General features: G+C 39.5%; 38 protein-coding genes, 1 tRNA gene and 1 pseudogene. 14 read left to right on the top strand and 26 right to left on the bottom strand.

The genetic code is table 11. The annotated features are described in order from the left end of the window. Positions 1-174: 174 nt before the first annotated feature. The 7 genes from OCV73_RS14190 to OCV73_RS14160 form a co-directional block, all read right to left on the bottom strand. Entirely contained in the window at positions 175-648 is a 474-nt protein-coding gene (locus OCV73_RS14190; RefSeq protein ID WP_147553252.1) for an alanyl-tRNA editing protein, read from the bottom strand. Then, positions 645-1,421, bottom strand: a complete 777-nt coding sequence (locus tag OCV73_RS14185; protein ID WP_262512979.1) for a hypothetical protein — start codon at positions 1,419-1,421, stop codon at positions 645-647. The genes OCV73_RS14190 and OCV73_RS14185 overlap by 4 nt, the downstream gene beginning before the upstream one ends. Before the next feature lie 258 nt (positions 1,422-1,679). Further along, positions 1,680-2,786: an alanine dehydrogenase gene (gene ald / locus OCV73_RS14180; protein ID WP_147553250.1), complete on the bottom strand. Its 1,107-nt coding sequence runs from the start codon at positions 2,784-2,786 to the stop codon at positions 1,680-1,682. 156 nt (positions 2,787-2,942) lie between these two features. Next, entirely contained in the window at positions 2,943-3,320 is a 378-nt protein-coding gene (locus OCV73_RS14175; protein WP_147553249.1) for a DUF3127 domain-containing protein, read from the bottom strand. Positions 3,321-3,459: 139 nt separating this feature from the next. Continuing rightward, on the bottom strand, positions 3,460-5,160 hold the full coding sequence (locus tag OCV73_RS14170; protein WP_147553247.1) for a family 10 glycosylhydrolase: 1,701 nt from the start codon (positions 5,158-5,160) through the stop codon (positions 3,460-3,462). A 137-nt stretch (positions 5,161-5,297) separates the two neighbouring features. Next, positions 5,298-6,998: a family 10 glycosylhydrolase gene (locus OCV73_RS14165; protein ID WP_147553245.1), complete on the bottom strand. Its 1,701-nt coding sequence runs from the start codon at positions 6,996-6,998 to the stop codon at positions 5,298-5,300. Positions 6,999-7,136: 138 nt separating this feature from the next. After that, complete coding sequence (locus tag OCV73_RS14160) at positions 7,137-8,843, bottom strand: glycoside hydrolase family 10 protein (protein WP_147553244.1); 1,707 nt, start codon at positions 8,841-8,843, stop codon at positions 7,137-7,139. Between the two features lie 276 nt (positions 8,844-9,119). Here OCV73_RS14160 and rsfS point away from each other — a divergent pair, with 276 nt between their 5' ends. From rsfS to OCV73_RS14140, 4 genes are all read left to right on the top strand, one after another. Then, positions 9,120-9,479, top strand: a complete 360-nt coding sequence (rsfS, locus tag OCV73_RS14155; RefSeq protein ID WP_147553242.1) for a ribosome silencing factor — start codon at positions 9,120-9,122, stop codon at positions 9,477-9,479. Positions 9,480-9,518: 39 nt separating this feature from the next. Then, positions 9,519-11,549 carry an ATP-dependent zinc metalloprotease FtsH gene (ftsH, locus tag OCV73_RS14150; protein ID WP_147553240.1) on the top strand — a complete coding sequence of 677 codons (2,031 nt, stop codon included), beginning with the start codon at positions 9,519-9,521 and terminating at the stop codon, positions 11,547-11,549. A gap of 331 nt (positions 11,550-11,880) precedes the next feature. Continuing rightward, on the top strand, positions 11,881-12,708 hold the full coding sequence (locus tag OCV73_RS14145; RefSeq protein ID WP_147553256.1) for a phosphatidate cytidylyltransferase: 828 nt from the start codon (positions 11,881-11,883) through the stop codon (positions 12,706-12,708). Next, positions 12,705-13,475, top strand: coding sequence for a Cof-type HAD-IIB family hydrolase (locus tag OCV73_RS14140; RefSeq protein ID WP_147553238.1), 771 nt, complete (start codon positions 12,705-12,707; stop codon positions 13,473-13,475). The genes OCV73_RS14145 and OCV73_RS14140 overlap by 4 nt, the downstream gene beginning before the upstream one ends. 95 nt (positions 13,476-13,570) lie before the next feature. Here the strand turns inward: OCV73_RS14140 and OCV73_RS14135 are convergent, their stop codons facing one another. From OCV73_RS14135 to OCV73_RS14090, 10 genes are all read right to left on the bottom strand, one after another. Further along, entirely contained in the window at positions 13,571-13,870 is a 300-nt protein-coding gene (locus tag OCV73_RS14135; RefSeq protein ID WP_262512977.1) for a DUF5056 domain-containing protein, read from the bottom strand. Then, complete coding sequence (locus OCV73_RS14130; RefSeq protein ID WP_147553234.1) at positions 13,860-14,411, bottom strand: RNA polymerase sigma factor; 552 nt, start codon at positions 14,409-14,411, stop codon at positions 13,860-13,862. The genes OCV73_RS14135 and OCV73_RS14130 overlap by 11 nt, the downstream gene beginning before the upstream one ends. Next, on the bottom strand, positions 14,395-14,949 hold the full coding sequence (locus OCV73_RS14125) for a DUF6249 domain-containing protein (protein WP_147553233.1): 555 nt from the start codon (positions 14,947-14,949) through the stop codon (positions 14,395-14,397). Before OCV73_RS14125 ends, OCV73_RS14130 begins: the two co-directional genes overlap by 17 nt. A gap of 152 nt (positions 14,950-15,101) precedes the next feature. Continuing rightward, positions 15,102-16,787 (bottom strand): energy-dependent translational throttle protein EttA, encoded by a 1,686-nt coding sequence (gene ettA / locus OCV73_RS14120; RefSeq protein WP_147553231.1) that lies wholly within the window; start codon positions 16,785-16,787, stop codon positions 15,102-15,104. A gap of 114 nt (positions 16,788-16,901) precedes the next feature. Further along, complete coding sequence (def, locus tag OCV73_RS14115; protein ID WP_147553229.1) at positions 16,902-17,459, bottom strand: peptide deformylase; 558 nt, start codon at positions 17,457-17,459, stop codon at positions 16,902-16,904. Between the two features lie 14 nt (positions 17,460-17,473). Continuing rightward, entirely contained in the window at positions 17,474-17,887 is a 414-nt protein-coding gene (ruvX, locus tag OCV73_RS14110; protein WP_147553227.1) for a Holliday junction resolvase RuvX, read from the bottom strand. A gap of 88 nt (positions 17,888-17,975) precedes the next feature. Next, positions 17,976-19,754 carry a mechanosensitive ion channel family protein gene (locus OCV73_RS14105; RefSeq protein WP_147553225.1) on the bottom strand — a complete coding sequence of 593 codons (1,779 nt, stop codon included), beginning with the start codon at positions 19,752-19,754 and terminating at the stop codon, positions 17,976-17,978. 1,028 nt (positions 19,755-20,782) lie between these two features. Then, entirely contained in the window at positions 20,783-21,022 is a 240-nt protein-coding gene (locus OCV73_RS14100) for a hypothetical protein (protein ID WP_147553222.1), read from the bottom strand. 162 nt (positions 21,023-21,184) lie between these two features. Further along, positions 21,185-21,547: a hypothetical protein gene (locus OCV73_RS14095; RefSeq protein WP_167551277.1), complete on the bottom strand. Its 363-nt coding sequence runs from the start codon at positions 21,545-21,547 to the stop codon at positions 21,185-21,187. 39 nt (positions 21,548-21,586) lie between these two features. Continuing rightward, on the bottom strand, positions 21,587-22,129 hold the full coding sequence (locus OCV73_RS14090; protein ID WP_147553218.1) for a hypothetical protein: 543 nt from the start codon (positions 22,127-22,129) through the stop codon (positions 21,587-21,589). A gap of 341 nt (positions 22,130-22,470) precedes the next feature. Here OCV73_RS14090 and OCV73_RS14085 point away from each other — a divergent pair, with 341 nt between their 5' ends. Next, complete coding sequence (locus tag OCV73_RS14085; RefSeq protein WP_147553216.1) at positions 22,471-23,958, top strand: DUF6056 family protein; 1,488 nt, start codon at positions 22,471-22,473, stop codon at positions 23,956-23,958. Between the two features lie 253 nt (positions 23,959-24,211). Here OCV73_RS14085 and OCV73_RS14080 read toward each other — a convergent pair whose 3' ends face one another. Beyond that, entirely contained in the window at positions 24,212-24,412 is a 201-nt protein-coding gene (locus OCV73_RS14080; protein ID WP_147553214.1) for an XRE family transcriptional regulator, read from the bottom strand. 176 nt (positions 24,413-24,588) lie between these two features. On the opposite strand from OCV73_RS14080, the gene OCV73_RS14075 reads away from it, so the two are divergent. Further along, complete coding sequence (locus tag OCV73_RS14075) at positions 24,589-24,978, top strand: hypothetical protein (RefSeq protein ID WP_147553212.1); 390 nt, start codon at positions 24,589-24,591, stop codon at positions 24,976-24,978. A gap of 175 nt (positions 24,979-25,153) precedes the next feature. Here OCV73_RS14075 and OCV73_RS14070 read toward each other — a convergent pair whose 3' ends face one another. The 8 genes and pseudogenes from OCV73_RS14070 to OCV73_RS14035 form a co-directional block, all read right to left on the bottom strand. Next, a complete protein-coding gene (locus OCV73_RS14070) occupies positions 25,154-25,525 on the bottom strand; it encodes a VOC family protein (RefSeq protein ID WP_147553210.1) in 372 nt (123 codons plus the stop codon). A gap of 96 nt (positions 25,526-25,621) precedes the next feature. Next, complete coding sequence (locus OCV73_RS14065) at positions 25,622-26,425, bottom strand: helix-turn-helix domain-containing protein (RefSeq protein WP_147553209.1); 804 nt, start codon at positions 26,423-26,425, stop codon at positions 25,622-25,624. A gap of 45 nt (positions 26,426-26,470) precedes the next feature. Then, positions 26,471-27,112 carry an NUDIX hydrolase N-terminal domain-containing protein gene (locus OCV73_RS14060; protein WP_394802966.1) on the bottom strand — a complete coding sequence of 214 codons (642 nt, stop codon included), beginning with the start codon at positions 27,110-27,112 and terminating at the stop codon, positions 26,471-26,473. Positions 27,113-27,208: 96 nt separating this feature from the next. After that, positions 27,209-27,727 (bottom strand): annotated as a pseudogene (locus tag OCV73_RS14055) (HAD family hydrolase); the annotation flags it as partial. A gap of 165 nt (positions 27,728-27,892) precedes the next feature. Continuing rightward, positions 27,893-27,974 (bottom strand) — tRNA-Leu (locus OCV73_RS14050). 82 nt (positions 27,975-28,056) lie between these two features. Continuing rightward, on the bottom strand, positions 28,057-29,088 hold the full coding sequence (locus OCV73_RS14045; protein WP_147553205.1) for a S41 family peptidase: 1,032 nt from the start codon (positions 29,086-29,088) through the stop codon (positions 28,057-28,059). Positions 29,089-29,097: 9 nt separating this feature from the next. After that, on the bottom strand, positions 29,098-29,952 hold the full coding sequence (locus tag OCV73_RS14040) for a DUF3316 domain-containing protein (RefSeq protein ID WP_147553203.1): 855 nt from the start codon (positions 29,950-29,952) through the stop codon (positions 29,098-29,100). 62 nt (positions 29,953-30,014) lie between these two features. Continuing rightward, positions 30,015-32,657 (bottom strand): DNA gyrase/topoisomerase IV subunit A, encoded by a 2,643-nt coding sequence (locus tag OCV73_RS14035; protein ID WP_147553254.1) that lies wholly within the window; start codon positions 32,655-32,657, stop codon positions 30,015-30,017. 286 nt (positions 32,658-32,943) lie between these two features. Here OCV73_RS14035 and OCV73_RS14030 point away from each other — a divergent pair, with 286 nt between their 5' ends. The 8 genes from OCV73_RS14030 to OCV73_RS13995 form a co-directional block, all read left to right on the top strand. Further along, positions 32,944-34,488 carry a glycine--tRNA ligase gene (locus tag OCV73_RS14030; RefSeq protein WP_147553202.1) on the top strand — a complete coding sequence of 515 codons (1,545 nt, stop codon included), beginning with the start codon at positions 32,944-32,946 and terminating at the stop codon, positions 34,486-34,488. A gap of 21 nt (positions 34,489-34,509) precedes the next feature. After that, on the top strand, positions 34,510-35,088 hold the full coding sequence (locus tag OCV73_RS14025) for a LemA family protein (protein WP_147553200.1): 579 nt from the start codon (positions 34,510-34,512) through the stop codon (positions 35,086-35,088). A gap of 18 nt (positions 35,089-35,106) precedes the next feature. After that, the gene (locus tag OCV73_RS14020) at positions 35,107-35,670 is read left to right on the top strand and encodes an FKBP-type peptidyl-prolyl cis-trans isomerase (RefSeq protein ID WP_147553199.1); all 564 of its coding nucleotides are present in this window, start codon (positions 35,107-35,109) and stop codon (positions 35,668-35,670) included. A 338-nt stretch (positions 35,671-36,008) separates the two neighbouring features. After that, positions 36,009-36,680, top strand: a complete 672-nt coding sequence (phoU, locus tag OCV73_RS14015; protein WP_147553197.1) for a phosphate signaling complex protein PhoU — start codon at positions 36,009-36,011, stop codon at positions 36,678-36,680. 114 nt (positions 36,681-36,794) lie between these two features. After that, positions 36,795-37,271 carry a DUF456 domain-containing protein gene (locus OCV73_RS14010; protein ID WP_147553195.1) on the top strand — a complete coding sequence of 159 codons (477 nt, stop codon included), beginning with the start codon at positions 36,795-36,797 and terminating at the stop codon, positions 37,269-37,271. A gap of 203 nt (positions 37,272-37,474) precedes the next feature. Further along, positions 37,475-38,167 (top strand): DUF4919 domain-containing protein, encoded by a 693-nt coding sequence (locus OCV73_RS14005; protein ID WP_147553193.1) that lies wholly within the window; start codon positions 37,475-37,477, stop codon positions 38,165-38,167. A gap of 106 nt (positions 38,168-38,273) precedes the next feature. Next, complete coding sequence (locus OCV73_RS14000) at positions 38,274-38,834, top strand: FKBP-type peptidyl-prolyl cis-trans isomerase (protein WP_147553191.1); 561 nt, start codon at positions 38,274-38,276, stop codon at positions 38,832-38,834. 39 nt (positions 38,835-38,873) lie between these two features. Further along, the coding region (locus tag OCV73_RS13995; protein ID WP_317244132.1) for an RHS repeat domain-containing protein at positions 38,874-40,456 on the top strand (1,583 nt) is incomplete at its 3' end.

Genomic DNA, 40,456 nt, shown 5'->3' with positions numbered 1-40,456 from the left:
ATTCTTCCAAATCTTTTGGCCTCTTTTTTCACCAGTGATTAATTTCTTTCCCCAAAAGCGACGGCAAAGATAATAACTTTTTTCCCCTCTCTCCAAATCTTTTCTATGTTTTTTTGAGGGAATATCACTCAGATTATACGCTATAGACTTATTTACAACAGGATACGTCTGAAATTATTTTTCAATTATTTTAAAACGGAGGCGCAATCTCTCTTTACTATAATCATAACTGACGATGGTGAAATGGCCTATCTCGCCGGTATTTTTTACATGAGCTCCGATACAGGGGCATTTATCATAGTCTCCTATATTAACTATTCTCAGCATTTCGGATGCATTTTCGGGTAACCGGTTCAAGTCGAATAAAGATGCGGCCTTCTCTCGTTCCATATGTTCTATATTGACCGGTAAATGCATCGAAATAATTTCATTTACTTTTTTTTCTACTTCTTTTATTTGAATATCTGCAGGCTCTTGTACCAAAATATAATCGCATTTCGATTTTTTGCGTTCTATGTGCGCCTCTACAGCTCTACCACATCCGAACATGCGTACCATCGTCTGATTCAATATATGTTCTGCTGTGTGCATGGGGGGATATTCGCGTTTGTTGTGGTCGTTCAATTGAGGTTGTTGTTCTGCCTTCATTTAGTTCGATTGATATATTTGTTAAATAGTTCCGGATGAAAACCTGTACATTTTACTTTTACAATGTGTTGCCTATCTGTTAAGAAACAAGTAGGTGTCGCCTGTACTCCATATTTGATTTTCATAGGACTCGCGTCTTGTTTAAAGTCGGAAACGAAAATATATTCGCAAGGATATTCTGTTTTCAGCTTTTGCAGATTTTCCAAAGAACTGCAAGGCCAATACACAAGGATTAGAAGATGATCTCTGGAAGTCTGTTCATACAACTGTTTTAATTGTTCACGACCAGCTTTTCCCATACAACCTAATCCGCCGTAGAGTATAAGCAATTGTTTTCCATTTGTAATATTCCAATCAAATGGTTTTCCGTCTACTTGAACACAGGGAAATATATAAACCGAATCTCTTTCTTGAATTTGCCTGTTCTGTAAATGTTCTCTGATATTTTTGCCATAGAACGATTCCTGCATTTCGATATCGAGGGAATTTAATATGCTCTCCAACGTATCTTTAGGTATATCAAGGCGGGTCATATATAAACGTTGCAGCCCACTGGGAACCGAAGCATATTTCATAGCTAATTCAATATTTTTTTCGGAAGTTTTCCGGTATATTTCATTATACACCTCCTGAATACTGTCTCTTTTGTCGGGCATTGAATCCCAATATTCATTTAATTTTTCCTGACAAGTCTCAAAATCGGCCCACAGAATACTGTCTTGTTCAAGGTAACGGACTTCGGTTATCTCTTCTTGTGAATAAAGTTCTGCCATGCAAAACAAACATACCACAACTATATATAATTTATCTATATATTTCATTAGAATCTCTTCACTTATTCGCTACCGAAATGTTATTTTTCACTTTTTAGAATCACAATAGTTTTTTTAAACTCCGGCAAGTTACCATTTTATTTATAAAATAAGAAATAAATGAATACGACTATTAATTTCAAGGGTAAATATTATATATAAAAAATGCCATACACCGAAATGATATATGACATTTTCTCTAATTTATTTCATGTAAGATTATAGATTCAAAGGTTCATATTTTAAATTGAATACTTCGGCTATGGCCTTATATACGACTTTTCCCTGTACAATGTTCAAGCCTTCGAATAGAGCATGGTCTACGGCACAAGCGTTTTTCCACCCCTTATCGGCCAATTTCAACGCATAAGGTAAAGTCGCGTTGGTCAACGCTAACGTAGAAGTCATAGGTACGGCCCCGGGGATATTGGCGACACAATAATGAATAATATTATCTACCGTATAAACAGGATCGGAATGTGTAGTGGGATGAGATGTCTCGAAACAACCGCCCTGGTCTATGGCCACATCTACCAATACAGAACCGGGCTGCATAAGCGACAACATATCACGGGTTATCAAATGCGGGGCTTTATCTCCCGGGATCAATACTGCTCCTACAACCATATCTGTATCGGGCAACTCGGCGCGTATATTGAATTCGGAAGAATAGAGGGTACGAACATTAGCAGGCATCACATCATCCAAATAACGTAAACGAGACAATGATAAATCTGTCATTATGACTTCGGCTCCCATACCTGCGGCTACTTTAGCCGCTGAACATCCCACAACACCGCCTCCAAGTACCAATACTTTTGCCGGTTTTACCCCGGGAACTCCTCCCATAAGTTTTCCTTTACCTCCGTGAGGTTTTTCCAGAAAATGTGCTCCTTGTTGCACGGACATCCGTCCGGCAACTTCGGACATAGGGACAAGCAGCGGCAACGACTTGTCGGGCAATTCGACGGTCTCATAAGCAAGACAAACCGCACCGCTCGCCAGCATTGCTTCTGTTAGCTTCCGGTCTGATGCAAAATGGAAATAAGTAAACACTAACTGGTCTTTCCTTACCAAGGGATATTCATTTTCTATCGGCTCTTTTACTTTTATGATCATCTCCGCAATTGCATAAACGTCTTCTATAGCCGCCAGAATTTTGGCTCCGACCTTTACATATACTTCGTCGGGAAAACCGCTGTTAACACCTGCCCCGGTTTGTACATAAACCGTATGACCTCTTTTTACCAACTCCTGTGCTCCGGCCGGAGTAAGAGAAACCCTGTTCTCATTGTTTTTAATCTCTTTGGGTATACCGATAATCATAACTTTAATTTTTTAAGTTATTAGAGATAATGTAAAGATAAAAAAAAGTATGATTCAGCGGTTACCGGAAAAGGATATTTTACAACATATTTTTAGATATGAAAGCCGAAGTTTGCGTTCTGCTAACTCCGGCTTTCATATCTTATTTTTTATCCGTTAGAAAGGTAAGTCATCATTCGAAGACGGCCCGAAAGCAGCATCTGATGCGGGAGGGAATGGAGCTATATCATTCGGTATAGGAGGCATATCTCCTCCCTGAGCCATCCCGGCTGTTTTTTCGATTTTCCAAGCACGCACATCGGTATACCACCGCCCGTTGAATTCCCGGCTTTCCAAATCGAAGCTTACTACTACGTCATCGCCTATCGCCGCCGGAAACTGATCTACTTTGTCTCCAAAAATATTAAAACAAACTTTCCGGGGATATTGCTCTTCCGTTTCCAATACATATTCTTGTTTCTTCCAGGAGTTACCAGCCTTTGAAATACCGCTTTGCAAGGGCAAAACGTGTATAATCTTTCCTTTTATTTCCATATAAATATAATTCTTTTAATACGCAAAGATAAACATTTTTTCTTTTGCCGGAACAATAAAACTCGCCTTTTCCTGCCTTCAACAAGAAACTCCCGGGAATATGATTCTCCGGGAGTTTCCTTATCTCGACATACAATAATTATTTCATCATTTTATATTTGATAACTTTTCCATCGTCCAAAACGGCGACTACAATATAAGCACCACGGTTTAAACGAGCAACATTAACTTCCGAAGAACCACTATATGCGACCTGAGTACCGCTCAAAGCATAAATACTTACAGATACCACGGTATTTTCAGATTCAACTTTCAACCAGTCTCCGGACACTATAAACTTAACCGGCTTAAGATCGGCATCTATTGTTCCCAAAGAAGCCGATACTTTTACAATGTCTGAAATTTCACTCTCATAGTACCCATTATCAAAGGCGGTCACGGCAAAATAATAGGTATCATTATCGGGCAACGTATATGTAAAATTATTTCCTTTCACTATGTGCACGGCCTGATTTTCTACGTCGTCAATATCGATTACAGGGTTAGTAGACATATATACGCTGTAATAACGGATAGGAGTATTTTTAGCGTCCAGATCCGGTGTATTCCAACTGATCGTACACTCTTTTGTAGCCGTATTTACCGACGCAGCCACATTAACCGGAACATTCGGTTTTGTCTCTCCAAGATACGGCATTGTAGGAATATGAGCGGGATACTGAAAATAATTATCTTTCAACTGGCTGTATAATGTTTTTACCTTCGACTCGTTTCCTAATATATTATCAGCCCTGAAAAAACAAACACCGCATGTAGACGGATTCTTTTTACGCATTTTTTCTATTTGATCGGTTATTACCGAAGGCTGCCACGCATTCCCGTCCAGCATTTTATAGGGAGCCAATCCTATAACGAGCTGACGTTCATTGGCATTTTCTATCCACGTAATCATATGTCTGGAATAACCATAATTTTCATTCCAGTACATTTGCGGTATTAAAAGATCCTGTTTCCCTCTTTTTGCCCATTCGCAAGCATCCTGAAAAACATCGGAATATGCTGACATATTGTGTGTATCGCTATAATTTTTATATGTACCGATAGGAGCGGATCCAAGTTTCATATTGGGTTTGTTCAACTTTATCATATCGTACAATTCTCCCACGAATGTATTTATATTTTCACGACGCCAGTCTTCTATTTTCATTCCATTTCCATATTTTGCGAAAGAAGCCGCATCATTAAAATCCTTTCCGGGATAACGGGTGTAGTCCAGGCTAAGACCGTCAAAATCATATTTTTTCACCAAAGTCTCATACAGGTCTACCAAATATTTACGTACTTCGGGTAATCCCGGATCGAGATACCAGGCATTGGAGTAATTTACACATAATTCCGGATGTACCTTATAAACATGAGGCAAAGCACAGTTGTCATATCGGGTTACATACGAATTTGCACCTGTACGGTAAGGGACAATCCAGGCATGTATCTCCATATTACGTTTATGGCATTCTTCTATCGCAAAGGCACAGATATCATAATTAGGCGCTTTTCCGGGAGTGCCGGTCAAATGATAGCTCCAGGGCTGGATACCGGAGTCCCAAAGCACATCGCCGTAGCTTTGTACCTGAAAAATAATTGTATTAAAGTTAGCGGCCTGCAACTTATCCAGAATCTCGATAAGGCTGGCTTTTTGCTCTGCTTCTTTTGTAGATTTAGGCCAATCCACCGCATTAGGATTAGTTGTCAACCACACGGCCCTGATTTCCTGCTTAGGTTGGGCCATCAATATCCCTGTCACCAGCAAAGAAAGGATAAGAGTCAATGTCTTTCTCATAAAAATTAAGTTTTGTTTATTTGTGATTTATTGAAATATTAGATTATACACTCTAAAATAGTCTGATTTCTTGCAAAAAAATCTCCCGATAATATCATAAACCAGGAGATTTTTTCATTGCAAATATACTATTTTTTTTATTTTATCATCTTATATTTAATTATTTTACCATTATTCACGGTTACAACAACGATATATGCACCACGGCTCAAATGACCGATATTGATTTCCGAAATATCCCCGTGAGCCATCAAGGTTCCGCTTAAAGCATAAATATGAACCGATACGACTGTTTCTTGAGTATCTATTCTCAGCCAGTCTCCTTCAACGATAAACCGTACCGGTTTTATATCGGCATCCATCAACCCGGCTGACGCCGATACTTTCACCACATTGGAGAGTCCGCTTTCATAATACCCTTTATCAAAAGCCGTCACAGCAAAATAATATATCTTATCGTCCGGTAAAGTATATGTAAAGGTGTTTTCCTTAACTATATGTGCGACCTGATTTTCAACATTGTCAATTTCGATGTCAGGACTTTCGGATATATATACGCTATAGTATCGAATAGAAGTATTATTCTCATCCTGTTCAGGGACATCCCAACTAATCGTGCTTTCCTTCGTCGAGGTATTTACAGAAGCCTTCACATTGACCGGCGCATCCGGTTTCGTCACGCCATTATACGGCATAACAGGGATGTGGGCCGGATATTTGAAATAATTATCTTTTAACTGATTGTATAAGTCTTTAATCTTGGCGTTTTCGCCCAGTATATAATTGGTCCTGAAAAAACTAACACCGCAAGTAGCGGGATTATTCTTACGCATTTTTTCTATCTGGTCTATTACCACAGAGGTCTGCCAATAAGGACTCTCCGTCATTTTATAAGCAGCCAGTCCGGCAACCAACTGACGTCCGTTGCAATTATCTATCCACGTTTTAGTATGTGCAGAATAACCGCTGCTCTCATCCCAATACAACTGGGGAATTATTAAATCTATTTTACCTTTTTCGGCCCAGTCGCAAGGATCCTGAAAAACATCGGAATAGGCGTACCAACCGGAATAACCGGGTATTCTTTTATAACACCCTATAGGAGCTACCCCCAATTTCATACCGGGATTATGGGATTTTATCATATCGTATAACTCATATACGAATTTATTTATATTTTCCCGGCGCCAATCGTCCCGATTTGCACCGCCTCCATATTTTTTAAAAGAGTCTCCATCATCAAAATTCGCATGAGGATAACGGGTATAATCCAAATTGATACCGTCAAATTCATATTTTGTTACCAAAGTCTCATACAAATCTACCAAATATTTGCGCACTTCGGGTAAGCCCGGATCGAGATACCACGCATTGTCGTAATTTACGCACATTTCGGGATGCACTTTATATACATGAGGCAGAGCACAATCATCATATTTTGTTACATACGAATTACTTCCTACACGATACGGCACCACCCATGCATGTATCTCCATATTACGTTTATGGCATTCCTCTATCGCAAACGCACAAATGTCATAATTAGGTGCTTTTCCGGGAGTACCGGTCAAATGATAGCTCCAGGGCTGGATACCGGAGTCCCAAAGCACATCGCCGTAACTTTGTACCTGGAAAAGGATTGTATTAAAATTAGCAGCCTGCAATTTATCAAGAATTTCGATAAGAGAAGATTTCTGATTCGTCTCATTTTTCGACGTAGGCCAGTCCACTGCATTGGGATTCGTAGTGAGCCATACGGCCCGGATTTCCTGTTTCGGCTGGGCCTGCAGTACAATTGCCATCCATAATGACAACAAAAAAAATAATATTTTTTTCATAGAAATAGAATTAAAAAGATACAAATAATCCGAACATTGAGATTCAATCCGCACCTTAAAGAAAATAATTGATAAATACCTTTTTTAATGGCAGAACCTCTCCGATAAAAAATACCGGAAAGATTCTGCTCCGATCATTTATCTGATCATTTTATGTTTTACCACTTTTCCATTCTCCATCGTTACCATGACAATGTATGCGCCATGAGGCAAATTAGCCACATTCATTTCATATGAAGCAGAATATGCAACCAACACTCCGCTCAGAGCATACACACCGACCGATGTTATCTTTTGTTCGGTTTCCACTTTCAGCCAATCACCGGCCAGTATGAATTTAACCGGTTTTATTCCTGTTTCTATTATACCGGATACAGCCGAAACTTTTACGATATCAGACAGATCACTTTCATAATAACCCCGGTCAAAGGTGGTAACTGCCAGATAATAATCTTTATTCACTTCAGGTAAAGTGCAGGTAAAAGTATTGTCTTTTACTATATGTCCTATCTGTTTTGTCACATCATTTATATCGATGTCGGAATTCTCGGACATGTATACGCTATAATAGCGAATCGGCGTTCCTTCATTATCTAATGACGGTATGTTCCACGTTAATGTACACTCCCGATTATCGTCATTGACCGATGCGGACAAACCGACCGGGGCATTTGGCTTCGTTATTCCATGATACGGCATAACAGGAATATGAGCAGGGTATTTAAAATAATTATCTTTCAACTGATTATAAAAATTTCTTATTTTCAGAGGGCTACCTGTCACATCTTCAATTTTAAAAAAACAAACGCCACAGGTCTCTGGATTATTTTTACGTGCCTTTTCTATCTGGTCGGTCACAACAGATACATCCCATTTACTTTCATCAACTATTTTATATGGAGCCAGACCTATAACCAACTGTCTGTCATTCCTGTTATCCATCCATGTAACCATATGTTTTGAATAGTTATAGGTTTCATTCCAGTACATTTGAGGAATTAATAAATCCTGCTTTCCTTTTTTTGCCCAGTCACATGCATCTTGAAAATAATCTCCATACCCTTCTGCATTTACCCTCAATCCGCTTATATTCTTATATGTACCAATAGGTGCCGAGCCTATTTTCATTTCGGGCTTAATTGATTTTACCATATCGTACAATTCATACACGAACTGATTGATATTTTCTCTGCGCCAGTCACTTTTATTCTTTCCATTCCCATATTCCGCATATGAAACGGCATCATTAAACGTTTTACTGGGATAACGGGTATAATCCAGATTAAGACCGTCAAAATCATATTTTTTTATCAGCGTCTCATATAAATTCAACAAATATTCGCGAACTTTAGGTAGCCCGGGATCCAAATACCAGTCATTACCGAATTGAATACATAACTCGGGATGCACTTTGGTAACATGAGGCAAGTCGCAATTATCATATTTAGTGACATAAGTCAAAGAACCTACACGATAAGGTACTACCCACGCATGAACTTCCATATTCCGTTTATGGCATTCATCTATTACATACTGGCACATATCATAAGCAGGCGCCTTTCCGGGAGTCCCTGTCAAATGATAGCACCAAGGCTGGATACCGGAATCCCAAAGTACATCGCCATAGCTCTGCACCTGAAAAATAACCGTATTGAAATTAGCAGCTTCAAGTTTATCCAAAATTGTAATTAACTGGTCTTTCTGTGATCTTTCAACGACGGATTTGGGCCAGTCAAGCGCATAAGGATTCGTTGCCAACCATACGGCCCTTATTTCTTGTTTCGGTTGTGCTATTAACATAGCTGCCGCCAATAAAGATAAAAATAATAGTATAATTTTTTTCATGGGAATTAAGAAGTTAATATTTCGTTAAATATTATTTAATAGTTAATTGTCATTATTTTTCAATGTAAATATAGCATATTTTCCATTAATAAAATACAATAATATCTTGAATTTATATTCAAACACATATTTTTATATATATTTTATCTAATTGCCAGAATACGAGCTTCACAGCAGATTTTAACTAAAAACGAAAATTAATAACAACCAGTAAGTGAATTTTTTAGGAATTCGGCTTATATTTGCACATAAATAATTTATATCTCAATTTTTTAAATGGAAGAACAAAAATTACTGATAAAAAAAATAATAGAAGGTATCCAGGAAAAAAAAGGTAAAAAAATCACGACTGTAGACATGACAAAAATAGATTCGGCTTCTGCCGGTCATTTCATCATATGTGAAGGAAACTCCACCATGCAAGTTTCGTCCATTGCCGACAGTATCAGAGAATATGTTCGTGAAAATATCAACATAAAACCTTTCGGTTACGACGGTTATCAAAATTCACAATGGATTGTTATAGACTATGGGGATATCCTCGTACATGTGTTTTTGCCCGAATACCGTGAGTATTATAAACTGGAACAACTCTGGAATGATGCCAAATTGACAGATATTCCCGATTTGGAATAGTTTTTGCTCTCATTTTTCAAAACTTTGAACAAAAAATTTATGAATAACAACGCCTCAAATCCTCAAGGCCCTAAAAAAAAGCTATTTCGCTTCAACATTTATTGGATGTATTCGATCGTCGGTCTTATGCTGTTGGGTCTTTATTGGGTAAACGACGGTTCGGCATCGAAAGAAGTCAACTGGACCGAGTTTGAAAAAATAGCGATAAACGGAGGTATCAAAAAAATTACGGTCTACACTAATAAGGATTATGTAGAAGCGTTTCTTACCGATAGTGCCGCCCAAAGTGTCTTTAAAGCGGACAAAGAACGCATGGGCAGTAATCCTAAAATATATACCAATATCCCTTCGGGAGACAGTTTTGCCAAAACCATAGAGACGTGGAAACAACAAAACGGATTCAAAGCGGATATCAATTATGAAAAAAGTAGCGACCTTACTAATATATTATTGTCATTCGGCCCCATATTACTCCTTATTGTAATCTGGTTCTTTATTATGCGCAGGATGTCGGGACAATCCGGAGGAAACGGCGGCGTATTCAATGTAGGTAAGGCAAAAGCGCAACTATTCGACAAAGAAGGCTCGATACAGGTAACTTTCAAGGACGTAGCCGGACTTTCTGAAGCCAAACAGGAAATAGAAGAAATCGTGGAGTTCCTCAAGAACCCGGGAAGATATAATGATCTGGGTGGTAAAATTCCCAAAGGAGCCCTATTGGTAGGCCCTCCGGGAACAGGAAAAACATTGTTGGCTAAAGCTGTAGCAGGAGAAGCTAACGTTCCGTTTTTCTCCCTGTCGGGTTCCGATTTCGTAGAAATGTTCGTCGGCGTAGGTGCCTCGCGCGTACGTGATTTGTTCCGTCAGGCAAAAGAAAAGGCTCCATGTATCGTATTTATCGATGAAATCGATGCCGTAGGACGTGCCCGAGGTAAAAACCCCAATATGGGTTCCAACGACGAAAGGGAAAATACATTGAATCAATTATTAACCGAAATGGACGGATTCGGCTCGAACAGCGGAGTTATTATTCTTGCCGCAACCAACCGTGCCGATATTCTCGATAAAGCGTTATTACGCGCCGGACGTTTCGACCGTCAGATCTATGTAGAGCTACCCGACCTGAACGACCGGAAAGCAATATTCGGCGTACATTTACGCAATGTAAAAATTGACGATTCGGTAGACGTGGATCTGTTATCGAGACAGACACCCGGATTTTCGGGAGCAGATATAGCCAATGTATGTAATGAAGCGGCACTTATAGCAGCCCGGAAAGGAAAAACATCCGTACAAAAACAGGACTTTATGGATGCCGTCGACCGCATCGTAGGAGGTTTGGAAAAACGCTCGAAAATTACAACGCTCGAGGAAAAACGTTCTATTGCTATTCATGAAGCCGGACATGCTTCATTAAGTTGGTTTTTGCAGTACGCCAATCCATTGGTAAAAGTTACGATCGTACCTCGTGGCAAAGCTTTAGGTGCTGCATGGTATCTCCCCGAAGAACGCCAGATAACCACCCGGGAACAATTGCTGGACGAAATGTGCGCAACGTTGGGAGGAAGAGCTGCGGAAGAAGTGTTCCTCGGACGTACTTCGACTGGAGCCGCAAACGACCTCGAAAGGGTTACGAAACAAGCCTATGCGATGGTTGTTTATTTCGGGATGAGTGAAAAACTACCGAACTTATCTTACTATGACTCTACAGGACAAGAGTACGGTTTTACCAAACCGTACAGTGAAGAGACTGCGAAACTGATCGATAATGAAGTCAGCGCAATTATCGCCGAACAGTATGAACGCGCCAAAAGAATACTACTGGAGAAAAAAGAAGGCCATGCACAATTGACCGAAGTATTACTAAGCCGCGAAGTGATATTCAGCGAAGACGTAGAACATATATTTGGAAAACGTCCGTGGGCGTCACGTTCCGAAGAAATACTGAACGATGAAGCTGCAGAAAAAGAAGAAGAGAAAATTGCTGAAAGTTTTGCAGAAAAAGATAAAGCAAACGAGGTTCCTCCAACGAGTGAAAACGAACCGGAAGAAAAAAACGAACAAGATTAAACGATAATTATTAGGATATAAGAAAGTCGCGTGTGTAAAACTGCATTCGCGACTTTTATTTTATTAAATTACGGGTAATCATTACGACTATATATTTTTATAAGATACCGGTTATTACCATTCCAAGGTTTAATGTAATATCATTTCATATTAGAGCACTGACCGTCAAATATGTTATAATGGCTTTAATATGTTTAATAATAGGCTGATAACAGGAATATCCCGTATCTTCATATCCATCAATTTATGCAATTTACCATTTTCCATCACTATATCAACAATTTATTTTATATCTTTGCAGCATACGAATGAGTTATTATCTAACTATTTTATTGTGAAAAGTTTACTGTTGCGTTCAATTACAGGGGCTCTTTTTGTGGCCGTTATCATAAGTGCTATATTTTTCGGAGAAACCAGCTTTCTCCTGATCTTTTCCGCCATCGTTGCGTATGCACTATTCGAATTCTACCACCTTTTAGGAAAGATGCATAAAGAGAAAAAAATAATTATCCTGTTAGACATAATAGCCGGGACTTATCTGTTCATCCAAATATTCCAGATAGCCGCATCGGGCAGCATACTGACACCTTTTACCCTTACTCCGTACTGGTTTTATCTGGTCATACGGTTAATCATGCAATTATATATTAAAGATGAAAATCCTATCGAAAGCTGGGCCCACAGCTTCTTAGGACATATCTATATAGCTCTCCCTTTGGGACTTTTAGGAAATATCGCATTTTCACAGGATATCTATAACTCCACACTTTTATTAGCCTTTTTTGCCTGTATCTGGATTAATGATACCGGAGCTTTTCTTATCGGCTGTACGTTCGGAAAACACCGTCTGTTCGAACGCATTTCGCCTAAAAAGTCATGGGAAGGTTTCTTCGGAGGACTTGCTTTCTGTATTGCAGGTTCCTTTATAGCCGCCCATTATTTCGATTTTCTCAACACCTGGCAATGGGTGGGGCTGGCTGTTACTATCTCCATATTTTCAACCTGGGGAGATCTGTGCGAGTCACTCATTAAACGCACTCTAACGGTAAAAGACTCAGGTAAATTATTACCGGGGCATGGCGGTATCCTCGACCGGTTCGATAGTGTATTGATTGCATCTCCGGCTGCCTTGTTCTACTTGTCTGTCATACTGGGATGATACGTGCCGTATTTTTCGATATAGACGGGACTTTAGTGAGTTTACGCACACATCGTATCTCCGAAAGTACACATTACGCATTAAAAGAGCTCAAGAAAAAAGGTATTAAGATATTTATTGCGACCGGAAGACACCAGCTGCAATTAAATAACCTGGAAGATATCGAATTTGACGGTTATGTAACATTAAACGGACAATATTGTTACGACAACAATAAAATAATACACACACATCCTATACACAAGGACGACATCCGGGCTATTGTCTCCCAACTGGAAATACCGCTTTATACCTGCATGTTCACAGAAGAAAACGATATTTATATCAACGCGGTAACTCCCGCCATCGAAACCGTACAAAAGAGCATATCTTTTCCTATGCCTCCTGTAAAAGATATCACCAAAGCCATGACAAATAATATCTACCAATTAATGATATTCGTTCCGGAAACAGAAGTCAGTCTGCCTCTCTCGGCACTTCCTCACTGCAAATCGACCCGATGGCATCCCTTATTCATAGACGCGACCCCTATTGACGGCGGTAAAGAGAAAGGAATCGGGAAAATGATTGATTTTTATAATATTAAACCCGAAGAGACTATGGTTTTCGGAGATGCACACAACGACATATCCATGTTAACTTATGCAGGAACCGGAATAGCCATGGGAAATGCCGCTGACGAAGTAAAAGCTGCCGCTGACTACATTACCGAAGACGCAGATAATGACGGAATATATCATGCACTGAAAAGATTCGATATCATATAACCATATTCCTACCCCCACAACAGAAAAAAATCGTACCCTCTTATTTACAAAGGGTACAATAATCCTATTAATATAATATACAATACGGGCCTGGGCTATTGATCCGCAAATTTCACCATCTGATAGAACATTATACCTGTAACCGTAATAAAAGTTATATATATCAGAATAGTATGTAAAGTTATTGCCGTCTCAAATAAAGAATCGAAAATCGACAAATACAAAACACCTCCGATTAAAAATGCCAGCAAAAAAGTAACAAGCATTACACCTTGTGCCTTACGATTTTTTTTCTCAGGTAAACGATTTATTACCTTACGGGAAAACCATTCATCGCCTTGTAAAGGCTGCGCCTCTTTTGCAAAGAAGGATTTCAATTCATTGTTATTCATCATATCCATAACCTTCATTTCTTAAATAAACCCCCAATTTCTTTTTTCCTCTGGAAAGATGGGACTTAACCGTACCGACGGGCATATTCGTGATCCCCGCTATTTTATCAACACTCATATCTTCCATAAAAAACAACACTATAACAGTTCGTTCTTCTATTCTGAGTAACTGTAATGCATTATATATATCCAATTTCTTCCCTACCGGTTCAGGAAGATCCTGCATATAATGATCCACCATATCAAGACCACAGTCATCATGATTTTTCTCACTACGCACAAAATCATAAAAAACATTCCATGCTATCTTAAATAACCAAGTAGAAAAACCTGCTATTCCCCGGAAAGAACGCAAATACAAATAAGCTTTGATAAATGTTTCCTGCGCCAGATCATCACTTAAAGCAGCGTTCCCTAAAGTTTGGTTAAGAAAAAATCGTTTTATGCGGGGATGATACTTATCTATTAAACGCGTATAAGCCCTCCTGTCGTCAAACAGGAGGCACTTTGATATCAAAGCTATATCTTCATCCTTGTCTTTCACCTTCAATAGGTCTGTTTTGTTTTGCCTCTCTTTTTTCTATAATATAAACAACAAATTGGCCTACACCTAAAATAAACGGAATAACCGCAAGCGCACAAACCTCTATCTGATCTATGATCGCACCAAAAATAGCAACCCCCAATCCCACACCCATAAGCATTACCGAATTGCTTAGTCTGTTATGAGGCATTTTTCTCTGTGTCTGGAAAAAATTATCCGGTAAATCCCGGCCCGCCTCCAATGCTTTTTCCAAGACCACATAACGTCTTTTATTATCTTTATACTTATACCATAATACAAAAAAAACCGTCAATACAGCAAATAAAAAAGGAAACGATATGGCTACTATTGGTACCAGATTTTTCAAGAATGTTTTTACAAAAGATTCCTGTGCTACGATAGTCGAAAACGAAGAATCATAATACGCCATCTCTGAAGCTGCCCGGTTGTCAATTTTAGCCTGGATACTATCATTATTACCGGCCCACAACGACAAACCGGCCATACACAAGACAAAAATACAAATCAATTTTCTCATCGCACATCTTTTTAAGAGTTCAATAATTATATATTATATATTCTTTTATCTATTAGACGTAAACGTCTGCATGTTTGGTTGCAACAAAAGAGAAAAAAAATTCCACTACTTAAAAAAAGTAGCGGAATCTTATACATTATCAGTCCAAGCCATTATTCCATCAACTTTCTGTAACGGACACGATGAGGTTCCACATCTCCCATTCGTTTTTTCTTATTTTCTTCATAATCGGAATAAGAACCTTCAAAATAGAAAACCTGAGAATCTCCTTCAAATGCAAGAATATGCGTACAAATGCGATCGAGAAACCAACGGTCGTGAGAAACTACGACAGCACATCCTGCAAAATTTTCCAAACCTTCTTCCAACGCACGCAGCGTATTTACATCAATATCATTAGTCGGTTCGTCCAATAACAAGACATTCCCTTCTTCTTTCAACGCCATCGCTAAATGCAGGCGGTTGCGTTCTCCACCGGAAAGTACACCTATCAGTTTCTCCTGATCGGCTCCGGTGAAATTAAACCGGGAAAGATAAGCCCGGGCGTTCATCTCACGTCCACCCATGCGGAAAGTCTCCTGTCCGCCGGATATAACCTGATACACCGTTTTTTCCGGATCGATATCTTTATGGGTCTGATCGACATATGCAACTTTAACCGTTTCTCCTACTTCAAATTCACCATTGTCACATTTCTCCTGTCCCATAATAAGACGGAATAAAGTTGTTTTTCCTGCACCGTTAGGCCCTATAACACCTACAATACCATTCGGGGGCAACATAAAATTAAGATCATCGAAAAGCAACTTATCTCCATAAGCTTTTGCGACTCCTTTTGCTTCAATTACCTTATTGCCCAGTCTGGGACCGTTAGGAATAAAGATTTCGAGTTTTTCTTCCCGTTCTTTCTGATCCTCATTTAACAGCCTGTCGTAGGAGCTAAGGCGGGCTTTTCCTTTCGCCTGACGGGCTTTAGGAGCCATTCGCACCCAATCCAGTTCCCGTTCAAGCGTTTTCCTGCGTTTACTTGCCTGTTTCTCTTCCTGTTCCAGACGCTTGGTCTTTTGTTCCAGCCAGGAAGTATAATTTCCCTTCCAGGGAATTCCTTCCCCCCGGTCCAGTTCCAATATCCATCCGGCAACATGATCCAGAAAGTAACGGTCGTGTGTTATAGCGATAACAGTTCCTGCATATTGTTGCAGATGTTGTTCCAGCCAGTCTATGGACTCGGCATCCAGGTGATTGGTCGGTTCATCCAGTAAAAGAATATCGGGCTGCTGCAACAAAAGACGGCACAAAGCTACCCGCCTGCGTTCACCTCCTGAAAGGAATTTCACCTGTTGTTCCTCGGGCGGACAACGCAATGCATCCATAGCCCGTTCCAGTTTATTGTCCAGATTCCAGGCATCGGTGGCATCAATTTTATCCTGAAGCTCTGCCTGACGGGCGATCAGCGCATCCATTTTGTCCGGATCCTCCAACACCTCGGGATCTCCGAATTTAAGATTGACTTCTTCATACTCGGCCAGCAGATCCATAACCGGCTGAACTCCTTCCTGCACAATCTCTTTCACTGTCTTTTCCGGATCTAATTTGGGTTCTTGCTCCAAGTATCCGACCGAATATCCGGGAGAAAATACGACTTCTCCCTGATAAGATTTCTCTATGCCTGCTATTATCTTCAGCAAAGTCGATTTACCCGAACCGTTCAAACCGATAATACCGATCTTGGCTCCGTAAAAAAACGACAGATAAATATCTTTCAATACTTGTTTATGAGGAGGGAATACTTTACTCACCCCGACCATGGAAAAAATAACTTTTTTATCGTCTGCCATTATATAATATTTTATTATGATTTACATTAACAAGACAAAGATAACACAATATCAGTAATAAAAAAACGCAGAGGCTCCCGGCCTCCGCGCAACATCATTCTCATCATGACAGGGTTATTTAACCGCCTTTATACGATAGTCGCAACGGACATTACCTTTCATGATATTATTCAGTTTTCCCTTGATCAATTGTTTACGTATAGGAGAAATATGGTCTATAAACACCCGTCCTTCGAGATGATCATATTCATGCTGAACGACACGGGCCAGGTAACCTTCGATTTCTTCACAATGCTCCTGAAAATTTTCATCACAATATGTAAGTTTTATTTTCTCAATCCGTGGAACGGATTCATGTATTCCCGGCAAACTCAGGCAACCCTCTTCCCTCGAAACTTTTTCACCATCTTCCAATACTTCAACATGTGGGTTGATCAGCGTAAGTTTCTTTCCGGCCACATCCGGAAAATATTCTTTCATAGGATCAGCGTCTATAACAATAACACGTATGGATAGACCTATCTGAGGAGCAGCCAAGCCTATACCGTCCGAAGCATACATTGTTTCATACATATTAGCTATAAGAGCCTTCAAGTCGGGATAAGCCGTATCGATATTTTGTGCGACCTTTCTGATCACCGGTTGCCCGTATAAATAAACTGGTAATATCATTTTTTATATTTACTTTATTTTTTACTTTCCATAAAACTCTGCAAAATAATCGTAGCACTTATTTCATCCACCAGCTCCTTATTGCGGCGGGCCGCTTTTCCCAGCCCTCCGTCACGCATAGCCTGATGGGCCAGTGCAGAAGTAAATCGCTCATCGTAAAATTCTACCGGTATGTGGGGATATTTTTTCTTGAACCTGGAAACAAACGGTGTAATATATTTCATACTCTCCGACAGTTCATGGTTCATCCGGCGGGGTAATCCCACCACAACACAATCCACTGGTTCTTTCTGTAAATAATTATCCAGAAAATCCATTAATCCGGCCGTAGGAACAGTCGTCAATCCGTTCGCTATAATCTGTAACAGGTCGGTGACCGCCAAACCTGTTCTCTTTCGTCCGTAATCAATAGATAATATCCGTCCCATAACCGGTTGCAAAGATAGATAAAATAACACATTTCACGATAAGGAATTACCTCATTTTTAGTTTCATTACCAAAACAACATATCTCTTTTATTCCTCTTTAGGAATAGTGGATTCATTACCATCTCTTTGGGCGATATAATGAGGAGACATAATTTCTATATCTGCGGCATTAAAATGATCTTGTATTTGTTGATATAAATCTGAATAAATAGCAGCCAAACGATCTGCATCATTTATATAAGCGTTAATCTGATATACCGGATACCAGTCGTTCAATGCCGTTTCCAAAACAAAAGGCTCGGGTGCGGCCAACACCCCCGGAGTGGAACGGGCGGAATCGATCAATAGCTGATGAACTTTTCTCCAAGGAACATCGTAACCGATAGATATTTCGGCATGTATAATCAGCCCGTAATTTCTGGCGGACGCACTATAATTAGTCGTATGAGATGACATTATAAATGAATTGGGGATTGTCACAACTTCATTCTTCGGAGTCTTCAAACGGGTTACAAACGGGGTTTTCTCTATTACATTACCTAATGTATCGTTCAGCTTTATCTGGTCTCCGATCTTGAACGGTCTCATATAAGTAATAACGAGTCCTGCTATAATATTGGCTATAACAGTGCTGGAACCTAATGAAACAATAAGGCCGACGAATACCGATATTCCCTGAAATACCCCCGAATCCGAATTAGGCAAATATGGGTATATCAAAGCGACCATAAACGCATATAAAAGAAAACGGACAATATGGAAAGTGGGTTGAGCCCAGTCGGCATAAAAACCGCCGATTTTTAACTTTTCATTTTCAATCTCATCCGCAAAATATCTCAGTCCTTTTACGACATATTTTATGACAAAGTAAATGACGAATATGGTAAAAAGGTTGGGTATATATTCAACGATACTTTTCAAAATAGACCTGACCGGCGTCCATATATATGAGAATATTTTCCAGGCAAGATCTTCGGTCTGAGGAAAAATATAAAATAAAATAGGAATCGTAATCACAAGTTGCAACAAGAATAAAAGATAGCGCCCCAGATTTGCCAGAATAACGAGCATACGAACCTGGCTTTTTATATTAAATAATTCGTAATCATGAAAAACGACAGGTTTCAAACGGCTATGTTTCAATCTCGTTATCCGGCGTTTTAATTTACGATATAACCAATTTATCAGTTTTATCAGCAATATCTGTATCACTACAACAGCCAGAAAACTAAGAATTTGCTTTCCCAGAGACCACAAACTATGTTCCGCTTTCATCTCATCCAGCTTTTGTACTATTACCGTACGGTATTTCCTGGCCAAGTCATCCCTGCTGAGATTCTCCCACAATCCGTCCTGATCGGTAAAAGAAACGAGGACTTTATCTTCATACATAATTTCTGTGACTATATCTGTGGATTCTATATATACCGAATCAGGCTGAAGATTATATACTCGTCCCAATTTACTTATTTTTTCGGACACTTGTTCGGCACGTAATGCCGGAGAAAGCCCTCCTCTTTTAACATACAGGAAAAACAAAGAATCCCCTTCCACAACAACAGCGACTCCTTTTGTTCTATTGCGGATAGAATCTATCCGTGACCTTTGTTTTGCAAGCCGGAGAGAATCTGAAGAAAAAGCCTGTAATTTCCAGCGCTCCACTTCCATTAACAAATTACTTTCATTGGAACGCATTTCATCAAGCTCTTTACGCATCTGCTGCAAAAGCTGTGACAGGGTATCAGGAGTTGCTTCGGCTACCTTATCGGGGACTTCTCTTTCAGCATGTTTTATTTGTGCTTCAAGGGGAAAAACAACAATTGTCGATACAAGAAAAGATAATATATAGTATTTCAGTTTTTCCATAACTATAAAATCAATTTAAGGTTACATATAACCAGTCAAACATACGTATTATTTTTGAAATAAAAGCCAAAGTGTATTTCTATTTATCATATTCTGCACAAACAACGAAAAGTGCCGCTCCGCAATCGTATCTCGGCATTTACCCAACCCATTCCTTTACCAACCACCCTATTTCGTAAAATCCCCGTAAATTGGCAATTCCTCCCAACCCTTCAGATTAAGTTTGTCTGAGGTATATCGCATTTATATTAGACAAGAAATAAAAGGGATTCCCAAACGGAGTAAACTGAGCTCCGGCACAACCGGTCCTTCCGTGTATCGGGATACCTCAAGACAAAATTCATTCCTACAACCCGGATATAACACACCGTCCCCAAAACCATAAAGTTCTCCGTAAGTACCATAGCCACAGGGAAAGGAGCGATATTCCACCCTCTTTTAGCCAGAGCCTGAGAAGCAGAATCGGGAGAAGAATACATTACCTCAGCACAGGCGGTTAGCAAACAAGAAAGGGAAAATGCACAATAAAAAATATCCGGACAAATTGGCCCATCATATCAAGAGTAGTATATATGAATAATTTATGAAACGAAAGTAATATTATTTTTCCACATCGGAATCATAGAAAGAGTAACGTAATAAGATGAATAACTTTTTATTATCCCTATTTACTCCCAGAACAGAAAAGCGATTAAAAAACCAAACATGTAAAAAAAGTTAATAAATATCTTTTTTACAAAGAAACATGTTGTACAACATAAAAAATGATTATATTTGCACTGTGTTTTTCATGGTATTAGATTTAAGGTTAACGAAGATTGGTTGTCGGGATGACAATCAATTTTTTTTTATATATAATTCAATCAGGAAATCAACACATTAAATTTTTTTACCCCCGAAGATTTTTCGAGTAAAACAATAAAAACAGGTATTTTCTTACTTTTATAGTAGAATTAAACGTAAAAACATCAATTCATATACAGAAAAATGAGAGCAATAAAAATAATACTCTTTTCATATTTGTATATCTAATCCCGACCGAACGGCATGCTGCCGCTTATCTTCATCGAATTAATCCATCTAAGATACGTCTCTCCGGAAATTTTACGGAACCCCAGACGATGGATAGTTACGTAAGCAGCGTTCAGCTTCGATTTTAACTCTTTGGCTTCCCTGCTTGTTTTATCTACTATTCGCTTAAATGCTTTGTCTGTAGTTCGGCTTTTATCAACAGGGCGTTTATGTAGTTGGAATAATACCGGAGTCATATTGCAGCATTCCTCTACGAACGTGCCGTCTCCTATAACTTATTTTACATATATCCGGATATCATCAGCCATGCATCGGAGGGGAAGTCTTTGCTGTCAGTTCTATATTGCACCAAACGCTTCGTTAGGTTCCGGCAATTAAAATCATAATATACGCTACCGCTATTGGCGCGGTTTCACTCCTAAGGGATTATATACTGGAGTAGATTCGTCAATAACAATTCTAAGAAACTCGTCTTTATCCAGACGGTATGTTTGCCGTGTTTCCAAATACACACTTTTATTATTCAATTCCAAATAAAAGCTCACTATTGATTCTTTAGGAAATGAAACTCCGTCAGATTCTTCCAAAGTATATATTGCAGAAGATACTCCGGGGTATAAACTGCCCGATAAAGAAAAACTACCCCATTTCACATCCTTCATAATGGCATTTGGCAATTCATTTATTATCACAATTTTGGCCTTTTCCCTACAACCACACAGAACAAACAGACAAAATAAGATATATATTATTTTTTTCATATATACTCAGCATTTTTTATTTCTAAACAAATTTACATATTACTTCCATCGGACAGAAATATCGCCTAAATAAGAACTTACCGTATTTTCTCTTACTGTAAAATTCTGGAAAACAAAAGGCCTTATCTTTATCCAATCTCCTAATTTATCTTTCAATTTTATTTCTGTTATTTCACATATATAATCGCCAGGTTGTAATTCTAATACACCGTTTAAATACTCAATTGCATCTCCGGCAGTTTCTATATGTGTCTTTTTCTTCATATATGGAGCGATCACCAAATAATTTACAGGAGAAACTGACCAAGAAATATTATCTTTTTCAAAATCTATCCTTCCTTCATTTTCAATTGGTTCAGAAGAAAAAACGCCCCAAGGGTTCCCATTAACCTGTAAACGGACACTGTCAATTCGTTCCATACAGATAAATTCATCCGAAATATTTTTAATATCTAATATAAATGTAAGTTGATTAAATTCTCGTTCGGAACTATTATTCACCACCGCATCTCCAAAAGAAAAATCATTTTCATCATCTGTAGAGCAAGATAACAGATGAATACATATCCAGATAGTCAGCAAACTATAATAAAAAAATGTGTGTTTCTTATTTATACAAATTTGTCATTGCTACAAAAATACATAAATATTTCACATTTACAGTATTATTAAAATATTTTTTTAATTAAATATATCCCACCATCGTAATCCAAAATTTAACAATATGGACACTTTATAAAAAATAATATACTTGTGCCATTTTATCTTTTCGTATAACCGAAAGAGCCTTTACAATAAAGTTATACAATAAATATATCGACTATAAATTTATTGAGTGGTCTTTGTTTTTATTAATTTTGCTTTACAATCGAATATAAGTTTTTGAAAACAAGAATTAATCCAAACACAAAAGTTGTCATAAAATGAAAAAACGGTCTTACGATAAAGTTACAACTGCCATAACAATAATTATCTACCTTATATCCCTCATTCCTGTTTTCATACTGGCACGATACAACTACCCGTCTGCCGATGATTACTATTACGGAGCATATACTTATCAGGCATGGAATGAACATCATAGCATAACAGCTGTTTTACAGGCTGCCATGCAAACCATAAAAGAACTTTATTATACCTGGCAAGGCACATTCAGCGGAATATTCCTGATGACATTACAACCCGGTATTTTCGGCAGCCAATGGTACTTTCTGGTTCCTTTTATTATAATTTCCAGTCTCACCGCCAGCTATCTTTTTTTATTAAAAATAATACTGAAAGATTATTTTAAAGCCAGTACATATCACTGGCTTACGCTCACTTTTTCTTTGTTGCTTATTTCCATTGCTTTGGCCCACCACAAAGCCCAAGCATTTTTCTGGTACAACGGAACAGTCTATTACAGCTTTATCTTCTCTTTGTCTTTATTCCTGATAGGCTGTCTTCTTAAATACCCTTTAGCAAAATCAAACAGATCAAAATTCATACTCTTGTTTTTTATCATTCTTTTATCTTTTTTTATCGGAGGCGGCAACTTTGCAACGGCACTATTCACTCCTGTATTAATTACAGTAAGCGCTTTATGTTTCCGTTTATCCGGCAAAAAAATACCTGTACCCATTTACGTTTCGGTTATCTGCATACTTGCCGGACTTTTTATTAGTGCCCTCGCTCCCGGAAACTCTGTAAGGCAAGATATGCAGACACATACACCTTCCATCATCCTGAGTATATTGAAAACGGTCGGCTCATGCGGAAAAGACCTGATTCGTTGGCAAAATCCGGCCGTCATTTTGATATTTATATTCTTAAGCCCCATATTATATAAAATTGCCAAAAACAGTCCGTTCAAATTCAAGTACCCTTTATTAATCTCGATCATATCTTTCGGTGTATATTGCTCATTTTATGTACCCACTTATTACGCAGTAGGATATAAAGGCCCCTTTCGTATGCTTACAGTGGGGAAATATATATTCTACTGGTTCCTGCTTTTCAACCTGTTTTATTACATCGGTCATATTATTCGAAAAAGAGAAGCGGGAATATATAATTTTTCCCTTATCCGTAAATACATTACCCGCGTCAATACCCATTTGCAAAAATATCCCGTTTGTAAATGCCTACTCATCTTTTTTGTTTTGTCCGGCCCGCTTATGTTTTCAGATTCGACATTCCGAATGGCTATTTCGGAATTAAAAAGCGGAGAAGCAGCACAATACGCAAAAGAAATGAAAGCCCGGGAAAAATTTTACCTGAGTGACGAAAAAAATATCGTAGTAGAGGAACTTACAGTAAAGCCCGAAATGTTATATCATTTGGATATAACTACAAATAAAAATTACTGGTGTAATATAAATGTGTCCCGGTATTTCCAAAAAGAATCGGTCAGAACAAAAGATAAACAATAATATTTTCTGTAAACAAGAAATAAACGATTCCGTCTATCCTTTCAATAGTTTATTCGGGGAATATTTATCCGGGTATTTCATCTGATAGTAATAATATATGTTCATCACATCTTTTTTATTTATACACACATCTTATCAGTACCCCAGTCGTTTTTTAATTTACAAACTATGCGAATAATTTCTACACTATTTTATCTTAATTTTTCTATTTCATATTGAATAAATATCCACCGTACTAGTAATAAAATTTATTTTACCGGTCAGGAAACAATTCGTCGGCAGGAATACCTATTATCTTCGAAATAATTTTTTGTTTTATTGGAGAAGGAACGCATTTTCCTGAAAACCAACGATAAACAGAGATTCTGCTTGACATTGTTTCTTCTTGTAACAGATTAAACAATGCTTTATACTCTTCTTTTGACAATTGTATTATATAATCTTTTAGTGCCATTTGATTTTTTTTCGTTTTTTGTTGCACTGTTCAAATAGTTTTTATAATTTCACAGTGAAACAAATACGAGTATTTATTTTTTCGATGCAAATGTATTGATATTAGTCTATAATACAATAAAAAAATAGATTATTTTTAACAAGATGGATAATTTTTTCAGCAGATTAGACAAATTTATGAGATTCAAAGGTTTGAACGATAATAAAATTACCGTTCAGGCTAAGATTGCTGTCGGCACGCTCGGAAAGCAAAGAAGAGGAGGAAAAGGTTTATCGTACGAAAGTATTTCCAAAATACTTTATACCTATCCCGAATTAAGTGCCGAATGGTTAATGACCGGAAAAGGAGAGATGATTAAAGTGGAGGAAGAGGCACCTGCAGATCTGATAAGCTTAGTGGCTATTGTCAATAAATTATCCATGGAGGTTACGCGCCTGAATGAAAAGAGTGATTTATTAATCAATCAGATGGAATACATTCGGTTGCAACTATCCACTGCACAGGAAACGAATAACCGTCTTGTTGCACAAATCCAAAATAATATTTCTGATAAAATCAAATATTAGAAATTATATTAATATCACAAAGAAAACAAGAAAGCGGAAGATTTCCACATCTTCCGCTTTCTTGTTTTTTATAATTATACCGGCTTTTCTATTTGAATATTTACTTTTTCATCTTACGAATAACAAACAAAATATTTATAATAAAAGCCATAAAACAGCCGGATTCGTGCAAAGGTTATCTGTCAGAATACAAACCCAATTTGTTTCCTTCACAATCTATAAATAAGGCGAAATATCCCATACCCTCTGCTTCAATCTTGGTTTTAGGCCGGATAATCTTTCCTCCGTTTTCAACGATAGCATGCAATGTTCCTTCCATATTCTCCGTTCTCAGGCTAATAATGACGCCCTGTTGAGAAGGCAGAAAATCCGCATTATAAAATACGTCTCCGCAAGCCCGGCCGTTTTCATCCAGAAACACAGCCATTTTTTCGTCTTCGCCACATTCACAAACTACCAGATCGGTTTTCAGAATAGTCTCATAAAATTTTACCGCACGACAAAAATCCACTGACGGAATCTCGAAAAAAGAAATCATTTTACTCATTTTCCAGTTTTTTTAAATTAGACATGAACCTATAGGTGTTACAAAGGTAAAATATGCCATAACAGGAAAATTGGAAAAAAAGGACATATCCGCAATCTATGAAAAATAATCGGACTCCGGTAATCCGAAAGACATAAATTCCGTAGGCGTATAGCCGGAAAACACCTTGAATTCATTAATTAAATGAGACTGATCATAATATCCGCATTCATACGCCAACCGGGTAAACGATATTTCCGGAAAATTTTGTAATATAAATAATGCCCTTTGGAAACGTACGATTCTTTGGAAACTTTTAGGATTCGTACCTACATACTCCGAGAATATCCGCCGAAACTGTTTATGTCCTAAACAAACCGAACCCGAGATTTTCGTAAGAGACAATTGTCCGACAGATTCCCGATTAATCAATTCTATTGCAGAATATAAACGATTATAATTATAATCTTTAAAAGGTTTCAGCCGGCTTATCAGAAATTGCTCGATAAATCCGATACACTCTTCTTCATATCTGGTATTCATAATCCGGTCTTCTAATTCACATAGACTTTTATCGTTTAAATCCCGCAAAGCAACAACCTGATCTGTAATCTCGCTCATAGGTATTCGAAAAAAAGCACGTGCACCAAAAGGCTGAAATACAACCGTAAATATTTTCAAATATCCGGTTAATGAAATATCCCAGTAACCGACCATCTGCCCGCCGATCACTCCACCGCAGGAACATAATCCGTTTGCCGATAGCCTGACCGGATCTCCCTGGTAAAAAGAAAGTTGGACACTCCCGCTCGGAACGATTCTTTGCGGCATAGTATATACCTCATCAGTTTCCAGTATCCAATAACGTTTCACATAAGAACTCAGAAAAGGAGATGGTTGCACGTATTTGAATCTTTCCATACCGCAAAGATAAATATTTACACCGGATAGAAAGGACTATTATTGTTAATCGAAAACAGTATCCCAATGAGAAGCCTTATAATATGCGCTGAAACATAACCTTATCTGTTCCTCGTTATTCTTTTCCAGTGCAAGAGGAGGCAGTTCATCCGGAGAAAAAAAAGCGCTGGCCGAAGTTTCACAATTTTCACAGAATCCTCCGCCTACAATTTCACACAAAACAAAAGCTTTGCATACGCCATAAGCATACACAGGCAGGTTGTGCATATTCCTGTCTTGTAACGCAATCAACTTGACAGGAACAACATCCAATCCGGCTTCTTCTTTCACTTCTTTTACGGTATTCGATTTTACGGACTCATTGACATCCACCCATCCCCCCGGTAATGACCACGTACCGTTCTTCTCCTTTACCAGTAAAATTTTATCATCTTTGAAAATCGCCGCCCGCGTATCCAGTTTCGGAGTTTGAAAACCGGTCTCATTGCAAAATACCTCTCTGACTTTTTCTATAGATATACCTGTTTTCATATTCATAATCTCGGCGGAGATCTCACGCAGACGGGCAAACCGTTCCCTATCGAAAACATCCTCCGAATAGGTTAACCCGGCCTGGGAGATAAACTGCAGCTCCATGGCCCATTTTAACCATTCCTGTCCTGAAAACACATCTGTAAGCTTATCCAAAGAATAAATAAGATCTTCAGGAACATTCAAATAATATGCAGCATAAATATGTTTCACCGATCGGCATCCCCACATTGCCAGTCCGAAATCGATTCCGGCATCCCTCGCACACAACATATCGTACATACTATCGCCCACATAAAGTACTTCTTTTTTCCCGGCCCCTGTTATTCCCAAATACTTAAACAACGGCTCCGGAGAAGGTTTGGGCAAACAGCTGTCTTCTGCACATATCACAGTATCGAAATATTTATCCAATGAAAATGGTACAAAATCATTTTTATATTCATTCTTACTTTTAGACGTAACGATTCCCAGGAGGTAACCTCTGCTCTTCAGTTCTTCCAGAAGCGGGACTATCCCTTCAAAGACGGATATAGTATGATCATAATTTTTCATATACGCATTCCATACCTTGTTTCCCTCCTGTAGATCCTGTACTCCCAGTTTCTCCAAAGTAACTTCGCCCGGAATTCCCAATGCAAAATTCAGATCATTAAGCTCCGTTTTTTTTCCCAATATCTCATAAACCGTATCACGAAGAGAATTCAATACGGCACATTCTGTATCGAGTAATGTACCGTCAATATCAAAAACGATATGTGTGTATTTCATTATACTAATTTTTTATTCTTACTATGAAATAACGAAATAAAATATGCGGAAAGTATATAAACAAAAGAGTTTTCACAGAAATGAACAGAACGGGTAGCAGCTACTAAATGTATAAAACGATTGGCGTACAAGAAAAAAGCCGGCAAGAAAATCTTACCGGCTTTGTGCGGATGAAGGGACTCGAACCCATACGTCGCAAGACACTAGATCCTAAGTCTAGCGCGGCTACCAATTACGCCACATCCGCTCATTTGAGTGGTGCAAAGTTATAATAAATTCGGGAATAGACAAACTCTTTAAAGAGGAATTTTAAAGAAAATAATAAATTCTTATCTTCCCATGCCCAAACGAAGAAGACTCAGTGCCGTATTGAGCATAGTATCCTTACCTTCCAAAGCCATTTGCATATCCATATCTACCTTATATCCTTCGGTAGGCGATACACCGAACTCGGTATGCTGCTTTTCCGCATCGTAAATGGGAGAAGCAGAAAAACGTATTGTCCACCCGTTAGGCAATTCCGAAGAGAAAGGCAATCCGCTGCCTCCTCCGGTCACATCACCTACTATCGTTACGGTAGGAAAACCCTTCATTACCGATACGAAATTATTAGCTGCGCTAAATGTCTCCCGGTTCGTCAGTACGACAACAGGTTTTTGGTAACGTATTCTGGAAGAAGGCTCCAGATAATAAGGATAAGGTTCTGAAAGGTCTTTATGCCCCGGTCCTGACTTATGGCTTATATAGCCTATCAGACGTTTTTCATTGATAAAACGGGAAGCTATCGTATTTACATTTGTCAAAGAACCGCCTCCATTCCCTCTTACATCGATAACGATCCCGTCACAAATCGATAAGTGTGAAAGGATATAATCCAGATTAGACTCTCCCACCGTACTTGAAAAACTGCCGTAATACATATAACCTATATTATCGGTAAGTATCTTATATTTTATTCCTCCCGCAATCTTATAATCGAAAGCCAGATAATATTCATCGATAAGCCTTTCGTCAAAATTCTTGGGATAATCCTCAAACCATTTCCAATAACGGGAAATATTGAACGGTGTAGAAAGATTTACATGTCCGTCCTTCAGTTCCTTGAGCATCTCGTCCATTACTCCAAACAGCTCTTCATCGGTCATTTGCTCTGTTATTCTGGAACGGTATTTCTCACGTATCTGATTCCAGTCAATATCTTTATATTCAAAAAAACAGTACCGTTCGTCCAGGATGCTCCACAATGCATCAAAATTCCCGTACGGATCATTGGCATATTCGTCTACCGAATGGCAGGAATATAAAAATACCAGGACAAATCCGGCAATTATTATTTTTAACTTGTGTAACTCTCGTTTCATTTCGATTCATTAATAAAAAGCTGATAGGACAGGACGTTTGCTTCTGTCGGAATCACGGCGGTTAAAGCGCAGGAATTCACCTGTTACTCCTAATACCAGGCTATTCGTAAATATCTGGGTATTAATGTGATCTACATAAGATGTACGTATAGTATTGCGGTATCCCAGACGCAAGGCCCAGCTGCCGAAATGAATATCAGCCGTTACCACATTCATCATGTCAAACCTGTTATGCCAGGAGCCGAATCTCACCACACCGTCACTGTTTCCCAGACCGAATATTTCATAATAAGACTGGCCGTAATGCGGAGAAAAAAATACTCCGAACACAGGTAATGAAGCCTGATAACGTAATGTCAAAGGAAGGCGGCCTATCTTAAAATTATATACAGCCATTCCTGAAAAACCCACTGATGCCTTGACTTTAGCCGTTGCCGGATTATTGGAATTGCGGATATTGTATAAAAAACCGGCGGACGCACCTGCTTCGGGACCTATCATTAACCGAAACCCGTTCCATAGATCCCAATAACGCATAAATCCATAAGAATAATCGATGAAACCATTATACATTTTTCCGTTCTTAGGTCCGTTTTCCATAGGGGAAAAATTGGCCGAAATGCGTTGCTGTGACACCCATGTACGAGGAGCAAAACGGGTCACCTGCATACGTTCGTGACTCAAACCGAAGTTCCACCCGCTGTACCGCATGGGAGATAAATAAGTATCGAGCGCATTATTCCCGCCGATCTCCAATTGCGTTGCCGAAGTAATGGGACGTAAAGGTTTTACTTCAACCTCTTGTGCAGTAAGAACAAAAGGGAAAAGAGCCAATAGCCCTATTATATTCCATAACTTTCTCATTCACTTGCAAATGTAAGGCTTCTGTTCCAGCCAAAAAGACAATGAATCCCAAATAGCCATAATTAATCAAAAAGTTTCATCTGTCCGTTTATTTCATCCAGAAGATCAGAATCCCCGGGCTCGACGCTTCCTGTATCCGAAACTTCACCGTTACCGGAATCCTCGGTATTCTCTGGTTTCTCGGGGGCATGCCGGGTCGGTTCCAGTTCATTGACAGTCTCTATATTATAAGTCGATATACGTTTCCCTTTTGCCTTAAAACCTTTCACGGCAATAAAATCGGAAGCCTCGATAATCAGGGGTTCCCTGAATGCATCATGCCCCCCGAATATCACCTCAAAACGGGGAAAAGCCTCATCGCTCAGCAGAATAAGTGCGGATTCGGGATTCTCTCCCAAAAAATTTTGTTTTTTATTTCCCTGTTCGAACTGGAAACGTTTCAGATACGGATAACCTTGATCGGCATCATTCAGAACTGCTGTCCACACTTTATTCGCATCATACTTTTCAATAAAAAGAATGTTCGTTTCGTAATGGTTTCCGGCGTCAAAAGAAGATGTATAATAATCTCCGTTCTGCAACACGACAAGTATCTGGTCATTCCCATGGAATTCTCCGAGAAATTCTCCCCTGCCGTCATAATTAAGGCGCAGCACATCCCAGTCGAACCATACTTGCCGTCCTCCCAAAGTAGAACCTCCTTTCTCCTTCAGCGATATTTTATGTATCTCGTTCTTCGTTACGATATTTCCCATGGACTGCCTTCCCTTGATCGCGATCTCGCTGAAATCTTTTTCGATATACAAAGATTTCATACGGGGTTTAGGTTTAAAAGTGATCTTCAGTATTTCAGCCTCACCGTTCGGATTAGCCGAGAACCATACGATACGTGAACCATCTTTCCCCTGAGTAAGATCATATTCTTTATCCCGGGTAACACCGGTTACCGCAAAACGTTTTATGTAATGTAATCCGTTTCGGCCGTCCCTGTATATCACATTATATATAGTACGGTTATCGTTTTTCTTAAAGACATTGATATACAAGATATTTTTCCCTACAAACATTTTGTCGGAGACTTTCACTATTTTGTATTTTCCGTCTTTATAAAAAATAATGATATCGTCTATATCGGAACAATTACAAATATATTCGTCCTTCTTCAACGATGTGCCGATAAATCCTTCCTCCCTGTTAATATACAATTTTTCATTCGCTTCCACTACTTTGGCTGCTTCTATCGTATCAAAACTACGGATCTCGGTACGGCGGGGAAAATCTTTTCCGTATTTATTTTTCAGGTAAGTATACCAGTGAATGGTATAATCCGTGATATGGGCCAGATGATTTTCCAGTTCACATACGTGTTCTTTCAAAGCAGCAATTGCCTCTTCCGCCTTATCGGAATTGAAACGAAGAATACGGGCCATCTTTATCTCCATCAGCTTCAATATATCCTCATCCGTCACTTCGCGCACAAAAAGAGCCCCGAACGGAACAAGCCTTTTATGGATATGAACTATCGCTTCTTCCATCGTCTCGCTTTCCTCAAACTCTTTATCCTTATAGATACGCTCCTCTATGAATATCTTTTCCAAAGAAGCAAAATGAAGATTTTCCAGCGTCTCTCCACGCTGCAGTTCCAACTCCTGCCTCAACAACTCTTTCGTATGGTCTACACTCATACGCAGCAATTCGCCAACAGTCAGGAAATGAGGTTTATCCTCATTGATTACGCAACAATTAGGAGATACGCTCACCTCACAATCGGAGAATGCATACAAGGCGTCGATCGCTTTATCGCTGGACGTTCCCGGTATAAGATGAACCAGTATCTCGGCATGCTGGGCCGTATTGTCATCCACCTTACGTATCTTGATCTTTCCTTTATCTAAAGCCTTCAAAATAGAGTCTATGACCGTAGATGTAGTCTTTCCATAAGGAATCTCGGTAATAGCCAGAGTACGGTTATCTCGTTTTTCTATTTTGGCCCGGATTTTTACAGATCCTCCTCGTTCTCCATCATTATAACGGGTCACATCGATAGAGCCGCCTGTCTGGAAATCGGGAAATAACTCGAACTCCTCTCCTTTCAGATAAGCAACGGCCGCATCCAGAATTTCATTAAAATTATGAGGCAGTATCTTGGAAGACAAGCCTACCGCAATACCCTCAACCCCCTGTGCAAGCAGTAGCGGGAATTTAACAGGCAAGGTCACAGGCTCTTTTTTTCGGCCATCATAGGATAGCTTCCATTCCGTAATCTTCGGATTAAAAACCACATCGAGCGCAAATTTCGAGAGACGGGCTTCTATATAACGGGGAGCCGCTGCACTATCGCCTGTCAGTATATTACCCCAGTTCCCCTGGCAATCGATAAGCAGGTCTTTCTGTCCCAACTGTACAAGAGCATCCCCGATGGAAGCATCTCCGTGCGGATGAAACTGCATCGTATGTCCTACTATATTGGCAACTTTATTGAAACGGCCGTCGTCCAATAATTTCATCGAATGCAGAATACGCCGCTGCACAGGCTTCAAGCCGTCGCTCATATGCGGAACCGCACGTTCCAGTATTACATACGAAGCATAATCGAGGAACCAGTTCTGGAACATTCCCGAAAGCTGGTATTTAGTATCGGACTTGTCCGAAGCCGGAACTCTATAAGATGAATGGCCCGAAATATCAGTCTTCTCATTTTCCATGTTATTATTATCGTTCTTTTCAGGAATAATCTCTTTTTCGTTATCGCTTGTCATTCTCTTTTCTCTTGTTTTAAATGGGAAAGCAGCTTATACCGGGAAACTGTTACATACATTTTTAACTTTTTTATCGTCTCATTAGTGATAAGCTACTGCAAAAATACAAATTAAATCGAAAAAAATCATTTACTTTGCACTTTTAATTCGTTCCTGATTATCAGTATAACAGCCTGTTTTACGATAAATGTAAAGATTTGGGTACATACGGAAAATCACAACATAAAACACTATGGCACAAGAAGACGTTTTCAAAAAATTAGTATCACATTGCAAAGAATATGGCTTTGTATTCCCCTCCAGTGAAATATATGACGGGCTGGGAGCCGTATACGATTACGGACAAATGGGAGTTGAACTTAAAAACAACATAAAAAAATACTGGTGGGACAGTATGGTACTCCTGCACGAGAATATCGTGGGTATCGATTCCGCTATCTTCATGCACCCTACGATCTGGAAAGCATCGGGGCACGTAGATGCATTTAACGATCCGTTGATAGACAACAAAGATTCGAAAAAACGCTATCGGGCAGATGTCCTTATAGAAGACCTCCTCGCCAAGATGGATGAAAAAATAGAAAAAGAAGTAGAAAAGGCAGCCAAACGCTTTGGCGACTCTTTTGATGAAGCCCTATTCAGGGAAACGAATCCCCGCATCATAGAACATAAAACCAAACGCGAAGAACTACATACCCGTTTTGCAAAGGCATTAAACGACAATAACCTCGAAGAATTACGGCAAATCATTCTGGATTACGAAATAGTATGCCCTATCAGTGGTACGAAAAACTGGACCGAAGTGCGTCAATTCAACCTGATGTTCTCGACCGAAATGGGTTCTACAGCCGATGGCTCCATGAAAATATACCTGAGACCCGAAACAGCCCAAGGTATTTTTGTGAACTATTTGAATGTGCAAAAGACCGGACGTATGCGCATCCCTTTTGGAATCGCACAAATAGGAAAAGCATTCCGTAACGAAATCGTGGCGCGCCAGTTCATTTTCCGCATGCGGGAATTCGAACAAATGGAAATGCAATTTTTCGTTCGTCCGGGCGAAGAACTCAAGTGGTTCGCCAAATGGAAAGAAACGCGTCTCAAATGGCATAAGGCCTTGGGACTCGGAGATCACAAATATCGTTTCCATGACCATGACAAACTGGCACATTACGCCAATGCCGCTACCGATATCGAATTCGAAATGCCTTTCGGTTTTAAAGAAGTGGAAGGAATACATTCCCGTACGAACTTTGACCTGGGAAGCCACGAAAAATATTCAGGTAAAAAATTACAATATTTCGATCCGGAATTAGGAGAATCTTATACTCCTTACGTTATCGAAACATCTATCGGAGTAGACCGGATGTTTCTTAGCATTATGTCCGCAGCCTATTGCGAAGAAACTCTCGAGGGAGGCGAATCGCGTGTTGTTCTGCAACTTCCGGCCGCGCTGGCACCTGTAAAAGTAGCTGTAATGCCATTAGTACGTAAAGACGGGCTTCCTGAAAAAGCACAGGAAATTATCAATACATTAAAATTCGATTATCGTTGCCAATACGATGAAAAAGACTCCATCGGTAAACGTTATCGCCGTCAGGATGCCATCGGTACTCCTTTCTGTATCACGGTAGACCACCAATCACTGGAAGACAATACCGTGACAGTCCGTTTCCGTGACAGTATGGAGCAACAACGTGTAGCAATCGCTGACCTGCCCGCAATGATAGGCGAACAGGTAAGCCTGAAATCACTGTTAAAAAAGATTGTAGAATAACACAATTATAAATACCCAATTATGAAACGAATCCTTAAACTCATATTCGCGGTTATTATTACGGCCTCTTTTACCTCTTGTAGCTATAACAGCATTGTAGAAGCTGAAGAAGGGGTTAATGCCCAGTGGGCTAAGGTTGAAAACCAGTACCAACGTCGTGCGGACCTGATTCCCAATCTGGTAAATACGGTAAAAGGATACGCCTCACACGAAAGTTCCACATTAGAAGCCGTGGTGAACGCCAGAGCTAAGGCGACACAAATAACAATCGATCCGGCAAATCTGGACGAAGCCTCATTGAAAAAATATCAGGCGGCACAAGGTGAATTAAGTGCGGCATTAGGCAAACTGTTGGCTGTTACCGAAAATTATCCAGACCTGAAAGCAAACCAAAATTTTCGGGAACTACAGGCTCAGTTGGAAGGAACGGAAAACCGCATATCGACGGAACGCACACGCTATAGCGATGCCGTGGCTGTTTATAACGCTAAGATCCGTAAATTTCCTGCCGTAATTACAGCCAAGATTTTCGGATTTAATCCTAAACCCCAGTTCTCGGCAGAAGCGGGTGCCGAACAAGCTCCTAAAGTTGAATTTTAAAACAAGAAAAAGAGAACGATGAAGAAATTACCGTTAGTATTTATACTCTTTCTGGGGGTTATCCTCTGGAGTTGTGGAGATGATTCGGAAGACTATTGGACAAAATATGAAACCTGGCGTGAAGAAAATACATCCTGGTTCTTTGAACAGATCGTCGCAAAAGATGAAGCAGGAAACCTGCTATACACGCAAGTAACTCCCGATTGGGATAAAGGTTCATATGTATTGATGAGATTTTACAACGATACCATGGAAACCCGGAACAACGAAATGCCTATTTACAACAGCACGGTAGATGTGATCTACCGCGGAGCTTTGTACAACGGTATAGGTTTCGACTCATCCTATCTTAAAACCGCTTCATACGGAGACAGCATATCCAGAATACAAATATCCAATACTATCAAAGGATGGCAGATAGCACTTCCCACCATGCACATAGGAGACAGTTGTCGTGTCATTATTCCTTCGGCACTGGGATATGGAGAAACTTATACTTCGGATCTCCTGCTTCCTTACTCCACTCTGGTATTCGATATCAAACTGGTAGGAATTCCCGGAAAAGAAAAACCTGTTTTGTAATAAATAATGATTATATCTTCCTAAAGCAGGTTTATAAATCTGGTACAAATAAAATGAGAATATTAAGAGACTGATTAACCATAAAAAGTTATTCAGTCTCCTTTTTATTTATTAGCCGCAAATTTCCTAAAACAACTGTAAGTAAATAATAATAGTCATACATATAGTTTGTAACCGTTTTGTAAAATACATGAAACAACCCGGTAACATCCTTATTTTTCCTTTGTACTATATATATTGCATAATAACCGAAAAGCCGAGCTTTTCTTGGTGTCTATTTGCCATATTGATTAAAAACAATTATATTTGTATTTAACGTTGCTAAAAATAACAGTAGTATGATATACATCGAAAAAGAACTCGAAAATCTAAAAAAAGAGGTTCTCGAAATGTGGGATCTGGTGAACTCCCAACTGAACCGGGCCGGCGAATCGTTGATCTCTCTGGACAAGGATCTTGCCAAAGAGGTCGTTTACCGTGAAAAAAGAGTAAATGCTTTCGAACTGAAAATAGATAGTGATTGTGAAGATATCATAGGACTGTACAATCCCGTTGCCCTGGATCTGCGCTTCACATTGGCGATGATGAAGATCAACAACAATCTGGAACGCATAGCCGACTTTTGCGAAGGCATTGCACGATTCGTCATCGATTATCCAGAGATTAATATCGAAGCCGAGCTTTTCGAAAAAACCGGTATAAAAGAAATGTTACAAATCATTAAAGACATGATGAACAAGGCGGAACTGGCTCTGATAGAAGAAAAATCTTCCCTGGCCGTCGACCTGTTCGAAATGGATAACCGCGTAGACGAACTGAACCGGAACGCAGTACCTATTATTGCCGAATATTTGCAGCAATTTCCGGAACGTGCTGTCGAATGCCTGAATCTCATCAGCATTATCCGGCGTATGGAACGTATCGGCGACCATTGCAACAATATGGCCGAAGAAATCGTATTTTATCTGGATGCCAAAGTTTTAAAACATGCCGACAAACTGTTGAAATAAAAGTTTGCAACGACCGGATGCAGGTCAAAAATACAGGAAAGCAGGTGTCGAATATTACGTTCAGCCTGCTTTCTTTTCAACCACATAAATAGTCAAAAACATTCCCGCATACTTATGGATATTTTTCTCGTCATTCTTTCCGTTATATGTCTTCTTACCGGGCTGGCCGGATGCTTTCTTCCGGTTATACCCGGACCTCCCCTCTCTTACATCGGCTTGTTTCTGCTTCACCTTACGCCATACGCGCAATTCGGAACAACAACCCTGGTCGTATGGGGAATCATAACCCTGCTTATATGTGTAATGGACTATATATTACCCTCCTGGATGACCCGCAAGTTCGGCGGTTCGAAATATGCAGGATACGGAGCCTTGGCCGGAATGTTCGCAGGACTGCCGTTTGGAATAACCGGGATCATACTAGGTCCATTTTTTGGAGCTCTGGTTGGGGAATTACTATACGACCGAACGAACCCCGGCAAAGCAGCCAAAGCAGCATTCGGCTCTTTTCTGGCCTTTTTCGTAGGAACCGGCATCAAAGTAGCCGTCTCATTCATTTTCATAGGAATGGCTATCATAGCCGTTTTTTAAAGATGAAATTTTCCGGCTCCGTAATTCGCACCACTACGATAATTAATATAAAAACATCTTCATTTTAGTATAATCCGCTCCTTCTTTTAAATAAAAAACATATCTTTGTAGAGACACGTTGAATTCCAATCCGGTTCAACAGCCTTGAAAGATAATGACATCAGCCTGGCAAGTCCCTTACTTTTGGAACATTTATACTCGATATGAAGAAATTTTTAACTACCATAATAGCCCTTATATTCCTGTTCTCCGGACTTTACGCACAAAAAAACGATCATACGACTCCTGACATGCAAAAAATACGGAAAGAAGTACGGGACATGAACTCTCCCTATTACTATCCTCAACTTGTCAAAAAGTATGAAAGCACCGATACCACCATGACTGTAAACGATTACAGATATCTTTATTACGGATATGCCTTTCAGGAAGATTACAACCCTTACCGTACCTCGGCCTACTCATCGGTACTGAATAAACTATATACAAAACAAAAACATACGCCAGCAGAATGTGACAGCATTATCAAATATGCACAACTTTCACTGGCCGATTTCCCGTTCGATTTACGGCAAATGAATCTGCTGATATATGCGTATAAAGAAAAACAAAAATTCGCATGGGCCTCTTTATGGGAATACAGGTTTAATCATATCATCAATGCCATCCTCTCTTCCGGCGACGGTAAAACCCAGAAAACAGCCTGGTACGTCATCCATCCCACACACGAATACAATATCATAAACCGGTTAGGATATACCGGAAAAGAATATCATTTCGAAGATCCCTATTACGACCATATTACTGTAGAAAAGAATCCTCTCGGCATAAAAGGATTCTATTTCAATGTGAAACAGATACTAAACGAATATAACAAAAAATACGGGGAAGAATAAAAAAACAAAAGAGACACAAAGTCCCGAAGTTTAAAACCTTTTGCTTAGCTTTGTGTTTCGTTAGGACAGATAATAAATATTTATAAACCATAAAACATAAATTTATATGGAAATACAACCCGGAAAAGTAGTGGAGTTGGCTTACAATCTCTACTCCGGTGAAGGAACCGATGAAGATTCGCTGATGCAAAAAGTGACGAACGAATATCCCGACCGCTTTATAATCGGAACAAACAATCAGGTTCTGCCGTTGCTTGAAAAAAACCTTCTGGGACTAAAACAAGGCGATAAGTTCGATATCTTCATTCCCATGAAAGATGCATTCGGAGAACGTAACGAAGAGCATGTTATGGATCTGGATAAAGAAATATTCGTAGTAGAAGGGGAATTTGACGACAAAGTCATTTTCGAAGGAAACTCCGTTCCTATGATGACTGCAACAGGAGAACGTATCATGGGACATATCCTCAAAATCACCGAAGATAAGGTTATCATGGATTTCAATCACCCGCTTGCAGGAGAAGACCTTCATTTCGTAGGAGAAGTTCTTTTAGTACGAGATGCAACTGAAGAAGAGTTAAATCCCAAATGCGGCTGCGGCTGCGGACACGACCATGGAGACGGTTGCGGCGATGGAGAATGCGGAGGTTGTGACGGTTGCCACTAAATGATTTCATTATATTAAAAGACAGAGCGGTTATCACTGATGGCCGCTCTGTTTCTTTTTGCTTATAATGTCTACGATTTCGAGGAAGAAGGAAATAAACACATCCTGGGCTGGATACTGCCCCGATCCCGGTCTCCCTGGAACTTCACTTACGAGACCGATCCCGTAAGGGGAAATATCCTTTCACGCTCGGAATACAGGAATAAAGGAAAACGGACCGAATCGTTCCAGTACGACAATATGGACCGGCTTACGAAAATAAACAATCCTTACGGGGCTACGAGTATGAAATATCACACGAACGGAAATATCGAAAAGAAAAGCGATGTGGGCGAATACAAATACGATGGGAACCGCCCTCATGCGGTAACGGACATCGTGAATCCCGATTCCGCCCTTATAAACAGCACAGACTACACTCTCAATTATGATGAAAACATACACAGGCCTATTAATATTAAAAGAACAGGGGCGAATATGATGATTATATACGGACCGGACGACCAGCGTATCGAGAGTTATGTATACACCCAACCCAGAAAAGTAGGACGGCGCACTTATCATGGAGACAATTATGAAAAATATATTACCAATGATACGATTGTCCGCCAAATTTCTTATCTTTCGGGACCGGACGGACCGTTTGCCGTATCAATTTATGACCCCGTGAATGAAACTGATTCCATATTTTATCTGCATACCGATATACAGGGTTCTGTTATCGCTCTGAGTGATAACGGGGGTAAGATCGTGGAAAGGCACAGCTATGACGCCTGGGGACGGGAACGGAATCCGGATAAATGGGACGAATACGTACATAGTACGTCCCGAATCCTGAGGAGATATACTATGCACGAGACGATACCGGAGTTCGGGCTTATCAATATGAACAGCCGCGTGTACGATCCGCAACTGGGGGTGTTCCTCAGTCCCGATCCGTTGATGCAGGATATGGAGAATTCGCAGAACTTCAACCGCTATGCGTATTGTTTCAACAATCCGCTTAAATATACCGACCCCTCAGGAGAATTCTTTCTGGGTTTATTCCTGCCGGGGATAGGTAGTATCATAGATGCTATGCTCTGGAGCGGGCTAAACTATGCCTACAATGCCGGTAGTGACGATAGTGTGGATGGTATGATTTGTGGTATGATGATGAGTGGTGTTACTGCTTCCTTATCTATGAGTACTTCAATGGTTATAGGCGATATGATCGGCCATTCTGTCGGTAATATCGGAACAGAATTTCTCAGGGCTGGTATGCATGGGGTGGTAGGAGGTTCCATTAGTGCCATCTATGGAGACGATTTCCTAAGTGGATTTGCAGGTAATGCCGTATCGTCTCTGGCAGGATCTATTATGCAAAGTTCGAATGTTACCGAACCGTTATCTTTAGCCGTAGGCGGAGCTATAAGCGGAGCAACGTCATCGGCCGTATCAGGCGGTGATTGGCGTATAGGAGCATTCAATGGTTTTGTCGTCGGATTCTTTAATCATGGAGAAGGAGGGAGACAAGAAAAGAAACAAGATGAACAAAAGAAAAACGCAGGGAAATATCAAAAATATCCGGAAAATGAAACATTAAACGATGCTACATCTTTTGGAGCGGTCATTACAAAAGA

Origin of the sequence: Barnesiella propionica (genome assembly GCF_025567045.1) — a bacterium.
Lineage (GTDB): Bacteria > Bacteroidota > Bacteroidia > Bacteroidales > Barnesiellaceae > Barnesiella_B > Barnesiella_B propionica.
The sequence above is the reverse complement of the archived record's forward strand: the minus strand, read 5'-3'. Positions and strand labels throughout refer to the sequence as shown.

What these genes read in the sequence shown, in the direction of transcription:
- OCV73_RS14075 (WP_147553212.1), top strand. Translation starts at nt 24,589, where the DNA reads ATGAGATTCAAAGGTTTGAACGATAATAAAATTACCGTTCAGGCTAAG.
- ettA (WP_147553231.1), bottom strand. Translation starts at nt 16,787, where the DNA reads ATGGCAGACGATAAAAAAGTTATTTTTTCCATGGTCGGGGTGAGTAAA.
- OCV73_RS14100 (WP_147553222.1), bottom strand. Translation starts at nt 21,022, where the DNA reads ATGACTCCGGTATTATTCCAACTACATAAACGCCCTGTTGATAAAAGC.
- OCV73_RS14080 (WP_147553214.1), bottom strand. Translation starts at nt 24,412, where the DNA reads ATGGCACTAAAAGATTATATAATACAATTGTCAAAAGAAGAGTATAAA.
- OCV73_RS14065 (WP_147553209.1), bottom strand. Translation starts at nt 26,425, where the DNA reads ATGGAAAGATTCAAATACGTGCAACCATCTCCTTTTCTGAGTTCTTAT.
- OCV73_RS14175 (WP_147553249.1), bottom strand. Translation starts at nt 3,320, where the DNA reads ATGGAAATAAAAGGAAAGATTATACACGTTTTGCCCTTGCAAAGCGGT.
- OCV73_RS14045 (WP_147553205.1), bottom strand. Translation starts at nt 29,088, where the DNA reads ATGAAACGAGAGTTACACAAGTTAAAAATAATAATTGCCGGATTTGTC.
- OCV73_RS14030 (WP_147553202.1), top strand. Translation starts at nt 32,944, where the DNA reads ATGGCACAAGAAGACGTTTTCAAAAAATTAGTATCACATTGCAAAGAA.
- OCV73_RS14190 (WP_147553252.1), bottom strand. Translation starts at nt 648, where the DNA reads ATGAAGGCAGAACAACAACCTCAATTGAACGACCACAACAAACGCGAA.
- ruvX (WP_147553227.1), bottom strand. Translation starts at nt 17,887, where the DNA reads ATGGGACGGATATTATCTATTGATTACGGACGAAAGAGAACAGGTTTG.
- OCV73_RS14095 (WP_167551277.1), bottom strand. Translation starts at nt 21,547, where the DNA reads ATGAAAAAAATAATATATATCTTATTTTGTCTGTTTGTTCTGTGTGGT.
- ftsH (WP_147553240.1), top strand. Translation starts at nt 9,519, where the DNA reads ATGAATAACAACGCCTCAAATCCTCAAGGCCCTAAAAAAAAGCTATTT.
- OCV73_RS14185 (WP_262512979.1), bottom strand. Translation starts at nt 1,421, where the DNA reads ATGGCAGAACTTTATTCACAAGAAGAGATAACCGAAGTCCGTTACCTT.
- OCV73_RS14165 (WP_147553245.1), bottom strand. Translation starts at nt 6,998, where the DNA reads ATGAAAAAAATATTATTTTTTTTGTTGTCATTATGGATGGCAATTGTA.
- OCV73_RS14140 (WP_147553238.1), top strand. Translation starts at nt 12,705, where the DNA reads ATGATACGTGCCGTATTTTTCGATATAGACGGGACTTTAGTGAGTTTA.
- OCV73_RS14025 (WP_147553200.1), top strand. Translation starts at nt 34,510, where the DNA reads ATGAAACGAATCCTTAAACTCATATTCGCGGTTATTATTACGGCCTCT.
- rsfS (WP_147553242.1), top strand. Translation starts at nt 9,120, where the DNA reads ATGGAAGAACAAAAATTACTGATAAAAAAAATAATAGAAGGTATCCAG.
- OCV73_RS14000 (WP_147553191.1), top strand. Translation starts at nt 38,274, where the DNA reads ATGGAAATACAACCCGGAAAAGTAGTGGAGTTGGCTTACAATCTCTAC.
- OCV73_RS14070 (WP_147553210.1), bottom strand. Translation starts at nt 25,525, where the DNA reads ATGAGTAAAATGATTTCTTTTTTCGAGATTCCGTCAGTGGATTTTTGT.
- OCV73_RS14040 (WP_147553203.1), bottom strand. Translation starts at nt 29,952, where the DNA reads ATGAGAAAGTTATGGAATATAATAGGGCTATTGGCTCTTTTCCCTTTT.
- OCV73_RS14160 (WP_147553244.1), bottom strand. Translation starts at nt 8,843, where the DNA reads ATGAAAAAAATTATACTATTATTTTTATCTTTATTGGCGGCAGCTATG.
- OCV73_RS14105 (WP_147553225.1), bottom strand. Translation starts at nt 19,754, where the DNA reads ATGGAAAAACTGAAATACTATATATTATCTTTTCTTGTATCGACAATT.
- OCV73_RS14035 (WP_147553254.1), bottom strand. Translation starts at nt 32,657, where the DNA reads ATGGAAAATGAGAAGACTGATATTTCGGGCCATTCATCTTATAGAGTT.
- OCV73_RS14125 (WP_147553233.1), bottom strand. Translation starts at nt 14,949, where the DNA reads ATGAGAAAATTGATTTGTATTTTTGTCTTGTGTATGGCCGGTTTGTCG.
- OCV73_RS14170 (WP_147553247.1), bottom strand. Translation starts at nt 5,160, where the DNA reads ATGAGAAAGACATTGACTCTTATCCTTTCTTTGCTGGTGACAGGGATA.
- phoU (WP_147553197.1), top strand. Translation starts at nt 36,009, where the DNA reads ATGATATACATCGAAAAAGAACTCGAAAATCTAAAAAAAGAGGTTCTC.
- OCV73_RS14135 (WP_262512977.1), bottom strand. Translation starts at nt 13,870, where the DNA reads ATGATGAATAACAATGAATTGAAATCCTTCTTTGCAAAAGAGGCGCAG.
- OCV73_RS14020 (WP_147553199.1), top strand. Translation starts at nt 35,107, where the DNA reads ATGAAGAAATTACCGTTAGTATTTATACTCTTTCTGGGGGTTATCCTC.
- OCV73_RS14010 (WP_147553195.1), top strand. Translation starts at nt 36,795, where the DNA reads ATGGATATTTTTCTCGTCATTCTTTCCGTTATATGTCTTCTTACCGGG.
- OCV73_RS14005 (WP_147553193.1), top strand. Translation starts at nt 37,475, where the DNA reads ATGAAGAAATTTTTAACTACCATAATAGCCCTTATATTCCTGTTCTCC.
- def (WP_147553229.1), bottom strand. Translation starts at nt 17,459, where the DNA reads ATGATATTACCAGTTTATTTATACGGGCAACCGGTGATCAGAAAGGTC.
- OCV73_RS14085 (WP_147553216.1), top strand. Translation starts at nt 22,471, where the DNA reads ATGAAAAAACGGTCTTACGATAAAGTTACAACTGCCATAACAATAATT.
- ald (WP_147553250.1), bottom strand. Translation starts at nt 2,786, where the DNA reads ATGATTATCGGTATACCCAAAGAGATTAAAAACAATGAGAACAGGGTT.